Here is a 57671-nt window from a genome sequence, read left to right on the forward strand (position 1 = left end):
GTCTTCCAGAGAAACATCGGCAAAATTACGACGCACCGATTTGAGCATGTTTTCATACAGCGTGCTTTCGGCGTTTCGCCGTCCAATCTGCTGCAACAGCACCTGACGGCTCTGGCCGATCAGCTGCGCATCCGGCGTGATTTTCCACTGTGGCTGCTGTGGCAGTTCAGTTATGTAGAATGCCCACAGATCCGGGGACAGACTCTGCCACAGGCCGGTGGAGATGCCTGTTCGCGTTGGCTGCACGGCTTTCATGGTCTGCGCGTAGAACGCGCCATCGGCTTTATCCGGGCGGGCCATCATCAGCCAGGCCTTAAGCTGGTTATAGCCCGGTTTCGCCAGTTGGACACGCTGGTCACTGTTAGGCGCTGAGTTAGCCAGCACGGTGAGCTTTTGCGTCAGGGCCTCATTCGCCGGATCGCGTATCAGGCGATTATTTACCACGCCATACCACGGCAGCATCGCGTCGAGTAGCTGCTGGTTATGGTCCAGACCAAAGCGCTGATACCAGGGCGCCCCCTCCCGGACATGATGCAGCAGGCGACCGGCGTCATTGCGGAGAATATGCAGGGCCGTCAGCTGGTGATCCGATACCGAGGGATGCTCCACCAGAGCATGAGTCTGCTGCGCAACAGAGACTATCTGCTGGCGGTTGACTGTAAACGACAGCAGCGTCCCCGCTCCCCAAACGCCGATGATGGCCATCAGCGTCCAGGCGAGCGTCTGCTCCCACGCCATACCGACACGGCGGCCACGCACGCGGGTACAGTCATCCACAATGCCCTGCCAGGTTAACGGCAGGGTCAGCGCATGGCGCTGTGACTCAGGGATAAATGTCTCAGCACCGGCGGTTCCCTCTGACGTATCGACAGGTTTATACCCTGGCAGACTGAACATCAGGCCACGCAGCGGAACGCGCTGCCGGGAGGCTGCCAGCCATGGCACCAGTTGCTGAGCCCAGCGAGCGATACCACCGTCTTTAAGGTCCTGGCCCAGGCGCAGCAGGAAGTCGTGACTGTTGTTTTCCGCGATCTGGCTCACTCCCTGCGTTCGCAGGGACGGCAGCATCAGCTTGAGCTGACGGGCAATATCATCAGCTTTTGCACGCAGCGGGAACGTTGCCCCGACCGCCTGCTCAGTGCGCGTTGTCTGCGCCCATTTGCTGTCACACAGCCGCCACAGCCAGACAGGTGCTGAGTAATGCAGCAATTCACTGATTTTTTCCAGCCCGCGAAGGTCGCTGTCACTGATTTGCGGGGTCAGGTTAAGCGACTGAGGCATGACCCGGACAATCCCGTCCAGTGGACGCCCGCGACGCAGCTTGCGTAACGCGGTGTACTTTTCCTTGTCCGGTTCTGCAGTCAGACTACCGCCGTAAATCAGAACGGTACGGTTGCCTTCAAGCCACTGCTGCTGCTGCAGGCCTGGAACCAGTTTTTCAATCGCGGATTCGTCGCCCGTCACCAGCAGCAGGCAGGCTTTATGACGCCCGAACGGCGTATAACGACTTCTGAGGTATTTTTTAAGGCTGGGCAAAAACGGAACGGTACCTCTACCCTCAACGGAGAGAGACTCCATCTTTTCGCCAGGCTCCTGTGGCTTGTAGACGGCCTGATTTCTTCTCTGTTTCCATCGCCACCAGACAGGTGAACCAATCAGGCCAAAAAGCAAGACGGCAAACACGCCTCCCCAGATTGTCCAGATTTTCTGAGTTGAAATCCCAATGCTGTTCAAACTGTCCAGGTTGATAAAAATTAAAAAAGCACTTACTCCCGCCAGACCAATAATCAGGAGGAAAAATCCCCATGAGCCATAACGTGCGTTTGGTATTATTTTTTGTTCAATCATGGGTAAAGCTCCCTGGTAATCAAGCAAAGTGTTCCTGTTTGCTGCGTCGTCTGATTAACCAGCAGCTGATCTTTACCTGTTTTGCTGGCAGCTTCGGCCAGCATGACTAAAGAAAGTGGTAAAGCCATCTCCCCTGGAGGCCCAAAAGAAAGATCGATCGAATGCAGCGGTCTTTTTTCCGGCAGAGACCACTGATGGCCTGTTGCATACTGCATGATTTCTGCGGCAGCTTTTTCAACCGTTCCCTGCAGCCAAACGTATTCCAGACTCTGTTTATCAGGCTGGACATATTCAAATAACATATCTAACTCTTTAATAAGTTTCCCTTCCTCCAGCGGCATCATACGAGTCATGCCGGCGATAACAGGTAGTGAATGCTGGTGAGCAAAGCTGGGGGAAGCGATAAGCTGAGCAGAAATAAACTCGCTTGACTGCCTTACGCCTGAAGCAGGCCAATCCTGAAGACAAATAATTAATATCAAACCGTCGGAACTCTTTACGTTGAAGAGAGACTCCACTATTTCTCTGAAATAACCTGAGGTGGGTATAAGATCCCATTGCTGAGAAATCGACTCTTTACAATGCTCATCAAATTTTCCTGGAGATTGAAAAACATAAATAGAATGAAGAAAATAACGATAACCTGGGTGCTGAATCTCCAAATCACGGTCTATTTTTTTCATTAAATCTGGAAAACTATATGGCGAATTGAATAACGGACGGGATTTTTTAGGATATGCAGGCACCTTATCCAGCTCACCCAATAGCGCCTCCATTCCCTTCTCTTCCGGGGAAAATAAAACATTACCAACTACGGCTAGCTGCCTTCGACTCCAGCTGCGCCAGTTAGCTTTAGTTCGTTCCGTTTCGAGGCTCCATGCCCGGCTGGCTACGACAGACTGTTCATAGCGGTTTAACATTACCCCGAATAAACATAGCCAAACCAACAATGCTGGCAGGGCACCGTAGAAGAAAACTTTAGCGTAAGTTGCCATATTCCAGATCCATACGCTGGAAATAGCACCTGTAATTAACATCAATATTAACACTATCATCCAGAACCAATACTTTGGTTCTGGAAATGATTTCTGCTCAGGAATATCAGGTATAGGCCATGCCATAGTAAAACTCGATACTTTCTGTGTTTTATTTAAGACCCCAAAAGCGAAGTAAAAGTAAGAATCATTAGCAATGTTCTTTGTTACTTAATCGCCACCGATGTCTGTTAATGAGTCGAATAACTTAATAATCCATGAATAATTTTAGGATAGTAGACTTAGCATTTCATGTTTCAGAATAGACCATTTTTCCCTGTAGGTTATTTTAAGAGTGAATACAAGAACTCTATGTTTGCATTTTGTTAAAAAACATTTTTTGCTTTGATATTCAAAAATATCAATCCATAACGCCTTTTTATCAAACCCGCTCCATATAGAAGGGGTAGGTATAAGAAGATTAGTGTAACAAACAGGGGCACCCCATTCAAACAAGACTTCTTCAACTTTATCGACAGGAAAACATTTAGCTATCGAATCTATATATTTAAAATCGACCTCGTTATCGACAAAAATATCTGATAGTGCGCAGCATAAATCGAAATAGATTAGTTTACCCTCCATATTTTGAACTCCTCAACTTTCTATTCCGGACTGTCTGCCGCTCAGAACGGAACGCTGCCCTGCTCATTCCTTGAGCCATAAGTGAATACTAAATCCCTTTTTCTTTGCAATCGCTATCTTTTAATAAACCCAAGCTAATCTCGATATCTTTATCTTTAATCTCAGGAATTTTCAATGGATGACCATCTTTATCCAGGCGCCAGTAACAATCTTTATTCTCAGCGGTTATTTCATAGCATTACCCATCAGGACTTGAATCAGAGAATGGGCTGACTATTTGAATATTTTTATTGCGTTCGACAGTGACCGACTTCGTTTGGTAAGCGGTGATGAAAATAAGAGGTGCCAGGCCGACAAGCAATAATTTTCATTGAGATTTATATTTCATCAATCATTTATTTTTATGTTCTACGTCAGAGGAATACAGTATTTGAATTTTTTTAGTGGAGAAGGATTTTTCAAATATCCCTTCATTTTCTTTAGATCTTAGAATAGCTATCCTGAATGCCAGGGATAAACCTTGCCTGGCATGGACACGAACTAAAACTATCAAGCGCCCCTGCCAGAACCTGGCCTCCATCGAATGTATCTGCGGCTCCACCTAAGATTTTGTACGTTCCCGGGTGCTTACCGCAGTTAACCATATCTCCTTCTCTGGCAGCAGAAACGCCATACCATTGAAACGTTGGATCGCCGGTAAGGATCTTTCCACCGCAGGTGGTACTATCACCAACTCTTAAAAAATAGCTGACGCTCATTATGTATCCTTTATTTTAAAATATTATGGAAGTATGTGGAAAGCACGACTAATTTCACTAGCGACTACTTCGCTCCGGGCCGATATCTGAACGTTCTGGTGATTCTGTCCCAGATATCAACCAGCTGTGAATAAGTATAGGTTTTCGTTTCCTTACCAGAGTTATGCAACTCAAGAGAAAATACCGGATGCTTCAAATCGCCAATTTTTTCGTTACCGTAAAAATGGAACGTGTAGTAGGATACGCTTTTCTCTTCCGGATGATAGATGTCCTGTTTGCCTTTCATCAGCCACTCTTCTGCATTTATCTCCGGCAGTTTTACAGCCCCTTTTTTCAGGGTGTGAGCACCAACCCTGATGATGGTGGCATTTATTTCACTTCCTCGCTCCAGTAATGTATTGTCTTTACCCAAGGCATTATTGCTGTTAACAATAATCTCAAAATCACCCTGCTTATATATTAAAGTAATATCATCCTTTGATATCGCACCTGCATCATTAATAAAACCCTCTGGAATACAGACACCGGGCTGTGCTGGCACCTCATCATCCTTTCTTCCCTTTAACCGGGAAAGCAGGCTTTGCATTTCGGTCAGTTTCTGAAGCTTTTCATTCAGATCAGATTCACTCAACCCCGCATTTTTTAACATATTTTTCTTATCAAGATATTTAGGATCTGTATGATCCAAGAACTCTGAATGCAGAATGAATGCAACCCCGTTGCTATACAGATGCCCTTCAAGAACCCGCTTTCCTCCTGCCACACTTTCATTTATATTGCGATCAAAAATGACTGTATTGTCATTTATCCGGTATACCTGTTTCAGAAAAGGCTGATCTCTCGGATTAACCGTTTGACTTTCTCCCAACTCCTGTTCACGTAAACGGATACGTTGTACAAACGCCGGTGGATACAGTCGCTTGCTGGCAATTCTCATCTCATTAATCTTTACCGGACCCACCGCAGCGTTATTGAATGAAACGGGCACATCAAAAAGATAGCGACCAATACACTGGGGTTTGGTCTGCTCAAAAAGTTTATCCGTCATTTGTTTTTCCTTAGCCGTTAAAGGGGCTGCCGGCCACGGGCGGGTGAGCAGCCAAAAAATCGCACTGAGAATAAGTACGACAACAATCAATCCCACCCATAAATGCCTTACCCGCATGAGGTGACCTCCCCGGCCATTTTTATAATCGAGCGTAACGTGAACTTCATCGGCAGAAAGTTCACGAAGACATTACATGGTGAAAACTCCTATTCAGTACGTCTGGCTGGCTCTCCGGAAGAAACGAAAAGCAATTCCATGCGTCCATCTTTTTTCTTCATTTATATCGCAGGGAATTCACCAGCCTGTCCCAGATTTCAATCATCTGCACTTCGCTGTAGCGCGTTTTTTTATACTCACTAGTGAGCCCCATACTAAATCTTGGCTTATCTGCTGTAGCATCTCGTTCATTGGCTTTAAAATCAAAATCATAGAATTTATTTTGTTCATCCTTCCCCGTTGCCGTATTTCTGATAGTTTGAGTACTACCAAACAACCATGACTCCGCCGGAATACCATTCGGTGAGAGCGCTGCTTTTTTTAAAGTGTACTGATTTGATGTTTTAAGCGCTTCATTAATTTGCTCACTACGGTTAAACAGGGTGTCTTCTGAACCCGGATATTTATTATTTATATACACGCCTAAAATAAAGTCGCCATTTTCATACTGGAAAGTGATTTTTTCAACATGCTGATTACCATCATCCCGGATAAACCCATTCGGAATACACACCCCTTTAGCCGACGGAATATCCTCATCTTTTCTGCCACTAAGCCTTAAAATCAGGGACTGCAGGGCAGCCAACTTGGCTGGCTTGGTATTTGCGTCGGTCTCAGAAAACCCTCTTGACAAATATTTTGATTTTTTTTCACGGTATTTTTTATCTGAAAAGTCACGAATACTCGTAGTAATAATAAAGGCTGTCATGCCTGAATAAACATGGGCTTCCAGCTGCCTGTATATATCCGGGGCACCAGACTCATTATGATCGAAAATAGCGCTTATGCCATCAGGCAGAATAATAACCTCTTTTAAAAACGGGGCATTTTCAGGTCTGTTACCTGGTTTATTAGTGGCATCGCGCAGCGCCTGCTCTCTTAACTGCACTCGCTGTTTAAAGGCGGGTGGATAGAGAGGTTTGCTTTCAATTTTAAAGTCATCGATAAAAATCATATCGCGAAGCTGATTGTTGAACGACTCAGGAACGTCAATCACATAGCGCCCGATGCACTGCGGTTTGGTTTGCGCAAACAAAGTATTTATCACTGCACTGTCCTTCTGCACTGGCGTGGATGCTGTAGCCGGGGCAATAAAAAGCATCCCGGCAGCCATAAGCACTAAGGCAGAAAGTTCACGAAGACATTGCATGGTGAGAGCTCCTTTTCAGTACGCCTGGCTGGCGATCCGGAAGCGGCGACGAGCCACGCCAGGCGCACATCCTTATCCGTCATTTATAGCGCAGGGAATTCACCAGCCTGTCCCAGATTTCAATCATCTGCGCCTCACTGTAGCGTGTTTTTTTATACTCACTTGTGAGACCAATACTAAGCTTTGGCTTATCTGCTGTAGCATCACGCTCATTGGCCTTAAAATCAAAATCATAAAACGTGTTCTTTTCATCCTTTCCCGTTGCCGTATTTCTGATGGTTTGGACACCACCAAATAACCATGACTCTGCAGGAATACCGTTCGGTGAGAGTGCTACTTTTTTAATCGCGTACTGGTTTGATGTTTTAAGCGCTTCATTAATTTGCGCACTACGGTTAAACAGGGTGTCCTCTGATCCGGGATATTTATTGTTTGTATACACGCCCAGGATGAAGTCATCATTTTCATAACTAAATGTAACTTTTTCCATATGATTTCCACCATCATCCCTGACAAATCCATTTGGAATACACACGCCTTTAGCCGACGGAATATCTTCATCTTTTCTTCCGCTTAACCGTAATATCAAGGATTGTAGGGCAGCTAATTTGGCTGGCTTCTCATTCATTTGAGCCTCGGTAAAACCAGCCTTAATGTAAGTTTTTTTCCTTTCCATATATTTTGGATTGGATAAATCAAGTATTTCCGCTGTGATAACAAAAGCTGTCATATTGACATATACATGTGCCTCCAAGACTCTTCCAAGATCGTCCTCTCCTGAAATATTTCTGTCAAAAATAACACCTTTAACATCTGGTAGCACAATTTTTTCTTTTATAAATGGCGAATTTACAGGCTCATTTTCAGGTTTATTAATGGCATCACGCAACGCCTGCTCTCTTAACTGTACACGTTGTTTAAATGCGGGTGGATAGAGAGGTTTGCTTTCAATTTTAAAATCATCGATAAAAATCATATCGTGAAGCTTGTTGTTAAACGACTCGGGAACGTCAATCACATAACGCCCGATGCACTGAGGTTTGGTTTGCGCAAACAAAGTATTTATCACTGAACTGTCCTTCTGCACTGGCGTGGATGCCATAGCTTGGGCAATAAAAAACATGCTGCCCGCCATAAGAGATAACGCGATAAGCTGTCGAATGGTCTTCATGATGTCGGGATCTCCTGAGCCATTTTCACAATGGCCCTGAGGGTAAACCGCAGGGCTGGCCTGGTCTGTATATCCTTCAGGCTGCTGACTTTGTAGGCATCCTGATGGTCAACTCCAGTTGCCAGAACGCTTTTGATTTCGCTGTTACGGCATATGGCGCTCAGCGATTCCACCGGTACCGTGCCATCCCCCGGCGTTTTTGACGAGGTGACTACATACATCTGAGACCGATTAAAAGGCAGGGGGATCTCCCGGTAGTTGTTTGGCAGCTTCCTGTCACTTTCATGCCTATTTTTCGGGTAGGTAATGGAGGTTTTTCGCCACGTCAGGGTACCGTCGGAGTCGATTTTATGACCATAAAAGGCATAAGTATTCGGATGATAAAGATTATCTAAACCTTCAATAAATGGTTGGACATTTTTATCAATGAGATCGTTGTACTCAATCCAATTACTCTGACTAACTTCCTCATCCTTATCGATAATGTCGGACTCATACAGGCGATACCAGAGGGTCTTATTCAGGTAAATTTCACCGAAGGGATCCCGGGTCTGCGGCAGTTTGACATCGCTGCCATCTTCGCCAGCACCTTCCACGGTCAGCCAGGGAGCACCAGAAAGGTATTTCGCCGAGGGCAAAAGCTGAAGCGGCGCGGGAGCCCTGGCCAGGACCGGCATCAGCTCTTTCGCGGTATTACCCAGCACCGCCCCGGCCATGCCCTCCTGTTTTGCACCAACCTTCATACGGCGGTACGCCGCCGGTGAGCCAAGGTCGGGGATCACCCCATGCACTATCCCCAGAATCTTATCTTTTGCCCCGCAGACCTGCGGCGCATAGCGTGCCACCAGCCCGCCCATGGAATGGGTGACGATAATGACTTTTTCCTGCCCGGCGGGAAAGGGCATGCCGTGGCCGCGCTGATTTTTGTAGAGGCTGATAGTTCTGTCGATAAAGGTTACCAGTCCTTCTGCCGAGGTTTTATTATCCTGCAGCCAGTTATAGCCATAGACGTGAACCGGGAATAGCTTACCGTCTATCAGAATGCCCCGGGTCTCAGACGGATAGTATGGCTAATGGTATCCCAAAATGTAATAAGCTCTTCTTTGCTGTAAGCGGTTGGAGCCATTCCTTCATTATCCAGACTCAGTGTAAAACTGGGTGTCTTGTAATGTGAGTTCATTTCATTTACATATAATTCAAATCTATAACGAGGGTCATCCTTTTCCGCCTGCAAACCAGCAGCCAGGAACTCTTCCATTTTAAGTCCGTTTGCAGAAAAAGTCCCTTTTCTTTCTATATATCCACGAGACTGAGCTAGGTTGTGTTCAATCTCGCCAATCCTGTCTAATACTGAATCTTCCTCACTAACAAAATTATCAGTTTCTAATATTAATCTGATATTATTTAATTTGTCACTACGCACCCCAACAGAAATATCCTCCTGCTCTGTCCCTGAGGGGTCGGTAGCTATAAATGCATTAGTCATACAACTACCCGACTCTGTGGGTATGTCATTATCATCTCTGCCACTTATTCTCACCATTAAAGTCTGCATTTGCTGAACATCTTTAGCCACATCATTTCGAATATGATCACCATCGCGTTGTTTTTCATAACGTGGATCTGAATCGTTTATGGTTTGTTTCTGTAGCTTAATTGCAACTCCATTAGTATACAAATAACCTTCAAGAACACGAATAAAATCACTGGTGCTCGGACCGTCATTTCTTTCAAAAATAACCCCTTCCCCACCATTGCTCAAAGGCCATGCTTTCTTCAAAAATGGCATATTATCAATATTAACGGTTTTTTTTACGCCGAGCTCTTTTTCACGTCGCTGAATAAACTGCAAAAATGCTGGATGATACATTTTCTTGGTAAGAATATATGTTTTGTGCGAATCATCTGGCCTAGATATGTTTGCCTCCCACAGATTATCCTCCATCCTTTCTGATAATTTATATCTCGTAAAAGAAACAGGAACATCAATCAAATAGCGCCCCACGCAATAGGAGCTCACCTCTGAAAATAAATTGTTCATAATAGCCTTCTGTGATGATGTGAGATTTTGGAGGGAAGGATAAATTTGGTGTTGTCGGCAACTCCAATATGCGAGCAGCATGGCACACCCGATAATTATCAATACATAATTAAGTTTTTTAGTTATCATATTTCAGCCCTGTACCATTCACTGCTTGGGCTATTTTTATTATCGAGCGCAATGTAAACCAACGTGCGTCATTAGTGTTTTTAGTCTCATAAGCACCCTCATGATCGACTCCTACCCCAAGCTGCGCTTGAAGATTTGGAGAATTTATCACGGCGGCACTAACAGAAACCGTGCCATCGCCCGGCGTATTGATAAAATAAGTCTTGGTGCGCATGTTTGAGTCTAACTCCTGTTCATTTCTGGCTCAGAACGCGCCGGGGCGATATCTGAACGTTCTCGTAATTCTGTCCCATATATCAACCAGCTGTGAATCAGTATAGGTTTTCGTTTCCTTACCAGAGTTATGCAACTCAAGAGAAAATACCGGATGCTTCAAATCGCCAATTTTTTCGTTACCGTAAAAATGGAACGTGTAGTAGGATACGCTTTTCTCTTCCGGATGATAGATGTCCTGTTTACCTTTCATCAGCCACTCTTCTGCATTTATCTCCGGCAGTTTTACAGCCCCTTTTTTCAGGGTGTGAGCACCAACCCTGATGATGGTGGAATTTATTTCACTCCCTCGCTCCAGTAATGTATTTTCTTTACCCAAGGCATTATTACTGTTAACAATAATCTCAAAATCACCCTGCTTATATATCAAAGTAATATCATCCTTTGATATCGCACCTGCATCATTAATAAAACCCTCTGGAATACAGATGCCGGAATGTGCTGGCACCTCATCATCCTTTCTTCCCTTTAACCGGGAAAGCAGGCTTTGCATGTTTGCTAGCTTCTGTGGTTTATCGTTTAGATCACTTTCCTTCGATCCGCTGTTTAAATAATCCTCTCTGTCCTTTTTATATTTTTGATCGGATAAATCAGTGATCTCAGCAGTAACAATAAATGCCACTCCATTATTATAAAGATGACCTTCAAGAATTCGCCCGAAACCTGGAACACTTCCGTTTACATTGCGATCAAAAATGACTGTATTGTCATTTATCCGGTATACCTGTTTCAGAAAAGGAAGGTCCTCGGGATCAACTACAAGACTATTGTTTAATTCCTGTTCACGTAAACGGATACGTTGTGCAAACGCCGGTGGATACAGCCGCTTGCTGGCAATTCTCATCTCATTAATCTTTACCGGACCCACCGCAGCGTTATTGAATGAAACGGGCACATCAAAAAGATAGCGACCAATACACTGGGGTTTGGTCTGCTCAAAAAGTTTATCCGTCATTTGTTTTTCCTTAGCCGTTAAAGGGGCTGCTGGCCACGGGCGGGTGAGCAGCCAAAAAATCGTACTGAGAATAAGTACGACAACAATCAATCCCACCCATAAATGCCTTACCCGCATGAGGTGCCCCCCCCGGCCATTTTTATAATCGAGCGTAACGTGAACTTCATCGCTGCGGAAAGGCCATTTTCCGTACCGGTATCCCCCACGGCATAAGCGCCTTCATGATCTACTTCGGTGGCGAGCAGCGAGCGGATCCCGGAAAATGCGATACGCCCGGCACGTACAGGTACGGTACCGTCCCCGGCGCTGCCGGAAGAGATCAATTCAAAGGTTTTACCCGCTACGTGACGGTAAACGGGGAGTTCCAGCGGCACGCCCATAACCGGCCTCGGTGCCGGGATCTGCTGCCATGTAAGATAATCGTCCGAAGGATGTTTTTTACTGGTACCGTAAAATGCGTAGGTATTGGGGTGATATCTACCGTTTAATTTTTCGATAAAATTTTCTACATCCTTTTTTATCCTGCTCTGATAAGCTTTCCATTCATTATCTATATCATCCTGCAGTAACCCTTTCTCACACAGTCGCCACCAGTCACTTTCATTAAGATAAATTTCCGTATAAGGGTTTGACTCCGGCTTATTCACACTTTCCGTGCCGCTGTTAATTTTCAGCCAACCCGGCCCGTAGGCCTTACCCGGCAGCAGCTGTAGCGGGCCGGGTGACTGGGCCAGCACGGGCATCAGGTTTGCCGCGTCGGCACCAATTACCGCCCCGACAATGCCCCGCTCCCCGGTTTTCATTCGACGATATGCCGCCGGAGACCCCAGATCCGGCATAACACCGTGAACGATGCCTAGGATATTGTCCCTGCCGTACATATTTTCTGAATAATGCCGGGCCACCAGGCCGCCCATGGAGTGGGTGACCAGAATGACTTTATTGACGGCAAGCCTGTCATGGTAAGTACCTAATACCTCTTTGATATAGAGCCCGAGATGCCTGGCCGAATCGGCGTTTGACTGCAACCAGTTATAGCCAAAAACATGTACGGGAAAAAGATAGTCGTAACTCTGCCTGACCTCAGCCTCAGTCAGCGCATCTTCGCCTTTCTCTGCCTCCAGGTCTTCACCAATCTGTAACTGCCGGGGCGTTCGCCTGGTGGTGCCATTGATCAGGTTGTCAATCAGAATATGACCATCATTCAGCATGCATTGCAGAATATGGAGGGGTTCGCCGTAACTTTTATAAAGCGCACTGCCCCAGCCACGGGCCGTTCTGGAAGGAAACATCCTGCCGTCGAGATCGTCGTAAAGTACCTTCCCCGTTAAATCTACTTTCGTGGAGAGGGGGTCCAGCAGCGCTTTTCTATGTTCTTTTGATTTAGCTGTCCATGCCAGAGCATCAACGCCCTGGTACAGGTCTGCACGCCAGACTTTTTTATCAGAATCTATCTTTTTAAGATTCGATCCCATGATCCCCGGCAGAAAAATAACCGGGATCACTTTTTCCGCCACTTTAGGGCAGGCGACCACCAGATTGTCTTCAGTTCTGGCATTAGGCAGGCTGTAGTAAGCCCGTCCATTTTCATCATATTCAGGCCGACTCACGATCTCTTTTTCTGCCGCTTGCGTCATGGTTATTTTTCTCCCCCAAACCGCAGTTTGTCCGTCACCACATCAACCTGCTTCATTAAAACGCTCTTTCCATCTTCAGACGTTGAGACGGTTTGGCTGGCTGCATCCTCAGCCTGAATCGCCAGTTTCTGCGCCGACAGAGCCGAACCATCGTAGGCGTGAATCGCTTTGGGCGTATAAGAAAAATCAGCGCTTTCCCAGCTCTGCGCCGCCTGGCTCATACTCTGCCCACCAAACTTCTGCCACACAGCCGCCCGCTGGATGATTTTGTCCGGTGCCGCGCACTCCACGACACCATCCGCAATACGGATATAGCCGCCTCCGCTGGTGAGAATAATTTCCTGCTTCGCGCTGATAACCAGCTTGCCTTCGCTGCTGCTGATGCGGATATCTTTCAGCGCGTCCAGCGTCATCTCATCGCCCTGCGCCTGTATCTCCACCTTCCCTTTGCTGGCAAAAATTTTGATACCCAGCTGTTGCGCAAACAGACTCACCCTCTCCCCGGCCGCCACGGTGAATCTTTTCAATACGCTGAAATCAGTGTGTTTGCCGCTGGTGCTGATAAAATTTTCACCCGCTGACAGCTGCAGGCTTTCCGGCGTGGTCTGGGCAATACCCGCCGGGGCTGAGAGCAATAACGTCGACCGTTTCAAATCAGTCAGCGCCTGCTCCAGTAACGCCTTCTGAGTCTGGATATCGGCCAGTTCAGCTTTGGCCGTTTCAACTGCACTGCTCAGGGCTTCGGCCTGGATTAATGCCTGCTGCAGCTGGCTCAGGGCCGCCCCCATCTCCAGCACCTGCCCTTGCGCCTTCGCCTGCCCGTCGGCGCTGATAAATATCCCTTTCTGCGCACGTATTGCTCCCCAGCTGTCCGTGCGCAGCTCAAAGCCTTCCCCGCGCTGTTGCTTCTCGCTGTCGACCAGGTGACCAAGATTCAGCTGGCTCTTGCCGCCGTACTCCGTCGAGACCTTGATATGCTCTTTCCCGCGCTCATCGTCGAGGCGGATTTTATTATTCGCAGGCGTCCGCAGAACGTTACGTTTGTAGTTGCGGATGGTGACGTGGTCGCCGTGGGCCGAGTCGTGCAGCACGCCGGCGATGTACGGCCTGTCCGGGTTGCCGTCCTCAAAGCCAATCGCCACTTCGGTGCCCGCCAGCAGCGGCAGGTGCAGGCCGTAGGTGTCGCCCGCGTACGGGCGGGACTGCCGCACCCACAGGCTTTCAAATCCGGTCTCCCAGCCGTCGCGGTCAAACAGCATGTTGACGCGGTAGCGCCCATCTTTATCAATATGTCCGTAGGTGTCATTTTCGGTGGTGCTGGTCACGCGGGCAGGCAGCGTACCGGCCATCACCGGGCGTGAGCCTGGTTCGGAACGGAAACCAAAATCGACGCTGTCCGGGATACCCTCAAAGTTAACCCCAAAGTCTTCATCACGGCGGGCATGCGTATGCATTGCGGTGACGACCACGCCCCGGCAGAAGGTCTCCGCCACCTCATAGCCGCCCGTGACCTTCAGCAGCATACCCGGAGAGAGCGTCGGGCAGCTGGTCATCGCCCGGGTCCGCGTCTGGCCGTTCAGGTAACGTTCATGCCGTATGCGGGCGTAAAACGCCCCGGACTCCGGGGCCGGGTTGCGCTCGTACGCGCTACCCGGCGTGAGATAATTGTCCGCATAGTGATAGGCATCACCGTAGGTGGTGCTATCTCCACGGGTGGCATCCACCTGCGCATTCATGTCCTCGTTAGCCTGACGGTAGTTGTAGTCGCGGGTGCTGACCTGCTGCTGCACCACGTTGTGACGACATTCCATCTCCCAGACCGAGTCCACCCCTTTAGAATGCTGGCCCGACAGCGGTACCGATGGCAACGTCAGGTCTTTCTCGTAGCCCTGCTGGCTGTCGTAAAATGCCACCACGTCGATGTTCAGGCGCGTGTCGGCGGTAAAACGAAACCAGATCCCCACTTCGCCCAGCAGGCGGGTAATGAAATGCAGGTCGTCCTCAGAGTACTGCATCACCTGCTCCCGTCGCGGGTACTCCTTGCTCAGCGAGAACAAAAAATCCTGCCCTTTGAAGCTATGGCGTTCGCGCAGAATTTTTTCGACGATCTGTGGGACCGACATATCCTGGTAGATGGCGTTCTGGTGCGAACGTTCGAGTAGCGCCAGACGCGGCTGGATCGTCAGCGCGTAGTGGGTTTCATCCGCGGAAGTACTGAGGCGTTCAAAGCCCGTCACTACGCCCTGAATCACCCGAACCGGCTGCTGCAGCTTAATGCCGAAGCCCTGATCGACCGGAGCCTGCAGCGTCAGAGAACCGGCCTTCATCAGCATCATCTCTTTACTGATGGCATGCTCGGCGCTGGTGAACTCAATGCGGTAACTGAACGGTCTGCTCAGGGCTTCCTGGCCTTCAAAGGCCAGCACGTCGAGCTCGGCTTCGCAGCCTTTCACTGCCAGCAGGTGGTGGTTATGGCTGAATCTGGTTTTGGGATTGGTACTCATAATGCCACTCCTCCAGCTTCGCTAAACTCCAGTGCGACACCCTCATCATCACTCCAGCCAAGCCGCAGTGAGTTCAACTCCCGTTTCTCCGCCATATGGCTCAGCAGCTGCTGGCTTAGCACCGGCAGAATCTGCTGATTGAGCAGGCTGTCGACGTTGCGCGCACCGGTATCCGGCAGCAGACAGGCCGCGGTAAGCGCGTCATACAGGCTCTCGTCGATATGCGTGGCCGCACCGTAGTGGCGGCTCAGGCGTTTGCTGACCTGCGCCAGCTTCATCTGCACGATGGTACGCATCGCGGTTTCCGCCAGCGGGCGATAAATCACGGTCTGGAAACGGGCCAGCAGCGCCGGCTGGAAGCGATCGCGCAGAATGGGGCGCAGCAGTTCATGTAAATCAACTTCGGTCGCTTCCGGCCTTTCGACCAGCAGCTGCATGATAGGGTCGCCGCCGAGGTTGGAAGTCATCAGAATCAAGGTGTTACGGAAGTCGATTTCGCGTCCTTCACCGTCGCGCATAAAGCCGCGGTCGAACACCTGATAGAACAGGTTCATGACGTCGCGGTGGGCCTTTTCTACTTCATCGAGCAGCACCACGCTGTACGGGCGCTTACGTACCGCTTCGGTTAGAATGCCGCCCTGACCGTAGCCCACATATCCCGGAGGTGAACCCTTCAGTTGGGAAACGGTGTGCGGCTCCTGGTATTCGGACAAATTGAGGGTGATAAGGGATTTTTCGCCGCCGTACAGCGCGTCCGCCAGCGCCAGCGCGGTCTCGGTTTTGCCAACGCCGCTCGGGCCTACCAGCAGGAATACCCCCTGCGGGCCGTTTTCAGCCGTCAGCCCGGTTTTGGCGGCCCGCAATCGTTGGGCGATGGCGTTGAGGGCCGCATTCTGCCCCACCACGCGTCTACCAATTTCGCTTTCAAGGTTCAGCAGTTCGGTCTGCTCGTCCTTCATCAGCGAGGAGAGCGGGACGCCGGTCCAGTCGGCAATGACGTTGGCGACGGTGCGAACATCCACATCAACCGAAAGCAGCGGACTGCTTTGCTGAATGTCCTGCAGCAACTGCTGCAGTTCATGCGTTTCACCCTGTAAGGAGATATCCTGACGGCTCTCCAGCAGTTGCTCCGTCAGCCTGAGCTCCTGTCCGTACTGAGTTTCCCGCTCATCGAGTTCGACAATCAGGCTCACCTCTTCCTGTTCAATCATGGTCAGGCGTTCACCATCCGCATGATTGCCGACGGCGATATCCTCCAGCAGCGCCTGTTTCTCCATTTCAAGAGACGTAATTTGCGCGCGGATACGGGTCAGCTGTTCCGGTACGGTTTCAAGGCTCATACGCACGCGGGCGCTCGCGGTATCCAGCAGATCGATCGCTTTGTCCGGCAGCTGACGACCGGTCAGATAACGTCGTGACAGAGCGACCGCAGCGCGTACCGCGTCGTCGGTAATGTGGACGTTGTGGTGTTCGGCGTAGCGGGACTTCAGGCCGCGCAGCATCAGGCAGGCGGTATCGTCATCCGGCTCATCGACTTTCACCATCTGAAAGCGACGCTCAAGCGCCGCATCGCGTTCAAAGTACTGTTTATATTCGCTCCATGTCGTGGCAGCGATGGTGCGCAGCTCCCCCCTCGCCAGCGCGGGCTTCAGCAGGTTGGCCGCATCGGCGCCGCCCGCCTGATTGCCGGCGCCGATAATGGTGTGCGCTTCGTCGATAAACAGCAGGACCGGCGTCGGCGACTGTTGTACGGCGTCGATGACGTTTTTCAGACGCTGCTCAAATTCACCTTTCACGCCGGCCCCCGCCTGCAACAGGCCGAGGTCGAGGGTGCGCAGGCTGACGGCTTTCAGCGGCTCAGGTACGTTACCTTCGGCGATGCGCAGCCCCAGACCTTCCACAAGGGCCGTTTTGCCCACGCCCGGCTCGCCGACCAGGATCGGGTTGTTTTTGCGGCGTCTGGAGAGAATATCCACCATCTGGCGGATTTCCGTATCACGACCAAATACCGGATCGATGCTGCCTTCGCGCGCCCTGGCGGTGACGTCGAGGGTATATTTATCCAGCGCGCTCTGAAGCACCGGATTAAGCTCACCTTCTTTTATCCCGGCCCCGACCGGACGACCGACAAACTGCACCTCCCCGCCGTTCTGCGCCAGCTCCGCGTCCTGCTGGGCTTCCGGGCGTTCGTCGGACTGCGTATCGAGCAGCGGGCGCAGGCGCTGCAGCTGGCTCTGCCCCAGCGTCAGCAGCGGCCACAGGCCGTCGCAGCGTACCATCTTAGGTTGATCCACCAGCGCCATCAGCAGATGCACGCCGCGAATGCGTTCTTCTCCGGCCAGCGAGGCCCGCATCCAGGCTTCGCGCATCAGGGTCTGGGTGCTATCGGCCAGCTGCGGGCGGCTGCGTACCGAGCGCGGCAGCGTATCGAGCCAGCCGAGCAAATCCTGCCACAGGGCGTCCATATCCCATTCATAGCGACGTGCCAGTACCGTGAGATCACCCTCGCCCTGCTCCAGCAGCTTCAGCAGCCAGTGCTCCGGCAGAATTTCAGCATGCGCTCGCGTGAGGCACAGGGAGGCAGCCCCTTCCATCGCACGGGCGCAGTAGGGGTTGAGACGTCGCAGAAGGATTGCCGGATTTTCCATGTTCTTGAACTCGCTGTCTGGGGACCTTCAGGCACGCTACCGCCCATCGCTTTTCCTTGTCGTAAGGAACCTAAAGCGCATCAGGTCAGATTTTCGTTTACGGGATGTTTTACTCAGTACCCGCCGGGCAGATACTCAGCAAAACTGCGGACAGGTTGCCCCATCCGCATCGGGCTTACGCGGTGGCGCGTTCGTTCCAGGAGTCGGAATGAATGATGTTGCCGTCTTTGTAGGTCCAGGTGATTTTTTCGTAACGCAGCTCGATCTGCTCGAGGTGGTTATGCTTTTCGTAGGAAGGGTCCTTGATGTCGTGCATTTTCGGCGCGACCTTCACCAGCTTGACGTTTTCCAGTTTGGTGTTGAAGTACTCCACCTCCTGGCCCGCGTCGTTGATTTTGTACCATCTGAATTCGGCAGATTTTAGGGTCTGGCCGGTAGTCACCGCCTTGTACAGATACGGGCTGGAGGAGTCGATCTCCTTGGTGAACAGGAAAGGCGTGTGAATGCGGGTGCCTGTCAGCTTGCCGGTATTGTTGTCGGTTGGGATGTAGAGGTTATGCTCCTGCGCCACCACCTCGATGCTGCCTTCACGATCTTTCACGTCGACGGAACCTTTAATATCCGCACCGCCGTCGTCTTTCAGCCAAAGATAAACAGGAATTGCCATGAATTACTCTCCATTGTGTTGTGATGCGCCATCATCCTGCGATGACGCCTGGGGGGTGCCCGATATCTGGCAGGCGTTCGCCTGCGGTACCAGACTGATTTCGACACGGCGGTTCAGCGCGCGGCCTTCCGGCGTGTCGTTGGTCGCGATCGGGCGGCTTTCGCCGTAGCCCTGCACCGCAAAACAGCTTTCCGACACGTCGCCGGTATCCCGCATCCAGTCCCGCACCGCTTCGGCACGCTTCAGGGACAGCGTCTGATTGCGTTGTGGATTGCCGGTGTTATCGGTATGTCCTGCTATCACGATCAGCCAACCCGGTTTAGCCCTGACGCCAACCAGCGAATTGACCAGCATTTTGGTGGAGCCGGCTTTCAGTACGAACCTGCCGGAATCGAACAGCGACATGCTGTCGAGACGGCTGATTTTGGGTGGCGTAGCTAGCTTTGCCTTCAGTTTTGGTGGTGGCGGCACATACGAGCGGATCGCATCCAGTACCGGCATACGTAACCGTTCACCCTGGTACAGGCCAAGGCTCATCCGTAGCGGTTCGCCGTTGCGCGCCCAGCCATCCAACTGAGCGGAATCCTGACGTAATACCTTGACTGCTTCGGCTTTGGGGCCGTAGTCATCCATGGAGAGTCGATAGTAGTGGGCGACATCGAAACTCAAACGGTTCAACAGCTGACGATTGTTCCAGCCACTGCTGAGCAGCGCCACGATAGCTGCCAGGGTGAAAAGCCCGAGTGCGCAGCGGCAGGCGCGGCCATGAGGCGTGAGGCCCTGGCTTTCCGGTAAGAGTGGGAGAACAAAGTCCGGGAATAGCGCTATTGTTGTGCTGTCAGCCCCCACCGGCTGCCAGCCAGCAGCGCGCAGTATGGCGGTGTGGCGTGTCAGCCAGGCGGTCCAGATGGAATCAGTGAGGCTACCGGAAACGTTCGGCCCAATCCCCCATAGCATCGCCGCGGGTGCAACTGCCGGGATATCCGGATTCTTATCGATAAACACCGCTTTGACGTGGCTTTGCGACCAGGTCATCAGGCTGTTCATCAGCACCTGCTGCTGCATGGCCACCGTGCTACCTGTCGCGACCCATGCAGAAATGGGGCTGGGGACTGAGGACTCCCGCCAAACGCGGATCCCTTCCTCCGCAACAGCGGCCTGCCAGAGCATGTCATTCATCATCGCGCTGCCGGCCTGGACGTTCAGAAGCAGCGGTACCGAATGCCCGATTTCACGGCGCAGCTGGCTGATGTACCAGCGCAGAGTCAGCAAACGACTGGTCAGGGCTTCGCTGTCCGCATGCTGCTGCGGGCAGACGCTGACCATCACCGCGAGCTGCCGCCCCCAGTTCGGACGCAGGCATAGCAGCTGCCGCGTCAGTTGCGCCAGGTTCTGATGCTCTTCAACCTTGATCCAACATCCCTGAGTGACGGTCAGCACCTGAGACCGTTCTGGCCAGATTTGCGGCAGATCGCCACAGACCAGCACCACCGGCTGGCGATAGGTCGCTTCAGGAAGATTATCCAACCGCAGGGCCACGTCCTGCTCGGAACGACGCCTTGTGACGTAGCCAATTATCGCGATCAGCCCCAGGGCAACCACCAGCACAAGAACGGAAATCAGCCGGGACGCCGGCAAAAATCCCAGGCACACAACGGCGCTCAGCAGTGCCGCCCACAGCGCAAGCCCGCGCCGTTGCGCCAGACTCATTTCGCCCCCCCAGGCAACAGGGTTGTCAGCATCCGCTCGAGCCAGGAGTTCAGTGCCCACCACAGGCCAACGGTCGCCAGAGCGCTCACGCCGATGCGTACAGGCCATAGTGATAGCCAGCGCTCCATTACCCGATGTGCTCGGCTTTCTACCATTAGCCGATCGGTCTGCGGATAGCTGAACGGTAAGACATGGTCAGCGAATGCCTGTATCAGTTTCTGACGCTTAGGGTCATTCAGCGACCGGAAATCACCGAGGAACCCCAGCATCATGACGCGCTGAAAGCAGGTGAGCACCGCACTGTCTGGTGCAGGTTCACGCAGTACATCTCGCATACGATCGCAGAGGGTATCTCCGGCATCCATGGTGCCGAGAAAGTGCCCCTGTAGAGGAATGTCATACCACTGTATGCAGGCGTCATCTTCTACGCCGCGGCCTTTAACCGCCTCATCGAGCAGTGCACACTGTGCGGTGAGAATATGCTGACAGCTGGCGTCATCCAGCTCGCTCTCTTTCAGCGCGCGCTGTACGCGCTCCACGTCCGCAACACAGCGTTCCCACAGCAATCGACCTTCCCCTTCCTGAAATTTTGGGCCGTGGCGCAGGCTGATAACCTGCAGCCATGTGTCCTGTAACAGCGCATCAATATCGATGGACGCGGAGATGCCGCGTTTGCGCTCGCTCATGTTCTCAGTACCGCGAAGAGTTCAAGTTCAGGCTCACCGAGCATTCCCGGGACATAAAACATACAGCAGCCGCTTTCGAGCATGTCGACAGCCAGAGGATGAGACACATCGAGGCTGAAATATTGATTCTCCAGGCGCAGAGGAATGGCGGCAGGTACATGGCGTAGCGGCGTCAATGGCACCCCCACCCGAGAGGAATTGACGATACCGCGGACGTGATCCGGGCTGCCCACTTTGCACTGGCGCGGAAACTGCTCCTGCAGCTGCGCGACCGGGATGGGGGAGCGTACGGATAAGTAGTAGTCGGCACCTTCGCGCAGACGGGGATCGTGCAGGCGTGCCTGCCAGAAATGCAGGCGCTTATCGTACTCAAGTTCAACGGACACCACCCGTGAGGGCAAGCTGGCCTCCAGCAGATCGCCCAATAAGTCGAACAACGGCGGGAAGACTGCACTCAGCTTTTCGTGCTGCCAGCCAGGAATGGCGCTAACCTGATGCTCAAGGGAGAACGTAAGCAGGCTGCCGGCAAGTCTTGCCAGTTCCGGATACAGTCGTTCAGCCGGGCTCTGCGGATATCGTAGAAACTGACCGAGTACCGGCTCCGCGCTGTTCAGGGCATTCAGCAGCCAGAAAAGAGACACGTCAGCCACCGCAAAATCTGCCATCCGCGCATTGCTTTCCCGGCGCATGGCCATCAGGCGGGTCAGACGGGCTCGCAGCTGGGTCATCAGCTGTTCAAGCTGGGTCACCAGCCAGCGGCTGCCCTGTACGGGTAGCAGCGGCGGGAGAAAGCTGCCATCAAGCTCCCAGGTACCCTGCGAATCCTGCTGCAGACGGGCCACCGGGCAGGTCAGATAATCACTGTTGTCCTGATGAGCAAAGCGTAGCGTCAGTTCCGCCTGCATCACCGCAATCTGGCGGGTGTCTTCACCATGCTGGTTGCGCACGTCCCGCCAGCGCTGGCGGTAACGAACCGGGCGATCGGCTACCTCATCGGGTGTCAGGCAGTTACCGCCATTAGCGCGTAACAAGGGTAAAGCCAGCACCACCACGGTGTCATATGATTCGCCATCCAGCGACAGCGCCGGTGGCAGCGCATCGGCATTGTCCGTATCAATAAGCGAACCATCCTGAAAACGGACATGCAGCCTGTGGGCCTGTAGACGACCGAGTTTCAGCATGTCCGATTCAAAGGTCGACTCAATCACCCCCCAGGGATGGTTGAGCCCCAGCCGGGCAATGCATTCCGCAGACCAGGCTGCATACGCAGCCTGTTGCTGGAAGTGCTGGGGAGAGACCATGATGCCCCTACCCCACAACGGTTGTTCCGTTTTCATCTGCTTCCTGCCTTACGTTACGCTTTCGCTTTCGGCATCTGGGAAACCAGCGACAGATTGACGTCCATGCCTTCCACCTGGAAGTGCGGTACGGCAAACAGCTTCACGCGGAAGAAGCCCGGGTTGTCCTCGATATCCTCCACCACCACTTTGGCGTCGCGCAGCGGGTGTGATGCCTGCAGCTCATCGCCCGGGTCGGTCATTTCGGTCACCAGGCTTCGCACCCAGGCGTTGAGTTCCAGCTCAAGCAGGCGGCGGTCCTTGGTGGTGCCGATGTTTTCACGCTGAATAAGCTTCAGGTAGTGCGCGATACGCGACAGCAGGAAGATGTAGGGCAGCCGCGCGTTAATCCGGCTGTTTGCGGTAGCGTCCGCGGTGTCGTACAGCGCCGGTTTCTGGGCCGAATTTGCCGAGAAGAAGCAGGCGTAATCCCGGTTCTTATAATAGGAAAGCGGAATAAAACCGAGGTTGGCGAACTCAAATTCGCGGGTTTCCGGCAGCATTACCTCTGACGGAATTTTCACCTGATTGCCGGTGCCGAGATCGTACAGATGAATGGGCAGGTCCTGCACCGCGCCGCCGGCCTGCGGCCCGCGGATCTGCACGCACCAGCCGTTGTTGATGAAGCTTTTCACCATGTTTGCCGCAAAGGCGAAGGAGGCATTGGTCCACAGGTATTTGTCGTGTTCCGGCCCTTTAACCTCTTCGACATAGTTGAAGCTGCGCACCGGCACGGTATCCGGGCCATACGGCAGGCGGCCCAGCACGCGCGGCATCACCAGGCCGATGTAGCGAGAGTCGTCGGTGTCGCGGAAGCTTTTCCATTTGATATATTCGGCGCGATCGAAGTAGTTGCCGATATCCTTGATGGCCGCAACCTGCTCCATGTTCTCCTTTAAAAAGAACGCCGGTCCCGCGGAGCCAATAAACGGCATATGCGCGGCGGCGGAGACTTTTGAGATGTTACGCATCAGCGCCACATCCTGAGCGGAGGCATCGAACTCATAGGCCGAGATAACCGCGGCAATAGGCTCGCCGCCCGGGGTGTCATACTCCGCGATATAGGTCTGCTTATACAGCCCGCTCTGGATAATTTCCGGAAAGTCCTCGAAGTCCTGGCGCAGCTCCTCTTTAGACAAATCGAGGAGCTCCAGCTTGACGTTCTGGCGAAAATCGGTTTTATCCACCAGCGATTTGAGCCCACGCCAGACGCCCTCAGTACGCTGAAAATCCCGGTGATGCATGACTTCATCAAGCTGACGGCCAATCTGAAAATCCAGCTCCGCAATATGATGGTCGAGGATCGTTTTATCCAGCTTCTCCACTTTGTGCCCGGATTTTTGCAGACACTGCATAAATACTTTCACCGCGGCGGTCACCCGCGCGTCGGCGGAGGTTTCCGCCATAACGGTCGTATCATCAAAACCGTTTAAATCACCGAGCTCAGCCACCGGCGTTAAATTTATTTTGTCAAACAGTGAGGCATATACCCCACCCTGCGGCAGGTGTTTTTCGACAACGGCGCCACCCGCCAGATTTTGGGATTCGTTATTGACTGACATTAGCATTTACTCGTCATTATTCCGTGATAAAAACGTCCAGTAATTAATCCTGGGCCGGGGCAAGCGCATTCAGTTCATTACGCAACTCTGCGGAAAGTGCGGGGTCTTTTAATATAATTTCCAGCTCTTTCCGAAAAGTCATATTATCCAGAAGATTTGATTTCAAATCGCGCAGCAGATTACGCATCGCGAGCATTGCCCGAAGCTGTGGGATTTGACGCGCCACCGCCTCCGGCTCGAAGTCTTTCATATTGTGAAAAAAGAGCTTCACGTTTTCTTCAGAACCATCGTTGGCGAGGGTGTTTTTAACGGTGAGATTGACTTGCGGATTAAGATTAGCCAGGACGCTGTTAAAATTGTTCTTGTTGATGTCTATCTTATCGCGCTCAGAGAGCGTGCCCTCTGCCTTGCCGTTGCTGAAGTCACCCACGCTCAGGAGCTTTAGCGGAAGCTCAACTTTCTTCTGAACTCCCCCCGTCAAAAGATCCAGCTTTATATTTACACGCGCACGAGGTATTTCATTCTGAAATGATTCAGACATATATACTTATCTCCTGAATAAATTAATCACTTAACCTGAAATATTGTCACCATAGAGGATGCGGCTTTTTGTTTTTACTCTAAATTCATCGCGGCGTAAAGCCTGAAAAACTCAAATAACCCGTAACGGCAATCGCTAATTAAAAGCAACCTGCGCCATAAGCCCGACATGACAGGCCTGGCGCGCCCGTCACCCGTTAATATTTATTTTAAATAAACCCACGCCGCAAAAATAAATAACATTCACGGCAACAATAATAATGCCAAATTAATAAATGAAATAATAAAATAATATTTTTCAAGTCCAGTGTCGGACATTTAAAACGCCACAAGGAGAGGAGCAGGCGGTATTGACGTAAGGAGTAGTATTAACTAAAGAAGCGGGCAGGCGAAAGCCGGCGCGGACGACGCTGACCGCTAATGCGCGTTCGGCCGGTTGCCAGAAACAGAAAAACCCGGACAGCAAACGTGTTGCCATCCGGGTTTCGCGCGGGCGACGCTATTTAGCGTTGCGGATTAGTTTGCCGTAGCGGCGGACGGTTCAAGCTTCGGGCCCGCCAGCGCCAGGCGCGCGCCGGCCTCGGTATCGCTGTATTGTCTGAAGTTATCGATAAACAGCTGGGCCAGACTCTCGGCTTTCTCCTGCCAGCCGTCGGCAGAACTCCAGCCGCTGCGCGGATCGAGCAGCGCGCTGTCAACGCCAGGGATGCTCTGCGGAATAGCCAGGCCAAAGACCGGGATCGTCTCCGGACGCAGAGGACCGGTGGTATCGTTTAAGATAGCGCTGATAATGCTGCGGGTATCGCGCAGCGACAGGCGTTTACCCTCCCCGTTCCAGCCGGTGTTAACCAGCCAGGCTTCGGCGCCCGCTGCCGCCATTTTGGCGGCCAGCACGCTGGCGTACTGCGTGGGGTGCAGCAGCAGGAACGCCGCGCCGTAGCAGGCCGAGAAAGTTGGCGTCGGTTGGGTAATACCGCGCTCGGTGCCGGCCAGCTTCGAGGTGAAGCCCGACAGGAAATGGTACTGCATCTGTTCGGTCGTCAGACGCGAAACCGGCGGCAGCACGCCGAATGCGTCGGCGGCGAGGAAAATCACCCGCGCCGGATGGCCGGCGCGAGAGACCGGCTTGACGATATTTTCGATATGCGACAGCGGGTATGAAACGCGGGTATTTTCGGTCTTACTGCCGTCGGCATAATCCACGGTGCCGTCAGCCCGGACCACCACGTTTTCCAGCAGCGCATCGCGGCGAATCGCCTGATAAATCTCCGGCTCCGCCAGCGGATCGAGGTTGATGGTTTTGGCGTAGCAGCCGCCTTCAAAATTGAAGACGCCGTCGTCATCCCAGCCGTGCTCATCGTCGCCGATAAGCTGGCGCAGAGGATCGGTGGAAAGGGTCGTTTTGCCGGTACCGGAAAGGCCGAAGAACAGGGCCACGTCGCCCTCTTCGCCGCGGTTAGCCGAACAGTGCATCGAAGCAATGCCCTGCTGCGGCAGCAGATAGTTCATGACCGAGAAGAGCCCTTTTTTCATCTCTCCGCCGTACCAGGTGCCGCCAATAAGCTGAATTTTCTCGCTCAGGTTAAAGGCGACGAAGTTCTCGGAGTTGAGGCCCTGCTCCTGCCACTGGTCGTTGGTGCAGCCCGCGCCGTTGAGGACCACGAAGTCCGGCGTGAACTGTTCCAGCTCCTCGGCGTCGGGAACGATAAACATGTTTTTGACGAAGTGAGCCTGCCATGCCACCTCGGTGACAAAGCGCACGCCGAGGCGCGTATCAGGGCTGGCCCCGCACCAGGCATCAACCACGTACAGCTTTTTACCGCTCAGCTGTCCGGCAACCCGCGTTTTGAGGCTGGCCCAAATCTGCGGCGTTAACGGTTTATTGTCGTTGCGACCAAGCCCGGCATCGGACCACCAGACGGTATCGCGGGTCAGATCATCCCTGACGATATATTTGTCACGCGGCGAACGTCCGGTAAATATCCCGGTATCAACGGCCACTGCGCCGGATGCGGTCATCACGCCACGCGCTGCGCCGGTGAGTTCCGGGCTGGTTTCATGGGCAATCAGCAGGTCGTAATCGGGGTTATAAAATAACTCGCTGCTATCCTTAATACCAAGCTCGTGCAGAGCCTGTTTTACTAATTCGATATGTGGCATGGAACTCCTGACAAACAGCTGGCTAGGTAAGATGTATTCATTATTTCAGCCCGTCATTGCGTTCTTCTGTGAATTCCGATGTAAAAAATTCACAGCAAAATGAAATAACAGGATGAGCCGCCTGGAGCAGCGATATTATAGCGGTGCTCGTAGGGTATCGCCTGTGCTTTACGACAACTCATATTTACTGCTTAGGAATACGCTAAATCCGAGAAAAATGTTAACACCTGTGGTTAGTTATGTTAATTGCATAGTTTCTATGCGTTATGCTAAAATTGCATAGCATTAAATACAGCGTTAAGGAACGGATCCGTGCTGGCTAATCTTGAAGTGAAGTGGCTGTACGATGTCATTGCTCTGGAGGAGTCCAGAAGCTTTACTCTGGCGGCTAAAACCAGAAATATATCGCAATCCTCGTTCAGCCGCAGGATTCAGGCGCTTGAGGCGTCGCTGGGCTTCAGCATCTTCGACCGCGGGGTTAACCCGCTGCAGCTCACCACTCGTGGCAAAATTTTCGTCGGCTATGCGCGAAATATGCTGGATGATATGGACTTTCAGATTAGTCGCATTAAGGGGCTAAATAATACTACTCAGAAAATAAGAATCGATGCCGCTCCGTCGCTCTCTGTTTTAGTCCTTCCGGAATTAATTGCCGGCTACACCGATATAAAAAATAAAACCTTCCACGTCGAATCCATTAACGTTAACGAAGCCGTATTTAACCTCAAGGAAGGCAAGAGCGACTTTATTCTGTCGTTTTATAATGAAGAGTTAATGAACTATCCGTTTATTAACCACAAAATTTTCGACTCCTCGGTGCACCTTGTTACGCCCTGCGATGAGAGCGGCAGACCGCTCTTTCATCTGCACCGCGGCGTTTTGCCGCTGATGAGATATGCCAACGATAGCTATATGGGGCGCCAGGTGAATCAGGTTATCGACCGCACGCCGGGGATCACCTTCTCGCTGACCTTCGTCTCGTCGATGAGCGAGCTGCTTAAGCGGATGATCCTCAACGGCGACGGCGTAGGCTGGCTGCCGCAATACTCTATCCAGCGCGAGCTCGATGAGGGCCGCCTGGCCATTATGGACGCCACGCTCTCGCTGCCGATCGGGGCCTATATGTATCGTTCCGGCTCGCGGCTTAACCAGTCCGCCGAGCGCTTCTGGCAGCATATTAAATCCCGGGATGCCCGCCAGTCCTGAGCAATAAAACCGGCGGCTTGCGCCCGTCGCCGGCTAGATAGCGAATTCGCCAGCTGGCAGAAAATTCGCTATCATCCGCCTCCTCTTTCCCAGGCGAGCTGCCCGATGTCTACGATCGTTGATACCTTTATTGCCCCGCCGTGCCATGCAGAGATTGAGATCCTTTATCAGGACGATCATCTGCTGCTGATCGCAAAACCTGCCGGCCTGCTCAGCCTCTCGGGGAAAAACCCGCGCAATCTCGACTCGGTGCACCATCGGTTAGTCCAGACCTTTCCCGGCTGTACGCTGGTTCATCGTCTCGATTTCGGCACTTCCGGCGTGATGGTGATTGCCCGCAGCAAGGCCATCAACGCCGCCCTCTGCCAGCAGTTTAGCCAGCGGGCGGTGAGCAAAGTCTACAGCGCGCTGCTGTGCGGGCACCTGACCGATGATGAAGGCGTAATAGACGCCCCCATCGCCAAAGACCCGGCGCTGTTTCCGCGGATGACCATTTGCGCCACTCGCGGCAAGCCGGCCCGCTCCCGCTATCGGGTGCTTGAGCGCCTGCAGCGCCCGAGTGAAGACGGGACACCGCTGCCGCTGACCCGCGTGCGGCTCACCCCGGAGACCGGTCGCACCCACCAGCTGCGCATTCACTGTCAGCTCGCGGGGCACCCCATTTTAGGCTGCGATCTCTACGGCGGCCTGCTGCTACCCGGCACCGAGAGCACGCCGCGCCTGATGCTGCACGCCAGCGAGCTGCGCTTTACCCACCCGGTCAGCGGGGAGCCACTCAACGCCAGCAGCGCCAGTCCGTTCTGAAACCCGCCGGTCGGCAGCGATTAATCCAGCGGCGCGTCCCTGATATCAACCAGCAGCAGCGTACCGAAACTGCCGGCCGGAACGTGGTGCACGGCGCCCTTCGGCACAAAGCAGTAATCGCCGGCGGCGAGGTTGAACTGTCTGCCGTCGATAACCAGCGGCAGCGCCCCTTCCAGCACCAGCAGCAGTTCGTCGAAATCATCGTGCACTTCGGCGGCGATCCCCTCACCGCCCATTTTTATGACCTTTATGGCGCTATTGCCTACCGAGCCCAATACCCGCGACTGCCAGACCTGCTCCAGCCCGGCGGCGATCCGGTATACAGAGTTAATCTCCATCAATGCCTCCTGCAGGCGAATGCCAGCCGCTATAAATAACCGATCGGCGCCATCGCGCAAATACGGATATGTTAGTTGCATACGCAAAATCATTCGCTGCGCCGGGAAGCGTCTGCCGAACGGCCTATATCGACGAGGCCGCAAAGGCGCCGGGCGTGATGCCATAATGCAGGCGGAAGTATTTAATCAGGTGGCTTTGATCGTAAAACCCGACGTCCGTCGCCACCTGGGCGGCGCCAAAGCCTTTCGCCAGCAGCCCTTTGGCTCTGACCAGGCGCAGCTGCGTCAGGTACTGATGGACCGACAGCCCGGTCTGCGCCTGGAAGGTGCGCATAAAATGAAACTCGCTCAGCCCGGCGACCCCGGCAATCTCCTTAACCGCCAGCGGCTGCTGATAGGCGCAGTGTAAAAACTCGATGGCGCGACGGATGTCGGCGCGGATCGCATCCCGTCGGCCACCGCGAGCGCTGCGCCCGGCATAACGCCCCACCAGCATATTTAGCACCTGGTACATCAGGCACTCTTTTTCCAGCGGATCGCGGCTGGCGCCAAGCACCGCGGAGGCCTGCAGCATGCTGCGCGCCATCAGCGGGTCGTGGCGCATCCCTTCGCCGCCAAAATGGACCTCGCCGGTGCCGGTAAGCACCGTTGCGGCCACCTCATCGATCAGCTGCGCTGAAGGATAAAATGCGCAGTAATCCCAGCCTTCGTCACGCTGCACCGCTTCGCCGGTATGCACTTCGCCGGGCATGATCACCATCACCGTCCCCGCCGCCGCGATGCCACGCTCCCGGCAGATACGCGTGCGCTGGGCGCCGCGGGCGAAGGCGGCAATCACATATTCATTATGAAAGTGCGGCGGATAGCTGTGCTCGTAGCAGGAGGCGCGGAGGATCTCCATCCCGCCGTGCAGCTCGCTGTCCCGCCAGAGCCTGATATCATCCCGTATCTCTTTCGCCACCCCGGCACCCTTTTTATTGCGCAAAATTGATATTTCAACCAATGAGCAGGATTTTACTATAGCGATCCTGACGATTTCTTAAGATTATCATTCAGTGACGGACAATTCGGGACTATTTGATGTTGATGAACAAGAAGACCTCGCCCAGGGATGAGGCAGCCGCGGAGTTTCGCGCGGGCATTATCGCCTGCCTGCCCACCATCCCCGGCTACTGGAGCATTGGCTTTGCCGCCGGGGCTATCGGCACATTATCAGGGTTCACCACCGCGCAGACGGCTCTACTGGCGAGCGCGCTGTACGCGGGCTCCGCCCAGTTCCTGTTTTATTCGCTGTGGGCCACCGGCGCCGAAGTCGCCTCGGTGGTGCTGAGCGTACTGCTGGTGAACCTGCGCTACCTGCTGATGAGCTCCGCCATGAGCGTATTCTTTCGGGAATACACGACCGGACAAAAAATTATCAGCGGGCTGCTGCTGACCGATGAAACCTTTGGCGTCGCGGTCCAGCGCGGCAGCGGGCACAACAAAGTGCCCTACGCGTGGATGCTCGGGCTCAACGTCGCCGCGTGGCTGAACTGGATCCTCGCCTGCGTGGTCGGCGCGGGGTTAGCCTCCGCCCTTCCGCCGTCGCTGATGGAGGGGCTGAGCTTCAGCCTGGTGTCGATGTTTATCGGGCTGGTGCTGATGATCTGGTTTGCCAGCCGGCGTAAAGCGCTGGAGGCCTTCAGCATTGCGACGGCGGTGGTCATCACTCTGTTCACCGCCGGCCACACCGATATGAGCGTGGTGGTCATCGTGGCGGCGTCGGTCGCGGCAACGCTGGCAACGGTCGGGCTGCGCCTGACGTCCAAGGGAGAACAATAGATGGAACGAAATATCATCCTTGCCATTCTCGCCTCCGCGCTGGTCACCGCCCTGATGCGCACGGTGCCTGTTTTACTGCTTTCGCGTTTTCGCCTGGCGCCGGTTATCCAGCAGTGGCTGAGTTTTATTCCGTCCGCCATTATGGCGGCGATTATCGCCGCAGAGCTGCTCGGCAAGCCGGCGCTCAGCGGCTCGGGGATCAGCATTTCGCTGCTGGCCGCCGCCGCCGCGACGGTGGCCGGCGCTCTCACCCGCAGCCTGTTTGCAACGGTGATTGCCGGGATGGTTGCCTTTTCCGCACTCAGCTACCTGCTGCTTTAATTATGCTCCTGGCCACGGTTATCGTGGCCTTTTCATTATCAGCTTTCCCCCACGCGTTAAATTCAAATAGCGGCATTGCAAATGCAAATATCATATTTGCCGGTTAATCACCGCCTCTGTAGCTTGTAGTTTATTCATGCTTTCCATGAAATAAACTTCAGGGCGCGACGGCGGCAAATGATTAGACTCGAAAATATCTATAAGACCTACCCCGGCAGCGCGCATGCGGCAATAAGCAATCTGAACCTGACGATTAATAGCGGCGAACTCTGCACCTTCGTTGGCCCCAGCGGCTGCGGTAAAACCACCCTATTACGGATGATTAATCAGCTCGATAAGCCGGACTCCGGTTACGTCTACGTGCAGGGTGTAAAAATAGCCGAAAGCGATATTATCCAGCTGCGCCGCAAAATTGGTTTTGTTATGCAAAGCGCGGCGTTATTTCCGCACCGCACGGTGGCGCAAAATATCGCGACGGTACCGCGCCTGCTCGGCTGGAGCAAAACGCAGATCCGCGCGCGCATTGCCGAGCTGGTCGATTTAATGTCGCTGGACCGCCTGCTGCTTGAGCGCTATCCGCATCAGCTTTCCGGCGGCCAGCAGGGACGCGTCGCTATCGCCAGGGCGCTGGCGGCCGACCCGCCGGTGCTGCTGATGGATGAGCCCTTTGCCGCCATCGACCCGCTGGTGCGCGAACGCCTGCAGGACGAGCTGCTGCTGCTCCAGCAGCGCCTGCATAAAACGATCGTGCTGGTGACGCACGACATTAACGAGGCCATCCGCCTGGGCGACAGAATTGCCATTTTCGAGGAGGGCGGCGTGCTGGCGCAGTTTGCCTCCCCTGACCATATTTTATCGCACCCGGCCAGCGACTTTGTCCGCCGCTTTATCGGCCCCGAGCCCAACCTCAAGCGGCTGGGCATGATTCAGGTCGGCCAGCTGCCGCGCCATGACGTGGCGCTGGTTGACGAGCAGCATGCGCCGATCGCCAGCCGCCACCCGACCCTCAGCAGCCCGCTGCAGCTGATCCTCGATAAGCACCAGCGTCCGCTGCAGTGGTTCGACCCGCACCGGCGCATTTCGCTGCCCATCACCCAGCCGCTGGCCGCGCTGCACAGCCTGCGCTTTGCCTACAGCGCGCTGCTGGATGCGCCGGGCGGCGTGCTGGTACACGTCGACGACAGCGGAAAATATCAGGGCACCGTTTCGTACTCGCTGCTCCAGCACGTGCTGGATGGTCTGGTGGAAATTCGCCGCTATGGTTGACTGGCAGTGGATCCTCGACAACCGGATGATGATCGGCGCGCTGCTGTGGCAGCATACCCAGCTGGTGGCTATCTCGCTCTTTTTTGGCACCCTGCTGACGGGATTACTGATTGGCCTGACTCTGCGCTGGCCGAAAGTCGCGCAGCCGCTGCTCTATCTCTGCGGGGTCCTGTTTACGATCCCCTCGCTGGCGCTGTTCATTTTGCTGCTGCCGTTTACCGGCCTGTCGCTGACCACCTCGGTCATCGGCCTGACGCTCTATTCCCTGCTGATCCTGCTGCGCAACACGCTTGCCGGCATCGAGAAGCTGCCGGCGGCGGTGCTGGAGTCGGCCCGCGCGCTGGGCTACACCCGCGGCTACCGCTTTTTCGATATCGAGCTGCACCTGCTGGCACCGTCGCTTTTCGCCGGCCTGCGTATCGCCTCCGTCACCCTGGTTGGGCTGGTGACGGTGACCGCGCTGATTGGCCAGGGCGGGCTGGGGCAGCTGCTGCTGGCGGGGTTTAACCAGGATTTTATTACTCCTGTCATTGTCAGCCTGGCGTTGAGCCTTGCGCTGTCGCTGTTATTTGACTCGCTGATCGCCCGCGTTGGCTATTGGCTTACGCCCTGGACGCGCTGATGGATATCCTACAGGCAACGCTGGGCTGGTTTTTGCAGCCCGAACACTGGCTCAGCGACGGCGGTATTTTGGTGCGCCTGCGGGAGCATATTTATTACGTTACGCTGAGCATGCTGATCGCCTCCGCCATTGCCCTGCCCACGGGAATTGCGCTCGGCTACTGGCGCAAAGGCGCCTTCGTGATCATTAACTTATTTAATATCGGCAGGGCAGTTCCGGCGCTGGGATTAATTCTGCTGTGCATTCTGCTGTTCGGCTTTAACGATATTCCGCTCTTCGCCGCGCTGGTCGCCATGTCCGTTCCGCCGATTCTGACCAACGCCTGGGTCGGGATCTATCACGCCGACCGCCAGCTGTGCGATGCGGCGAAGGCGCTGGGCATGACGCCGCTGCAAAGCCTTTGGCAGCTGCGGATCCCGCTGGCCGCGCCGCTTATTTTCGCCGGAATGCGCACCGCGCTGGTACAGCTTATCGCCACCGCCGTCGTCGCGGCCTATGCGGGCCTCGGCGGCCTCGGTCGGTTTCTGATTGACGGGCTCGGCCAGCGCGATATTCCGCAGGTGATCGCCGGCTCGCTGGTGGTCTCCCTGCTGGCCATCGGCAGCGAGCTGCTCTTTTCACTGATTGACCGGCGCTTCACCCATACCATCGGCACTCCGGAGTATTAGTTTTTATCACCCATCGCCGCGGCCCGAATATCTCACACGGGCGGCAGCGTACCCGTGGCTGACTTAACGCATCACGGATATTTATTCACCTAGCGAGGCACTATGCACAATATATTAGCTTTCCCTTTTCACCGTCGCCGTTTTCGCCTGTCACTATTAGCCGTCGGGTTACTCGGCTTAAGCTTTAGCTCATTAGCGGAAAGCGTCACGATCGGCGGCGCTAATTTCACCGAGAGCTCTATTCTCGCGAATATTTACGCCAGCGCGCTGAAAAAAAATAATATTGAGGTCAGTACCCGACTTAATCTCGGCAACCGCGAGATCATTATTCCGGCATTAAAGAGCGGCGAAATTGATATTGTGCCGGAGTATCTTGGCGCCCTGCTTAACTACTACGACGGAAAAACCCTGGCCACCAGCCAGAGTGACGTCAGCGCCGAGTTGGCTAAGGTTCTGCCCGCCGACTTCACGCTGCTGACGCCTTCCCCGGCGACCTCGATTACCGCGTGGGCGGTTCGCGCCGACACGGCGAAAAAGTACGGCTTGAGCAAGCTCTCCGATCTGCAGCCCATCGCTCATCAGCTGACGATCGGCGGGCCACCGGAGCTGGCGGTGCGTGCGCTCGGCCTGCCGGGGCTTAAGCGCGTCTATGGCCTCGAATTTAAGGCAGTAAAATCCCTTGATATGGGCGGGCCGCTGACTCGCCTGGCGCTCAACTCCGGCAAAATCGACGTTGCGACGGTTATCTCCACCCAGGGCAACCTGGCGAAAGAGGACTGGGTGGTGCTGGATGACGATAAGCACGAGCAGCCGAGCCAGAACGTGGTGCCGCTGGTGCGTAAAGCCAGCCTGACGCCGACGGTGAGCAAGGTGCTGAACGACGTCTCCGGCAAGCTGAACAACGCCACCCTGATTGAACTCAACCAGCAGGTCGATCTGCAGCATAAAGATCCGGCCGCCGTGGCGGAAGCGTGGGTCAACGACCATCTGGCAAACCGCTAATCTCTCTCTGCCAGGGATCGGCAATAACTGCAAACGAGCCGCACATGTCTGAAAGTCATATGATTCTGAACCTGTTTTTCTTTAACCCGCAGGGGGATTACCGCTTCTCATGGCGCCATCCTCAGGCGCCGGGCAAAGAAATTTTTACCCTCGGCTACTACGCGGAGCTGGCGAAGAGGGCCGAGGCCGCCACCCTTGACGCCATCTTCATCGCCGACCATATCTCGATCTGGGATACGGTACCCAGCGGCCTTACCCACTACGCCAACGCGCGGCTGGAGCCCATCACCCTGCTCGCCGCCCTCGCCGCCGTGACCGAGCATATCGGCCTGATGGGCACCGCCTCCACCTCCTACAACGAGCCCTACAACCTCGCCCGCTACTTTGCCTCGCTGGACTTTCTCAGCGGCGGCCGGGCGAGCTGGAACGTGGTCACCTCGTGGCTGGAAGAGGAAGCGGCCAACTTCGGCCTCGACCAGCTTCCGCAGCACGGCAACCGCTACCAGCGCGCCGGGGAGTTTATCGATGTCGTCACCCGCCTTTGGGACTCCTGGGAGGACGATGCGGTGCTGTATGACAAAACGAGCGGCCTGTTTGCCGATGCGCCTAAGGTTCACCACCTCAACCATCGCGGCGAGTTCTTTAACGTCCGCGGGCCGCTCAACGTCCCGCGCCCGCCGCAGGGTCATCCGGTACTGGTCCAGGCGGGGTCTTCCGAGGCGGGGAAAAACCTCGCCGCGGCGTGGTCAGATATGCACTTCGTGTTTATTCAATCCATTGCCGAGGGGCTGGCCTATCGTCAGGAGATGAATCAGCGGCTGCGGGACTACGGGCGCGATCCGGCGCACTTTAAAATCATCGCCGGCGTTCTGCCCGTGGTGGTCAATTCCGACGCCGAGAAGGAGGAGCGCCAGCGGCTGAACGAGCGTTTGATGAGCGACCAGATGGCGATAGACCTGCTCTCCTCCTACCTGCGGATGGATTTAAGCGCCCACTCGCCGGACCAGCCCCTGCCGCCGCTGCCGGACGAGGCAACGTTTGACGGTATCCGCACCGCGCTGCGGCTTATCCGCCACTACGATCCCAGCCTGACCGTACTGCAGCTGGGGCGCCTGCTGCTGCAAAGCTCCGACAGCTGGCTGCTGATCGGCAGCGCGGAAGAGGTTGCCGACGCGCTGACCGCCACCTGGCGCGCCGGCGCGGCGGACGGATTTAACCTGATGTTCCCGCTGCTGCCGGGGGATTTCAATCGCTTTGTCGACCAGGTGGTGCCGATCCTGCAGCGTAACGGCGCGATGCGCACCCGCTACCCGTCGGGCACGCTGCGGGAGAAACTCGGGCTGCCGGTGGCGGAAAACCGCTTTACCGCGCCGGGTCCGCGCTAGCCTACGCCGAAGGAGGCCCGGCCTCCTTCACCCGCCTACAGTTGAGTCACGCCCCTTGTCGCCGCCTCGGCGCGCCACGCCAGCAGCTGCGCATAGGGCTGGCGCGTCACGACGCTAAAATCGTCGATCAGCTGCGCCCGGCAAATATCCCGGTACTGCGCGCCGGTAACCAGCTGATGCAGCGCCTCGCGCAGGAGCGCCATCATCGCCGGCGGCGTATCTTTGCTGCTTATCAGCGGCAGCCCCGGCGCCAGTGGGCTGCGTCCGATAACGCTCAACCCGGCAAGCAGCGCGGGTTCGTGGCGCTGCAGCAGCGCCCAGCTGATGCAGTCAATCGCCGCGATATCAGCCGTTCCCTGCTGTAATTCAATCAGCGACTGGCGGTGGCTGCCGCTCCAGCGCACGGCGGAAAAAAAGCGGCCGCTCTCGGCCAGCGGCGCCACCCTTTCCAGCAGCGCGTTGTAGCCGGACTGCGAATCTGGCGAATTGCACACCGCCCGCCGATGGCGAAAATCAGCCAGAGACAAATGCTGATTCACCGCCTGGCTCACCAGCAGGCTGCGGTAGTTCGCCCCTTCACAGCCCTCCGCCGTGTAGTGAAAGCAGCCGACGATCTGCACATCCGCAAGCCGGGTGACCAGCGGATAGCCGCAGGTCTGGCTCAGCAGCAGCTGCGGATCGCGCCAGTGGTCCAGCAGCGCCTCCCGGGGCCATCGCGCCGGCAGGTCGTCCACCGTCACCCCGCGGACCGCGAGGATCTCGCGCAGCGCCAGCCACAGCGCCCGCGTCTCTTCGTGATTAACCGCATACATGGGAAAATCGACAACGTTACTCATGGTTTTCCCCCGCGTCGGGCCGCTTTTTTACGCCGGGATGGGCGTTCACCGCCACCGCGCGAAACGAAAAGCGCCGCAGCCATTCGCCATAGCCGCGCACCACAAAGCCGTGGTTACGCTGCCGGTAGCTCTCCCGTTCGAGCAGATAAAGTTTACGCAATCCGTACCAGGGAATCCCCGGCAGGTCGTGATGAACTGAATGATAGTTGAGGTTAAGAAACAGCACTCGCCACGCCAGCCCCGCTTCATTAATCACCGAGCGCGCCAGCGGATCGTCGGCGGCCCGATGCTCAAGGAAGGAGCGAACCTTGGTGAGCGCCAGCGCCGGATAGCTGACGGCGGCGACAAAATAGAGCGGCGAGAACTCAACGTGCACCATCAGCGCAAACAGGCCGGCCAGCAGCAGGCCGTGGGTAGCCCACATCGCCATCGCCGCCTTCTCGCGCAGGCGAAAGGCGCGCCACGCGCTGATGAGCGTTTGTGCAATATCCAGCAGCGGTGCCAGCAGCAGCCGTCCGATAAAGGTGTTGCGCAGATGAATCACCCGGCGCTGCCAGGGCGCGAAGCGCCGCCAGCTCTCAGCGGTAAAATAGTAGGATTCGGGGTCATCGACCGGCAGCGTGAGATGGTGATTATCGTGGTGCGCGAGATGCGAATCCCGGTACAGGCCGTAGGGATACCACACCGCCAGCGGCAGGATGCCCAGCAGCTGATTCAGGCGCGGCCAGCGCGTCGGATGGCCGTGTATCAGCTCATGCTGTAACGACATATACCAGGCGCTAAACCAGATTAGCAGCAGCGTTGCCGGCAGCAGCCCCAGCGTTTTCCAGTATACGAGGGTGGCAAACCAGCCGCCGTAAATGGTGATAATCAGCAGCCAGGTCGGAAGTTCGCTGCGCCATAAGCGGCTGCGTGAAAGCTGGTGGATCAGGTCGCGCTGCTGCGGGTGCAAATAGAGAGACGTTTTTTTGGTCATTACTGCAAATACCGTTTCCGCGTTATCTTTCATTCCTCGAAGATGTGAGATAACACGGAAAATAACAAAGTATTTAAATGACTTAGCTTTGCCAGAAACGTGGGGGAAACGAAGCGCCTGCGGGGCGCTGCCGATGCGGATGATGGCGGATACTGCCCACCTCCCCCGCGACGCGTCAATTATCCACATTATGCAAAGCATGCTGGATAAAGGCGGGCATCGACCCTTTACATTACAGTATAATGTTAACAGACGGATCCAACCCGAACCGCTGCTCGACGCGTTCAGGCGCGGTGGCGCCGAGGATAACGAGATCTGCCTTGAGCTCAGTTTTAAAAGAACGCGAACCGACCGATAGCCAGGTTGTCGCCAATATCGCTGAAAGCGTGGCCTTTTAGGTCCCCTGTCTCGATAGCGGAGTCGAGGACCTGCTGGTCTCAATGATTGGGTCCGCATCGCCTGATGCCGACCGTTTAACAGGAGTGTGTCATGCCATCGTTAAGAGTCGCCTTTATCAAAGCCAACTGGCACGCGGATATCGTCAGCCAGGCCGAGAGCGGATTCCGCCAGGAGCTGGATAGTCAGCAGGTGGAATACGCCGTTGATAGCTGGGACGTTCCCGGGGCGTTTGAAATGCCGCTGCTGGCCCAGCGTCTGGCGAAAAGCGGCAGCTATGATGCCATCGTCTGCGCCGCGCTGGTGGTTGACGGCGGGATCTATCGCCATGACTTCGTGGCCCAGGCGGTGGTTAGCGGCCTGATGCAGGCGCAGCTGGCGACGGAAGTGCCGATGTTCTCGGTCTCTCTGACGCCGCACAACTTCCAGCCTGCCGCCGAATTTATCGATTTTTATCGCGGGCACTTCGTGAAAAAGGGCCGGGAAGCGGCAAAAGCGGTACTGCAGATCCATCGCCTGCCGCAGCCCAAAGCCTGAGAAGACGAAACGAGCCTCTCTTCTTGAGGGCGACGGCTCCCTGAGCCAGCGGGCTGATTAGCGACGAGCTGACGGACCACGCCCTGCGCAATCTCAAGCCTGAGTCCCGACGGCCACGCTAGCGGCCGCCGGGCTACTTCATCAGCGCCTGAAACTGCGGGTTAAACTCGTCGAAAATAGGCAACGCGGCGGCGCCGAGCGCGGCGGTATCGGTGCCGGTCATGCCCATTTTCACCCTCATCCCCGTCAGATAGCGCCCGCGCACCGACTGATACAGCGGCGGCAGGCGCGCCAGCACTTTTTCCAGCAGCGGCGCCGGCATCGTCCCGCCCACCACCACCGTTTCGGCATCAAAGACGCACTCCAGCAGGTTGATCGCCTGGCGCAGCGGCGGCAGCGCGCTGTCAATCCAGCGGTCGAACAGCGCCTCATCTACCGCCAGCAGATCTTCCGGCAGCGCCCGATAGGGGTCAAGGCCGCAGAACTCATAGGCCGCCTGCAGCGAAACATAGCGCTCAAGGCAGCCCTGATTGCCGCAGTAGCACGCCCGGCCGCCGGGCTGGACGACGATATGCCCGACCTCCCCGGCGTTATGCGCATGCCCGGTATAAATATGGCCATCGGTAAAAATACCGGCGCCCAGCCCGGTGCCGATATAGAGATAGACAAAGGAGTTCAGGTGGCGGGCAACGCCGTGAAAACGCTCGCCGATGGCCGCCACCGTCGCGTCATTTTCGAGGGTGACCGGCAGACCGCTAAGCCGCGCCAGCTCGGATTCGACGTCCACGCCCTCCCAGCCGTTAAGGGTCGTCGGCCCGGTGGAGGAGATCCCCTCCACGCCAAAGGGACCGGGCATCACCACGCCGATCCCCAGCACCCGGCTCCAGTCGAGACCCGGCAGCGTCCGCAGCTCCTGTATCACCTCGCCGATGCGCGCAAAGGTGGCACCAGGCTGGGGCTTTTGCACCAAAATGTGCCGGCGAAAATGGATCTCGCCGCTGAGATCGACCAGCACCACGATCAGCGTTTGGTGATCGAGATGAATACCAATAGACCACGCGCTGGAGGGGTTGAGGCTCACCGGCACCGCGGGCTGTCCGCGCCCCGCCGCCCGCCGCGGCGCGTGGCTGGTGAGGATCTCCATCTGCTGCAGCTCGGCAACAATATTAGAGACCGTTTGCGGGGTCAGCGCGGTCAAGCGCGCCAGCTCGGCGCGGGTTAATTTGCCGTGCAGGCGCACGGCTTCAATCACCACCCGCCGGTTGTGCACCCGCGCGTGCTCAAGGTTTGTTCCCGATGTTTTCATTCTTTCCCTTCCTTGCCTTTCCCAGGCGCCTGATGCAGCAATTCTAGCCCTCGTCACAAATCCCGCAATCACATTCTCGGGCGCACTTTCGCATGGCACAGGCTTTGCTACGCTTATGCCAAGGGCCACGAATGACCTTGCGGCTGTATTGTCGCCCCGATTAAATCAATCAAATTGATTTAATAAATCATAACCCCTTTTTCTCAGTACAGCGGAGAGCCACATGAAATACCACAGCACACTTCGGGTGAAGGCCGGTCTGTTGGCTATGCTCGTCATCAGCGGCAGCGCGGCCGCGGCCGCCACCCAGGTCAACGCCCTGTTTATGACCCAGGCGGCGTACAGCGAAAACGATATTCGTGCGATGACCGCCGACTTCGAAAAGCAGAACCCGGATATTAAGATCAACCTCGAGTTCGTCCCCTATGAAGCGCTGCATGACAAGATTGTCGCGGCGCGCGGCGCCGGCGGTAACGGCTATGACGTGGTGCTCTTCGATGCCATCTGGCCGGCGGAGTTTAGCCGCTTCGACCTGCTGCAGGACGTCTCGGCGCGGATCCCCGCCGACGAACGGGAGAAGGTGTTCCCTGGCGCAATGAATACCGTGGTCTACAAAGGCAAAACCCTCGGGATGCCGTGGATCCTCGACACCAAGTACCTCTACTACAACAAAGCCATGCTCGAAAAGGCGGGCATCAAGCAGGTGCCAACCACCTGGCAGCAGGTGCTGGACGACGCCAAAATTCTTAAAGATAAAGGCGTGGTGAAATACCCGCTGGTCTGGAGCTGGTCCCAGGCGGAAGCCCTGGTCTGCGACTACACCACCCTCGTCTCCGGCTTCGGCGGCAAGTTCTACCAGGACGGCAAGCTCGACTTCTCGACGCCGGCTTCGCTCAAAGCGGTCACGCTGATGAAGAAATCGCTGGACGACGGCCTGACCAACCCCGCCTCCCGCGAATATCTCGAAGAGGACGTGCGTAAAGCCTTCTCCAACGGCGACGCGGCGTTCGCCCTGAACTGGACCTATATGTACAACATGGCCAACGACCCCAAACAGAGTAAAGTCGCCGGCGACGTCGGCATTATTCCCGCCCCCGGCGATACCCCGGATAGAGCCGGCGCCGTCAACGGCTCGATGGGCTTAGGCATTGCCAAAGCCAGCCAGCACCCGGAGCAGGCGTGGCAGTATATCCACTACCTGACCTCGCAGCCGGTGCAGGATAAATACGCCAAACTCAGCCTGCCGGTGTGGAAATCCTCCTACCACGACCCGGCGGTCGCCCAGGGCCAGGAGAGCCTGATCGTCGCCGCGGACAAATCGCTGAACGTGATGCTCTCGCGCCCGGAAACCGCCGACTATTCGCGGCTCTCCAACACCCTGCAGCAGCAGCTTCAGGCGGTGCTTCAGGGTAAAGAAGCCCCGGAAGCCGCCATGCAGACCGTTGATAAAAGCGCGGCCCGCCTGCGTTAAGGAGCTTTGATGCTGAGTTTGCAACAACGCGAGCGTCGTCAGGCATGGGTGCTGCTGGCGCCCATGCTGGTAGCGATGTTCCTGCTGACGGCCTGGCCGCTGGCGCGCACCCTGTGGCTGAGTTTTACCGATACCGCGCTGGTGGGAAACGGCGAGGCGACGAACTACGTCTGGCTGGAAAACTATCTCTATGCCCTGACCGACCCGGATTTTCGCGCCGCCTTCGCCCGTTCGCTCTACTTTACCGTGGTCTCCGTCGCCATTGAGGGCGTTATCGGCGTGCTGGTCGCGCTGTTGCTCAATCAGCGCTTTATCGGACGCAATATCCTGCGGGTGCTGGTGATATTGCCCTGGGCGCTGCCGACCATCGTTAACGCGATGATGTGGCGGCTTAACTTTAACCCGGACTACGGCAGCATTAACGCGCTGCTCACCCAGCTGGGGATCATCGACGGCTATCGCAGCTGGCTGGGGTCGCCGGACTCGGCGCTGAATGCGGTGATGCTGGCGGATATCTGGAAAAACTATCCGCTGGTCACGCTGCTGGTGCTGGCGGCGCTGCAGTCCATTCCTGAGGATCTGTACGAGGCGGCGCGCCTCGACGGGGCCGGATCGTGGCGGCGCTTTCGCGCCATCACCTTCCCGGCCATCGCCGCCCCGCTGGGCGTGGCGCTGGTGCTGCGGACCATCGACGCCTTCAAGGTATTCGATATCATCTACGTGATGACCCGCGGCGGCCCGCTCGACAGTACCAAAACCCTCAGCTTTTTCGTCTATCAGGAGTCCTTCAGCTATCTGCGGGCGGGCAGCGGCGCGGCCTACGCCATTCTGATGACCCTGATGTGCACCCTGCTGATCGCCCTGTATCTGTTTATGCTGCTGCGCCAGCGCCGTCGGAGCACCGAATATGAAGCGTAAAATCCGCACTCTGCTGCGCTATCTGGCGGCGCTGCTGGTCGCCCTGTCGATTCTGGCGCCGATGCTGTGGCTATTTTTAATGAGCGTCAGCACTCCCGCCGATCTGACCCGCGTGCCGCTGGAGTGGCTGCCGCGGGAGTGGGACTTTAGCCGCTACGGCCGCCTGCTCTCCCTGCAGCCCGGCGAGCCGGGGGCGCTATTTTTACCCGCGCTGCGCAACAGCCTGCTGGTGGCCGCCGGGGCGACGCTGGTCTCTCTGCTGCTGGCGGTGCCCGCCGCCTTCAGCTTCTCGCGCTATCCTGGCCGCGACGGCTGGCTGTACGCCGGGCTGGGGATCTACATGGTGCCGCCGGTGGCCTTCGTCCTGCCGCTGTACTTTATTCTCGAACACTTGGGGCTGCTCAATACCCGCAGCGGGCTGGTGCTGGTCTACTGCTCGCTGATTATGCCGTTCCTCACCTGGATGGTGAAAAACCAGTTTGACGCGCTGCCGCAGGATATTGAACAGGCCGCGCGCCTCGACGGGCTGAGGGTCTGGCAGGTGCTGCTGCGCATCACCCTGCCGCTGGCGAAACCGATGCTCGGCGCCTCGGCGCTGTTTGGCTGGCTGCTGGCGTGGGATGAGTTTTTCTATTCGCTGCTGTTTACCAGCAATATCGCCGCTCAAACCCTGCCGGTCACTATCGCCGGGTTCACCGCCGGACGCGCCACCGACGACGGTCTGGTGGCTGCCGTCGGCATTCTCGCCTCGGTCCCGCCTCTGTTTATCGCTATCTTGTTACAAAAAACGCTGGTCAGCGGCCTCACTAACGGTGGAAGTAAAGGATAACTATGCACAAGCTCACCGCGCCCGTGCTCTATATCGCGGGCAATTACAATATTGATTTGATTATGGGGACCCTCGCGCAGTGGCCCCTGCCGGGCACGGAGGTGATGCTGGAGCACAGCGCCCTGCGCCCCGGCGGCTCGGCGGGCAACTGCGCCCTCGCGCTGGCCGCCATGCAGATCCCGCATCGCACCATCGGCTGCCAGGGCGATGACGCTTTTACCGCCTGGCTGGCGGCCCAGTTTCCCGGCAGCGCCGAACGCTGGCCGCAGTACCCCTGCGAAACCTCGCTGACGGTGGCGGTTACCCATCCCGATAAAGAGCGCTCCTTCCTCAGCAACTACGGGCATATCACCCGCCTGTCGGCGGAGGATGTTCTCGCCCAGCTTCCGGAACGGGCAACGGCCGGCGATATCGTCCTGCTCTGCGGGACCTTTTTATGTACCGCTCTGCTGCCGGACTATCCGGGGCTGCTGCGGACGCTGCGCCAGCGCGGCTTCCAGGTCGCCGTGGATACCGGCTGGCCGCCGCAAAGCTGGGATCCGGCGCTGCGCGAAGCGGTGAACCAGTGGCTGGCCGATTGCGACTGGCTGCTGCTCAATGAAGTTGAAACCCTCGGACTCGCCGCGATGAGCGACCTGCCGCAGGCGGCCCGCAGCCTGGCGTCGCGCCTCAGCGGCCGGGGAGGCTGCATCGTCAAATGCGGCGCCGACGGGGCCTGGTGGTGGACCGCCGAGCGCGGCGACCGCGCGGCGGTGAAGCCGGTCGAGGTGATTGACACCATCGGCGCAGGCGACAGCTTTAACGCCGGCTTTCTCGCCGGGCTGCTAAGCGGCCAGCCGGCAGCCCAGGCGCTGCGCTGGGGCAACGCCGTTGCCGCGCACGCCATTAGCACCTCCCCCCGCCACTATCCCGACTGGCGAACCCTGCAACACCATATTGAGGAGACCGCCGATGGCCAGCGTTGAGCTGATAAAAGTCGCCAAGCATTACGGCAAACAGACGGTGCTTCTGCCGCTGGATTTAACCATTCCTGACGGCAGCTTCACGGTGCTGGTCGGGCCCTCCGGCTGCGGGAAATCGACCCTGCTGCGGCTGCTGGCGGGGCTCGAGGCCCTTTCCGCCGGGGAGATTTTAATGAACCGCCGGCCGATCGGCGATCTCGATCCCGCCGATCGCGACGTGGCGATGGTCTTTCAGAGCTACGCCCTCTACCCGCACCTGACGGTAGCCGAAAACCTCGCCTTCCATATGCAGGTTAAAAAGGTCGATAAAGAGACGCAGAAAAGCAAAGTCCAGCATATCGCCAGCCTGCTGGGAATCGATAAGCTGCTGGCCCGCTACCCGCGCGCGCTTTCCGGCGGCCAGCGCCAGCGCGTGGCGATGGGCCGGGCGATGGTGCGCAACCCGCAGGTTTTCCTGTTTGATGAACCGCTCTCCAACCTTGACGCCCAGCTGCGCATGGAGCTGCGGGCGGAGATCAAATCCCTGCACCAGCGCTTTAAGACCACCATGATTTACGTTACCCACGATCAGGTTGAGGCCATGACCCTGGCCGATCAAATCGTGGTGATGCGCGAGGGGCTTATCGTCCAGCAGGGGCCGCCGCTGGAGATTTACGATCGCCCCTGCAACACCTTTGTCGCCCGCTTTATCGGTTCGCCGCCGATGAACCTGCTGGCGGGAGAGATAGCCAGCCGCGACGGCGTTCCCGGCGTGCGCTGCGGCGAGCTGTGGCTGGCGCTGCCGGAACGCTGGTATCGGGCGGCGGCGGCGCAGGGAAGCGCGCCGGTCACCGTCGGCCTGCGTCCGCAGGATATCCAGCCGGACCCCGACGGCCTGCCCGGCACGGTTAACATCATGGAGGTCACCGGGGAGTCCACCCTGCTGCATCTCGATTGGCAGGGATTCCCGGTTCACGTGCAGGTCGCCGGACGCATCGACACCCGGCTTCAGCAGCCGCTGAATCTCACCGCCCGGCGCGAGAAAATCCACCTCTTCGATGCCGCCAGCGGCAGGCGGCTGGCGGAGGAGAACTAGCTGACGCGGGTGCCCTAAGCGGCGCCCGCGCTCTTTTCGGCGAAACAGGGTAAATAGCGGATGCCGGCGATGAGGCCGAGCGCGGCACAGACCATCAGCGACGCCCCCAGCGATTGCCCCCAGCCGACCAGCACCAGCCCGAGGCCAATCAGCAGATAGTAACCGAGACCGAAAATGGCCCCGGCGGTGCCGCGACAATCGCTGTAGGCGCCGAGCGCCGAACCCAGCACCAGCGGGATCGCCATAGCGAAAGCGAGCGCCACCCCGGCCATCGGCAGCAGGAACCAAAGCGAGTCGCGCCAGAGGTACACCGCCGCGCCGCTGGCCAGATGGAGCCAGCAGGCAAGCAGCAGCATCCGCCCCTGAGTCACGCCCCGGCGTAGCAGCCGGCGATTGAGCAGCGCCCCGGCCAGGGAGCCGCCGGCCAGCGCCATGCCGCTGTAGCCAAACGCGGCGACCGGCAGGCGCAGCTCGACGAAGATAAACGGCGCCAGACTGTAGTAGCTGAACAGGCTGACGTTGAACGCCGCGACCAGGATAACCGCCAGGCCAATCTGCCGGTCGGTCGCCATCCGGCGCAGCACCGGCAGAAACGCCGCGTTCGCCTGCCGCGCCGGCCGCGTTTCCGGCAGCAGCCAGCCGCACAGCAGCAGCAGGACGCCGGCCAGCAGCGCCAGGGCGAGGAAGACGCCGCGCATGCCCCAGCCGGCGGCGAGCAGGCCGCCGACCCAGACGCCCGCCGCCGGACTGACCGCCAGCGCCAGGCCGATAAGCGAAAAGAGGCCGGCGAGCCGGCGGCCGCTAAAACGGTCCCGCAGGATCGTCTGGCTGACAACCGACCCGACTGCGGCGCCGAATGCCGCCACGATCCGCGCCAGCAGTAGCAGCCTAAATTCCGTCACCACCAGCGCCATCGCGCAGCCGAGGGCGTACACCGCGATCCCCGCCAGCATCGCCGGACGGCGGCCGTAGAGATCGCTGGCCCGCCCCCAAAAAAGAACCCCGAGCGCGAAGCCGATAAAATAAACCGCCAGAGTTTGCGACGCCTGCTGCGCACTGACGGCAAAACGGACGCTGATATCGGTCAGCGCCGGGCTGTAAATGGTTTCCACCATCTGCGAAAACATCAGTAATGCGGTGACCAGCACCACGGCCGAACGCCCGAACATATCCACCTCCTGATAATAAGAGGCGCTATTGTAGGCAGGCCGGGGATCGGACATTATAAACATAGTGACTATATATATCGGAAATCAGACATTATGGCGTGGCTCGATGCGCATGCGGCATTCAACCCGGATACGCTGAACAAAACGGTGGTTGGCGTCCGCTCGGCGCTCGGCAGCCACGACTCCGGCAGCCACCGGCACGATATGGCGCAGATACTTTTCACCCGCCAGGGCTGCGTGCGCCTGACCCTCAACGATGGCGCGCTGCTGTGCCTGCTTCCGCCCACCCGGGCGGCGTGGATCCCGGCGGGCGTCCCCCATCGCGCGGAGATGAAAAGCATCGTCGACTACCGCTCGGTGTGGTTTCAGCCCTCCCGTTTCCCCGATCTCCCCGCGCATCCGGCGATCCTCAACGTCGGCCCGCTGCTGCGCGAGCTGCTGGAGCGGACGGCGGCAAGCCCGTGGGACAGCGATTGGGAGAGCGGAAGCGGCTGGCATCTTGCCGCCCTCTGCGCGGCGGAGATTAGCGCGGCGGCCCATGAGCCGATGATGCTCGCCCTGCCGCAGGATAAGCGCCTGGCCGCGCTGGGCGGTCAGAGCCTGCCGCCGACGCTACGGGCGCTGGCCGCAGAGTGCGGCGCCAGCGAAAAGACCATCAGCCGCATTTTGCGCCGCGATACCGGGATGTCCTGGCAGCAGTGGCGGCAGCAGTGGCGATTGATGAAGGCGGTGGAGCTGCTGGCGACGGGGAAGCGCATCACCGACGCCGCGCAGGCGCTGGATTTCGCCAGCGACAGCGCTTTTATCTACTTTTTCCGCACCATGACCGGCATGACGCCGGGACGCTATCTTTCGTCGTCGGCGGCGGTTTAGCGCTCGCGCGCCGGCGCGAACGGCGGCAGCTTCTGGAAGGTGTTCTGCAGCCCTTCGGACCACGCCCGGCGAATGGTCGTGAAGTAAGGATCGCTTTCGGTGATGCGATGCTGCTCGGCGCTGCTCAGGCTGCCGCTGCGGTAGAGCAGCGTATCCAGCGGCAGACCGACGGAGAGGTTGCTGCGCAGCGTTGAATCGATGGAGATCAGCGCGCAGCACATCGCCTGCTCCAGCGGCGTGTCGATGGTCAGCACCCGGTCGATAATCGGTTTACCGTACTTGCTTTCGCCGATCTGGAAATAGGGCGTATCGCGCGTGGCCTCGATAAAATTACCTTCCGGGTAGATGTGGAACAGGCGGTGCGTCTCCCCTGCCAGCTGGCCGCCCAGCAGCAGGTTACAGTTAAAGTTGGTATTGCCGCAGTTCTGCTGGTTGCTGCTGTCGCGCTGAATAACCTCCTGCAGCGTTTTGCCAATCAGCATCGCCGCATCATACATGGAGCTGACCTGCATCAGGTTAGGCTCCTGCTGGGTGCGAATTCGCGCGCTCAGCAGGCTAATCACGCTTTGGGTGGTGGCCAGGTTGCCGGCGGACTGCAGCACCAGCACCCGTTCGCCCTCCTGCTGAAAAACATGAAGCTTTTTAAAAGTCGCAATATGATCCACGCCCGCATTGGTGCGCGAATCTGACGCGAATACCAGTCCATCCGCTAAACACATGGCCACACAGTAGGTCATCGTTCTCCGTTCCTGCCTCTATTGCTGCTGCGCCTGTTGAGAATGTTCGCGCACTTCAGCGTTGGTTAACATAACTTCCCCGCCGCCACCCAGACGGGTGCCGCGCACCGGACAGGCGTCAAGATAGTCCAGCCCGGTCGCCAGCCGCAGGTGCTGATTCAGGTTACGGGTATTATTGGTAATATCAAATGATTTCCAGCGCCCGTTGAGCCACACCTCCGCCCAGGCGTGCATCGCCACGTGCTGCGCGTTATCGCTATAAACATAGCCGCTAACGTAGCGCGCCGGGATCGCCATCGCCCGACAGCAGGCGAGGAAAACGTGAGTATGATCCTGGCACACGCCCTGCGATCGCGCGAAAGCGTCGGCGGCGGAGTCCTGCACCAGCGTCGCGCCAGGGGAGTAGGGCATTTTGACCAGCAGCTCCGCCATCAGCTGATTAAGGCTCTCCTCCGGCTCGTCGGCGCGATAGAGGCCGCGGGCGAACTCACGGATCCGCTCGTCGGCGCGGGTCAGCGGCGTGCAGCGCAGGAAGACCAGCGGCGAAAGCAGCTCCTCTTCGTCTACCCCGCTCTCTTCGTCCTCCTGCGCGATATCGACGATCCCGCTGGCGCGGATCGCTATCTCCTTGTGCGGGTTATCCAGCGTCAGCACGTGCAGCACGTTGCCCCACGCGTCGGTGGTCGCGATGCTGGCGCCGTCCGGCAGCGTCAGCGTCCAGGAGGTGATTTTTTGCCGGCCGGAGCTGCGCGGCGTCAGGCGCAGGTACTGAGTCGAAAACTTGACTTCTTCATCGTAGCCGTAGCGGGTCAGGTGGTCGATAACCAGTTTCATAGCGCCTCCAGATAGGTTTGTCTGATGCTGTCGGACAGGGCGTTAATTCGCGCCAGCAGCCCGTTGAGGTAACTCTGCAGATCGGCGCTGGCCAGCTCTTCCCGGGTGCTGAAACGCAGATCGACGTTAAGCTGATGCGCCAGGCGCAGCGGCATATGGGAGCGATCGTTGGCGATATGCTCCAGCTGGCCGACCAGGTCAGAAATGGAGGCCCTGAGCGAGCGCGGGACGTCGTTGCGCAAAATTAGCAGCTCCATCACCGTCTCCCGGCTTACCGGCTGGCGGTAGATGCTGTTGTAGGCTTCGCGGGCGCTGACCGCGTTCAGCAGCGTGTCCAACCGGTAGTACTCGCGCACCGGGTCCGGGTCGCTGCTCAGCTGCTGATCCTTGACCAGCAGCAGCTGGGTGGTGGCGTAGGCGCGTTCAATCAGCGTGCCGATGCCGATAAAACTGAGGGCGTCGTTGCGCAGCAGGGTGCCCAGCACCGCGCCGCGGAACAGGTGTACCCGCTCTTTTACCCACTCGAGGAAACCGTCGCTGCCGAGCTCGCCGATCCCCTGCTGGCGCAGCCGGCGCAGCTCAATGCGCGTCGCGTTAATACACTCCCATACCTCGGCAGAGAGGCTGCCGCGCACCGCGTGGGCGTTATTCCACGCCATCTCGACGCAGCTGTAGATACTGCCGGGGTTGTTGCCGTCGAGGGCAAAAAAGTTGAACAGGTTGCCCATCGAGAAGCGCGCGTGGCGCTCCTGAAACAGCTCGTGGGTCTGCGACAGGTTCAGCGGCAGGGCCAGATCCCGCGCCTGCTGGCTATGGCGGGGGATCATCGAGAGTTTGCAGGTTACGTCGAGCACCCGGGCGTAGCTTTCCGCACGCTCCAGATAGCGCGCCATCCAGAACAGTTCACTCGCTGTACGACTTAGCATGATTCGTCATCCTCCATCACCCAGGTATCTTTGGTGCCGCCGCCCTGCGATGAGTTCACCACCAGCGAGCCTTCCGTCAGCGCCACCCGCGTCAGGCCGCCGGGCACCAGGCGAATCTCCTGGCCGGAAAGCACGAACGGGCGCAGATCGATATGTCGGGGCGACAGGCCGTCTTCGACGAAGGTCGGGCAGGTCGAGAGCGCGAGGGTATCCTGGCCGATGTAGTTGGCCGGGTTTGCCAGCAGGCGCTGGCGGAACGCTTCGCGCTCCTCTTTCGTCGAGCGCGGGCCGACCAGCATGCCGTAACCGCCGGCGCCGTGCACTTCCTTGACCACCATCTTCTCGAGGTTGTTCAGCACGAACTGCAGGTCTTCCGGCTTGCGGCACTGCCAGGTCGGGATGTTGTTGAGGATCGGCTGTTCGCCAAGGTAGAAACGGATCATCTCCGGCACGAAGGGGTAGATCGATTTATCGTCGGCGACGCCGGTGCCGATCGCGTTCGCCAGCACCACCCCGCCCGCCCGGTAGACCGACAGCAGGCCGGGAACGCCGAGCATCGAATCGGCGCGGAAGGCCAGCGGGTCGAGATAGGCGTCGTCGACGCGGCGGTAGATAACGTCGACCCGCCGCGGCCCTTCGGTGGTGCGCATGTAGACCGCGCCGGCTTTAATAAACAGATCGGCGCTCTCCACCAGCTCAACCCCCATCTGCTGGGCAAGAAAGCTGTGCTCAAAGTAGGCGCTGTTAAAGCGCCCCGGCGTCATCACCACCACGCAGGGATCGTCCACGGGGGAGCTTTCGCGCAGGGTTTGCAGGAGATAGCCCGGATAGCGCTCCACCGGCGCAATGTGGTGCTGCTCAAACATCTCCGGGTAGAGCCGCATCATCATCTTGCGGTTTTCAAGCATATAGGAGACGCCCGACGGCGTGCGCAGGTTGTCCTCCAGCACGTAGTACTGACCGTCGCTATTGCGCACCATATCGACCCCGGTGATGTGGGCGTAGATATTATTGGGCAGATTAATGCCCTGCATGCAGGGCTGGTACTGCTCATTGGCTAACACCTGTTCCGCCGGAATAATCCCGGCGCGCAGGATATTCTGCTCGTGGTAGATATCGTAAAGGAAGGCGTTCAGCGCCTTCACCCGCTGGCGGATGCCGCGATCGATGCGCCGCCACTCGGCGGCGGGAATAATACGCGGTACGCTATCAAACGGGATCAGCCGTTCGGTCCCCTCGCCTTCGCCATACACGTTAAAGGTGATGCCGATGCGGTGAAAAAGCAGCTCCGCCTGCTCTTTTTTTTGCCGGATAGAGAATTGATCGGTGTTGTGAAACCATTGCCACCAGGCGTTATAGTGCTGGCGCTGCTGTCCCTCGACGGTAAGCATCTCGTCATAATAATGCCCGTCAGGAAGCGTTATTTTTATCATGGCCGTCTCCTCCGGTTGTACTCACTTTGGGGTAACCCCAGGAAGAGATAAGCATTAATTATGCCAGATCGCGGCCGGTGACGGCGTTGTGCAAGCCCGCAGCCTCGCGCCGCCTGGCTGTGCAAAAAACAACCCGTTATTTTCCTTATATTTCGCCCGGTCTGCACCACGATGAGGCACGGCAAACCGCTTTGCGCCATTACGGCGAGAGCGCCTCCAGCCAGGTCGCATAGTGCCCCGGCCAGTCGACGGTTGGCGTCCCCGGACGCCCCATCGCAAAGCCGTGACCGCCGCTGGCGTAGCGATACAGGCTGACCGGCACCTGATGCTGGCGGCAGGCGTCAGCCATAATCAACGTGTTGTGCGGATCGGATACCGGATCGTCCAGCGCCTGGGTCAAAAAGCAGGGCGGCGTCTGCCCGGTCACGTAGGTCTGTACCGACCAGGCGCGGTCAACTTCCGGCGAGGCGTGAGGCCCGGCGAGGATCCGGTGGGTGGCGGTGTGGCTGTAGGGCGGCTCCAGGGAAATAATCGGGTAGATCAGCGCCGCACCGTCGGCGCGGGCGGGGAGCGTATCCGCCGCGTCGAGCGGCGGATAAGAGGCAAAATCGGCCCGGCAGGCGGCCATGCCCAGCAGGTGGCCGCCGGCGGAAAAGCCCAGCAGGCTGGCCTTCCGTTCGCGCTGGCGTATCAGGCGCAGCGCCCGCTGGGCGTCCTGCAGCGGCGCCAGGCCCCCCGCCGTCCAGCCTTCGCCGGGAAGGCGGTAGCTCAGGACGTAGGCGGTGTAGCCGCGGGCGGTGAGCCAGCGGGCGGCGGGCCACGCCTCCTTCGCCATCTCAATACGCCGGTATCCGCCGCCTGCCGCCACCAGTACGCCGTGGCCGTTGGGTACCGCCGGTCGCCATACCGTCAGCTGCGGCCGCGCTATCTGGCTAAGGGCGCCCCGGGCCGACAGCCGCACAGCGCCGCCAGGCCCGCCGCCCCCTGGCGCCACGCCGGGCCAAAGATTCAGGATCTCCTGCTGACCCTCGCCGGCGCCGGCGCGGCGGGCGGCCAGCAGCGCCGCGGCGCTAAACAGTAGAAAATGACGTCGGTTCACGGTTCGCTCCCGGGGCGCTTGTCGCCCGTCGTTACGGTAGCGCGATTTTAGCAGAAAGCGGCGCCGCGCACGGCGCCCTTATTCGCCCGGCGGCGGCGCAGAATACAGGTAAATTATCTGTTTTCATCCAAAATGTTAGCTGCGACACGCGTAGCGGCGGATATTCGTCTAAGGTTTTCTGATGATCAATCGCAGTGGCAAAATCGTCTGTAATGATAAGGAGAACTACCCATGACGAGATCCGTTTCACGTCGCCCGGCAGCGCTGCCCTACGCGCTGCGTCTGGCGCTGGGAGGCGCCCTCTTTGCGCTGTCAGCGCTGGCGGCCCAGGCCGATGAGACAAAACCCGCCCCGCCGCAGTCGCCGGATATTCTGTTAGGCCCGCTGTTCAACGATGTGCAAAGCGCCAAACTCTTCCCCGATCAGAAAACCTTCGCCGACGCGGTACCGAACGGCGATCCGCTGATGATCCTCGCCGACTACCGGATGCAGAAAAATCAGGCCAGCTTCGACCTGCGCCACTTCGTCGAGCTCAACTTTGCGCTGCCGAAAGATAACGACACCTACGTCCCGCCCAAGGGCCAAACCCTGCGCCAGCATATTGACGGCCTGTGGCCGGTGCTGACCCGCAGCACCGTCGAGGTCGAGAAGTGGGATTCGCTGCTGCCGCTGCCCAAGCCTTACGTCGTCCCGGGCGGCCGCTTCCGCGAGGTCTACTACTGGGATAGCTACTTCACCATGCTGGGCCTCGCCGAAAGCGGGCACTGGGATAAAGTGGCCGATATGGTGGCCAACTTCGGCCACGAGATCGATACCTGGGGACATATCCCCAACGGCAACCGCAGCTACTACCTGAGCCGTTCGCAGCCGCCTTTCTTCCCGTTTATGGTGGAGCTGCTGGCCACCCACGATGGCGATCGGGCGCTGAAAGCCTGGCTGCCGCAGATGGAGAAGGAGTACCAATACTGGATGGAGGGCGCCGATGCGCTGTCGCCGGGCAAAGCCAATAAGCGGGTGGTGCGCATGGAAGACGGCGCGCTGCTGAACCGCTACTGGGACGACAACGACACGCCGCGCCCGGAGTCCTGGCTCGATGACGTGACCACCGCCAAAAACAACCCCAACCGCCCGGCGACCGAGATCTATCGCGATCTGCGCTCCGCTGCGGCCTCCGGCTGGGACTTCAGCTCCCGCTGGATGGATAACCCGCAGCAGCTGGGCACCATTCGCACCACCAGCATCGTTCCGGTCGATCTTAACTCGCTGATGTTCCGCATGGAGAAAACCCTCGCCCGCGCCAGCAAAGCCGCCGGCGATAGTGCGAAAGCGGCGCAGTACGACGCCCTGGCCAACGACCGCCAGAAGGCGCTGGAGAAATACCTGTGGAATGACAAAGAGGGCTGGTATGCCGATTACGATCTGAAAAGCCACAAGGTGCGCAATCAGCTCACCGCCGCGGCCCTGTTCCCGCTGTACGTCAACGCCGCCTCCAGCGAACGGGCGGCCAAAGTTGCCGCCGCGACGCAGTCTCGCCTGCTGAAACCGGGCGGTTTAACCACCACCACCGTCAACAGCGGCCAGCAGTGGGATGCACCGAACGGCTGGGCGCCGCTGCAGTGGGTGGCCGCCGAAGGGCTGCAGAACTACGGCCAGCAGAAAATTGCGATGGAGGTCAGCTGGCGTTTCCTCAGCAACGTCCAGCACACCTATGACAGCAAGCAGAAGCTGGTAGAAAAGTATGACGTCAGCTCAACCGGCACCGGCGGCGGTGGCGGCGAGTATCCGCTGCAGGACGGCTTCGGCTGGACCAACGGCGTGACCTTGAAAATGCTCGACCTGGTGTGTCCGAAAGAGAAGCCTTGCGATTCGCTCCCGGCGGCGCGACCGGCGGCAAACGACAGCGCTGGCGGCACGGCTAATGCGGTACCCGCCGCTCAGCCAGCGGCAAACGACGGCGTCGGCGGAACGGATAAGGTGGTACCTGTCGCTAAGCCGGCGGCAAACGACAGCGTCGGCGGCACGGATAAAGCGGCGCCCGCCGCCGCGCATTAACCCTCACCGCACCCGGCCTGCGCGTGGCTACCAAATCTGGTAGCCACGCGCGCTGGCCCTCACGCCTTCCTCCCCCGCACGCCGCGGCTGCACCGATAAATACCATATTTATCATGAGGTTTTACTTTTCTGCGCGCCAATTACATCTTGATAACGAAAAGATAAACAATAATAATTCGCATTACTTTATGACGAAAATTGACAATTTCGCTTTTTCACGCGGCGGCGTACAGGAGTACCAGGCTGCGTAACATCAGGATTATGCAATGATCGCTCGCGTCACCTTCAAACGCTCCGCCTTGCTGTGCGCCCTCGCTACCGCTTTTCCTCTCGCAGGTCTTGCGGAAGAGACGGTCGTGGTTACCGCCCAGCCCGTCGACTCCGCCAGCACGCCCACCGTGGGCTATAGCGCAAAGACCTCCGCAGGGGCCACCAAAACCGATCAACCGCTGATTACTACCGCCCAATCGGTGTCGGTTATTACCCGGCAGCAAATGGCCGATCAGGGCGCGAATACGATTAGCCAGGCGCTGCAGTACACGCCCGGCGTCTACTCGAGCTTTGGCGGCGGCGCGACGCGTTTTGATACCGTCTCCCTGCGCGGCTATCACGGCGGCGACGTCGACAACCTGTTCCTCGACGGCATGCGTCTGATGAGCGACGGCGGGAGCCACAACGTCATTCAGGTCGATCCGTGGTTTATCGAGCGGGTGGACGTTATTCGCGGCCCCTCCTCCGCGCTGTACGGGCAAAGCGTGCCGGGCGGCCTGGTCAACCTGACCTCGAAGCGCCCGCAGTTCACCTCTGAAGGTCATTTCCGTCTCAGCGGCGGAACGCAAAATACCAAAGGCGCCGCCTTCGACTATACCGATGCCATTAACGACCAGTGGGCCTATCGGATTATCGGCATGACGCGCTCCAGCGATACCCAGTATGACAACTCCCGCGAAGAGCGTTACGCCATTTCGCCGTCCCTGCTCTGGCAGCCGGATAGCGACACGTCGCTGCTGCTGCGCGCCTATCTGCAAAAAGATCCGTCGGGCGGCTATCACGGCTCGCTGCCGCTGGACGGCACCCGCTACGCGCGCAACGGGCGCAAGCTCTCCACCAGCACCAACGAAGGCGATCCGGCCGATGGCTATCAGCGTCGCGAGCAGATCTACAGCTATGAGTTTAATCACCAGTTCAGCGACGTCTGGTCAGCCTACTCCGCCGGCAGCTATACCCACACCAACGTCTCGTTAGATCAGGTGTATCAGGTGGGCTGGGTTGACGATAGCAATATGCTCTCTCGCGGCTACAGCGGCTCGCGCGGCTCGCTGGACGCGTGGTCTACGGATAACCGCCTGCGCGCCGATTTTAATACCGGCGAGCTGGCGCATACCCTCATCCTCGGCGCGGAATATCACCGCTTCCGCAACGATTTATGGACCGGAGCCGGCAGCGCCTCGCCGCTCGATCCGTTTAGCGGCTATACCGCCCAGACCGGGCATACCGTCACCTACAGCGACAACAATAACCGCCGCTACTATCAAACCGGGCTCTATCTGCAGGATGAAATGGTGTGGAATCGCTGGCATCTGGATCTCTCCGGCCGCTACGATCGCATCGTTTCCCAGCAGGTCAGCGACACGTTCGGCACCTCGAGCCGCCGTTCGGATGACCATATCAGCGGCCGCGCCTCCCTGCTGTACGCTCTGGAAAACGGCCTCTCGCCGTACCTGAGCTACAGCCAGGCCATTACCCCGGCAATGCTGCCGGGAGCCGACGGCACCCTGCTTAAACCGACGACCGCGGAACAGGTAGAAGCGGGTCTGAAGTTCCAGCCGCCGGGCAGCGCCGATATGTACAGTATCGCTATCTATGATTTAACCCAGAAAGACGTGGCCACCCGCGATCCGAATATCGCCACCGCGACCTTTGTTCCGGCCGGGAAGGTGCACTCTCAGGGCGTCGAGCTGGAGATGCATAACCAAATTACGCCGCAGCTGAGCACCATCGCCTCCTATACCTGGAACCGCCTGCGCTTCCAGGAAACCAGGGACGGCACCAACGATAATACCCCGCAGCTCTCGCCGGATCAGATGGCTTCATTCTGGGCGCGCTATCAGTTCCCGGCAGGGATCAGCGCCGGTGCGGGGGTTCGCTACATCGGGAAACAGTGGGCGGATGATGCCAATACCGAGCGTCTGCCGTCGGTGACCCTGCTGGATGCCATGGTGCGTGCGGATCTCGGCGTCTGGTCGCCGTCGCTGAAAGGGGCGTTCGTGCAGGTGAATGCGAATAACCTCAGCGACCGGGAGTATTTGTCCGGCTGCTACGGCACCGGCAACTGCTACTGGGGCGCGGAGCGCAGCGTGACGGCCACCGTCGGCTACGATTTCTAAGCTCTGGTCTAAAACGCCGCGCCTGCGGGCGACAGAATCACGCGTTCTGTCGCCCCGCTAAGCGCGGCGCAAGTGGCGCAAGGCGGCGATAATTACATTGCGTCCAGCGCTTTCTGCAGCTTCCAGATATAGCGCGGCGCCTGCGGAGCCGGATGCTTTTTCGCTACGTGCTCGAAGAAGTCGTCGGCATCCATATCATTGATCTCGTCAATCGCGTCCTGCCGGTTCGACGAGAAGGTGCGCAGCAGCGCGCCGGCGCCGTTGGCGTAGGAGACCACCACCGCGTAGCGCATCACCTGCGGGTCTTTAATCCCGGCCAGCGGGCCGTTCTCAAGAATGCTCAGATAGGCCGCGCCCATCGAAATATTGCGCTCCGGGTTTTTCAGCTCGCTCACCGACGGCTCGCCGCGCCAGCCCATGCGCTGGTAAACATCGCGCCCGGAGGTCGAAGGCTTCAGCTGCATCAGGCCAACCGCGCCGGATTTACTCACTACCGTGGGATTACCACCGGACTCAATGGCAATTATCGCCGTCACCAGCTGCGGGTCAACGCCCCACGCCGCGCCGGCTTTTTCGCTGATTGGCATCCACTGCATCGCCCGCTTCACCGGAACCTCGGCGTTCCACGGCGGATTGCGGTAATCATGTTTCGAGCTACAGCCGGCCAGCAACACAAATAAAAAAACGCACCATCTCAATTTCACACATCTATCCTTATTGGCTGAAGTTTGCTGCCTGGAGATGACAATAATCGCTCCAGGCG

Annotated in this window: 51 protein-coding genes and 1 pseudogene; 19 read left to right on the top strand and 33 right to left on the bottom strand. The window is 57.3% G+C overall.

Features of this window, described 5'->3' with window-relative positions:
* The 21 genes from M2416_RS19675 to pckA form a co-directional block, all read right to left on the bottom strand.
* Window positions 1-1578: ImcF-related family protein (locus tag M2416_RS19675; RefSeq protein ID WP_310505758.1), on the bottom strand; the 1578-nt coding region annotated here is incomplete at its 3' end.
* A gap of 266 nt (window positions 1579-1844) precedes the next feature.
* On the bottom strand, window positions 1845-2969 hold the full coding sequence (locus M2416_RS19680; protein WP_259226359.1) for a hypothetical protein: 1125 nt from the start codon (window positions 2967-2969) through the stop codon (window positions 1845-1847).
* A 141-nt stretch (window positions 2970-3110) separates the two neighbouring features.
* Window positions 3111-3467, bottom strand: coding sequence for a DUF7079 family protein (locus M2416_RS19685; RefSeq protein ID WP_259226360.1), 357 nt, complete (start codon window positions 3465-3467; stop codon window positions 3111-3113).
* 479 nt (window positions 3468-3946) lie between these two features.
* Window positions 3947-4225 carry a PAAR domain-containing protein gene (locus tag M2416_RS19690; RefSeq protein ID WP_072051879.1) on the bottom strand — a complete coding sequence of 93 codons (279 nt, stop codon included), beginning with the start codon at window positions 4223-4225 and terminating at the stop codon, window positions 3947-3949.
* A gap of 64 nt (window positions 4226-4289) precedes the next feature.
* Window positions 4290-5369, bottom strand: a complete 1080-nt coding sequence (locus M2416_RS19695; protein ID WP_259226361.1) for a T6SS immunity protein Tli4 family protein — start codon at window positions 5367-5369, stop codon at window positions 4290-4292.
* A 178-nt stretch (window positions 5370-5547) separates the two neighbouring features.
* Window positions 5548-6639: a T6SS immunity protein Tli4 family protein gene (locus tag M2416_RS19700; protein WP_259226362.1), complete on the bottom strand. Its 1092-nt coding sequence runs from the start codon at window positions 6637-6639 to the stop codon at window positions 5548-5550.
* A gap of 79 nt (window positions 6640-6718) precedes the next feature.
* Window positions 6719-7810: a T6SS immunity protein Tli4 family protein gene (locus M2416_RS19705; protein ID WP_259226363.1), complete on the bottom strand. Its 1092-nt coding sequence runs from the start codon at window positions 7808-7810 to the stop codon at window positions 6719-6721.
* Entirely contained in the window at window positions 7807-8715 is a 909-nt protein-coding gene (locus M2416_RS19710) for an alpha/beta hydrolase (protein WP_259226364.1), read from the bottom strand. The genes M2416_RS19705 and M2416_RS19710 overlap by 4 nt, the downstream gene beginning before the upstream one ends.
* Window positions 8716-8846: 131 nt before the next feature.
* Complete coding sequence (locus M2416_RS19715; protein WP_259226365.1) at window positions 8847-9851, bottom strand: T6SS immunity protein Tli4 family protein; 1005 nt, start codon at window positions 9849-9851, stop codon at window positions 8847-8849.
* A gap of 118 nt (window positions 9852-9969) precedes the next feature.
* The gene (locus M2416_RS19720) at window positions 9970-10194 is read right to left on the bottom strand and encodes a hypothetical protein (RefSeq protein ID WP_259226366.1); all 225 of its coding nucleotides are present in this window, start codon (window positions 10192-10194) and stop codon (window positions 9970-9972) included.
* A gap of 30 nt (window positions 10195-10224) precedes the next feature.
* On the bottom strand, window positions 10225-11304 hold the full coding sequence (locus tag M2416_RS19725; RefSeq protein ID WP_259226367.1) for a T6SS immunity protein Tli4 family protein: 1080 nt from the start codon (window positions 11302-11304) through the stop codon (window positions 10225-10227).
* A gap of 11 nt (window positions 11305-11315) precedes the next feature.
* Entirely contained in the window at window positions 11316-12845 is a 1530-nt protein-coding gene (locus tag M2416_RS19730; protein ID WP_259226368.1) for a lipase family alpha/beta hydrolase, read from the bottom strand.
* Between the two features lie 2 nt (window positions 12846-12847).
* Window positions 12848-15349: a type VI secretion system Vgr family protein gene (locus M2416_RS19735; RefSeq protein ID WP_259226369.1), complete on the bottom strand. Its 2502-nt coding sequence runs from the start codon at window positions 15347-15349 to the stop codon at window positions 12848-12850.
* Window positions 15346-17997, bottom strand: a complete 2652-nt coding sequence (tssH, locus tag M2416_RS19740) for a type VI secretion system ATPase TssH (RefSeq protein ID WP_259226370.1) — start codon at window positions 17995-17997, stop codon at window positions 15346-15348. Before tssH ends, M2416_RS19735 begins: the two co-directional genes overlap by 4 nt.
* Window positions 17998-18172: 175 nt before the next feature.
* The gene (gene hcp / locus M2416_RS19745; protein WP_041146130.1) at window positions 18173-18664 is read right to left on the bottom strand and encodes a type VI secretion system effector Hcp; all 492 of its coding nucleotides are present in this window, start codon (window positions 18662-18664) and stop codon (window positions 18173-18175) included.
* Between the two features lie 3 nt (window positions 18665-18667).
* A complete protein-coding gene (locus tag M2416_RS19750; protein WP_259226371.1) occupies window positions 18668-20374 on the bottom strand; it encodes an OmpA family protein in 1707 nt (568 codons plus the stop codon).
* Window positions 20371-21060 (bottom strand): type VI secretion system protein TssL, short form, encoded by a 690-nt coding sequence (tssL, locus tag M2416_RS19755; protein WP_259226372.1) that lies wholly within the window; start codon window positions 21058-21060, stop codon window positions 20371-20373. The genes M2416_RS19750 and tssL overlap by 4 nt, the downstream gene beginning before the upstream one ends.
* Complete coding sequence (gene tssK, locus M2416_RS19760) at window positions 21057-22397, bottom strand: type VI secretion system baseplate subunit TssK (RefSeq protein ID WP_259226373.1); 1341 nt, start codon at window positions 22395-22397, stop codon at window positions 21057-21059. Before tssK ends, tssL begins: the two co-directional genes overlap by 4 nt.
* Window positions 22398-22414: 17 nt before the next feature.
* Window positions 22415-23965 (bottom strand): type VI secretion system contractile sheath large subunit, encoded by a 1551-nt coding sequence (gene tssC / locus M2416_RS19765; protein WP_259226374.1) that lies wholly within the window; start codon window positions 23963-23965, stop codon window positions 22415-22417.
* 37 nt (window positions 23966-24002) lie between these two features.
* Window positions 24003-24500 carry a type VI secretion system contractile sheath small subunit gene (tssB, locus tag M2416_RS19770; protein WP_076947403.1) on the bottom strand — a complete coding sequence of 166 codons (498 nt, stop codon included), beginning with the start codon at window positions 24498-24500 and terminating at the stop codon, window positions 24003-24005.
* A gap of 515 nt (window positions 24501-25015) precedes the next feature.
* Window positions 25016-26659: a phosphoenolpyruvate carboxykinase (ATP) gene (pckA, locus tag M2416_RS19775; RefSeq protein WP_259226375.1), complete on the bottom strand. Its 1644-nt coding sequence runs from the start codon at window positions 26657-26659 to the stop codon at window positions 25016-25018.
* Window positions 26660-26971: 312 nt separating this feature from the next.
* Here pckA and M2416_RS19780 point away from each other — a divergent pair, with 312 nt between their 5' ends.
* Window positions 26972-27865 carry a LysR substrate-binding domain-containing protein gene (locus tag M2416_RS19780; protein ID WP_041146137.1) on the top strand — a complete coding sequence of 298 codons (894 nt, stop codon included), beginning with the start codon at window positions 26972-26974 and terminating at the stop codon, window positions 27863-27865.
* Between the two features lie 105 nt (window positions 27866-27970).
* Window positions 27971-28669 (top strand): RluA family pseudouridine synthase, encoded by a 699-nt coding sequence (locus M2416_RS19785; RefSeq protein ID WP_076947401.1) that lies wholly within the window; start codon window positions 27971-27973, stop codon window positions 28667-28669.
* 20 nt (window positions 28670-28689) lie between these two features.
* Here M2416_RS19785 and M2416_RS19790 read toward each other — a convergent pair whose 3' ends face one another.
* Complete coding sequence (locus tag M2416_RS19790) at window positions 28690-29007, bottom strand: cupin domain-containing protein (protein WP_259226376.1); 318 nt, start codon at window positions 29005-29007, stop codon at window positions 28690-28692.
* Window positions 29008-29131: 124 nt separating this feature from the next.
* On the bottom strand, window positions 29132-29956 hold the full coding sequence (locus tag M2416_RS19795; protein WP_310504035.1) for a helix-turn-helix transcriptional regulator: 825 nt from the start codon (window positions 29954-29956) through the stop codon (window positions 29132-29134).
* Window positions 29957-30087: 131 nt separating this feature from the next.
* Here M2416_RS19795 and M2416_RS19800 point away from each other — a divergent pair, with 131 nt between their 5' ends.
* From M2416_RS19800 to M2416_RS19830, 7 genes are all read left to right on the top strand, one after another.
* Complete coding sequence (locus M2416_RS19800; RefSeq protein ID WP_076947395.1) at window positions 30088-30828, top strand: AzlC family ABC transporter permease; 741 nt, start codon at window positions 30088-30090, stop codon at window positions 30826-30828.
* The gene (locus M2416_RS19805) at window positions 30829-31149 is read left to right on the top strand and encodes an AzlD domain-containing protein (RefSeq protein ID WP_045859039.1); all 321 of its coding nucleotides are present in this window, start codon (window positions 30829-30831) and stop codon (window positions 31147-31149) included. It begins immediately after the preceding gene.
* A 177-nt stretch (window positions 31150-31326) separates the two neighbouring features.
* Complete coding sequence (locus tag M2416_RS19810) at window positions 31327-32415, top strand: ABC transporter ATP-binding protein (protein WP_076947394.1); 1089 nt, start codon at window positions 31327-31329, stop codon at window positions 32413-32415.
* Entirely contained in the window at window positions 32408-33037 is a 630-nt protein-coding gene (locus M2416_RS19815) for an ABC transporter permease (protein ID WP_259226485.1), read from the top strand. The genes M2416_RS19810 and M2416_RS19815 overlap by 8 nt, the downstream gene beginning before the upstream one ends.
* Entirely contained in the window at window positions 33037-33705 is a 669-nt protein-coding gene (locus tag M2416_RS19820) for an ABC transporter permease (protein WP_041146144.1), read from the top strand. The genes M2416_RS19815 and M2416_RS19820 overlap by 1 nt, the downstream gene beginning before the upstream one ends.
* A 102-nt stretch (window positions 33706-33807) precedes the next feature.
* Window positions 33808-34707: an ABC transporter substrate-binding protein gene (locus M2416_RS19825; RefSeq protein WP_041146145.1), complete on the top strand. Its 900-nt coding sequence runs from the start codon at window positions 33808-33810 to the stop codon at window positions 34705-34707.
* Window positions 34708-34751: 44 nt separating this feature from the next.
* Window positions 34752-36092, top strand: a complete 1341-nt coding sequence (locus M2416_RS19830; RefSeq protein WP_259226378.1) for an LLM class flavin-dependent oxidoreductase — start codon at window positions 34752-34754, stop codon at window positions 36090-36092.
* A gap of 35 nt (window positions 36093-36127) precedes the next feature.
* On the opposite strand, the gene M2416_RS19835 is transcribed toward M2416_RS19830, so the two are convergent.
* Together M2416_RS19835 and M2416_RS19840 are read right to left on the bottom strand one after the other, a co-directional pair.
* Complete coding sequence (locus M2416_RS19835) at window positions 36128-36928, bottom strand: phosphate/phosphite/phosphonate ABC transporter substrate-binding protein (RefSeq protein ID WP_259226379.1); 801 nt, start codon at window positions 36926-36928, stop codon at window positions 36128-36130.
* Window positions 36921-37904, bottom strand: a complete 984-nt coding sequence (locus M2416_RS19840) for a fatty acid desaturase (protein WP_076947390.1) — start codon at window positions 37902-37904, stop codon at window positions 36921-36923. The genes M2416_RS19835 and M2416_RS19840 overlap by 8 nt, the downstream gene beginning before the upstream one ends.
* A gap of 124 nt (window positions 37905-38028) precedes the next feature.
* Between M2416_RS19840 and M2416_RS26935 the strand changes: the two are divergent.
* Together M2416_RS26935 and M2416_RS19845 are read left to right on the top strand one after the other, a co-directional pair.
* Window positions 38029-38302: pseudogene (locus tag M2416_RS26935) on the top strand (aminotransferase); the annotation flags it as partial.
* Window positions 38303-38393: 91 nt separating this feature from the next.
* Window positions 38394-38837: a 6,7-dimethyl-8-ribityllumazine synthase gene (locus M2416_RS19845; RefSeq protein ID WP_041146150.1), complete on the top strand. Its 444-nt coding sequence runs from the start codon at window positions 38394-38396 to the stop codon at window positions 38835-38837.
* Window positions 38838-38970: 133 nt separating this feature from the next.
* Here M2416_RS19845 and M2416_RS19850 read toward each other — a convergent pair whose 3' ends face one another.
* Window positions 38971-40143, bottom strand: a complete 1173-nt coding sequence (locus M2416_RS19850; protein WP_259226380.1) for an ROK family transcriptional regulator — start codon at window positions 40141-40143, stop codon at window positions 38971-38973.
* A gap of 223 nt (window positions 40144-40366) precedes the next feature.
* On the opposite strand from M2416_RS19850, the gene M2416_RS19855 reads away from it, so the two are divergent.
* The 5 genes from M2416_RS19855 to M2416_RS19875 are packed head-to-tail and all read left to right on the top strand — an operon-like array spanning window position 40367 to window position 45398.
* Complete coding sequence (locus M2416_RS19855) at window positions 40367-41614, top strand: extracellular solute-binding protein (protein WP_076947387.1); 1248 nt, start codon at window positions 40367-40369, stop codon at window positions 41612-41614.
* Between the two features lie 9 nt (window positions 41615-41623).
* Window positions 41624-42532: a carbohydrate ABC transporter permease gene (locus M2416_RS19860; RefSeq protein ID WP_259226381.1), complete on the top strand. Its 909-nt coding sequence runs from the start codon at window positions 41624-41626 to the stop codon at window positions 42530-42532.
* On the top strand, window positions 42522-43361 hold the full coding sequence (locus M2416_RS19865) for a carbohydrate ABC transporter permease (protein ID WP_259226382.1): 840 nt from the start codon (window positions 42522-42524) through the stop codon (window positions 43359-43361). Before M2416_RS19860 ends, M2416_RS19865 begins: the two co-directional genes overlap by 11 nt.
* A 2-nt stretch (window positions 43362-43363) precedes the next feature.
* Entirely contained in the window at window positions 43364-44326 is a 963-nt protein-coding gene (locus tag M2416_RS19870) for a carbohydrate kinase family protein (RefSeq protein WP_115192414.1), read from the top strand.
* A complete protein-coding gene (locus M2416_RS19875) occupies window positions 44313-45398 on the top strand; it encodes an ABC transporter ATP-binding protein (protein WP_259226383.1) in 1086 nt (361 codons plus the stop codon). The genes M2416_RS19870 and M2416_RS19875 overlap by 14 nt, the downstream gene beginning before the upstream one ends.
* A gap of 14 nt (window positions 45399-45412) precedes the next feature.
* On the opposite strand, the gene M2416_RS19880 is transcribed toward M2416_RS19875, so the two are convergent.
* Window positions 45413-46567, bottom strand: a complete 1155-nt coding sequence (locus M2416_RS19880; RefSeq protein ID WP_259226384.1) for an MFS transporter — start codon at window positions 46565-46567, stop codon at window positions 45413-45415.
* 93 nt (window positions 46568-46660) lie between these two features.
* Here M2416_RS19880 and M2416_RS19885 point away from each other — a divergent pair, with 93 nt between their 5' ends.
* Window positions 46661-47440 carry an AraC family transcriptional regulator gene (locus tag M2416_RS19885; RefSeq protein ID WP_259226385.1) on the top strand — a complete coding sequence of 260 codons (780 nt, stop codon included), beginning with the start codon at window positions 46661-46663 and terminating at the stop codon, window positions 47438-47440.
* Here M2416_RS19885 and M2416_RS19890 read toward each other — a convergent pair.
* The 5 genes from M2416_RS19890 to M2416_RS19910 form a co-directional block, all read right to left on the bottom strand.
* Entirely contained in the window at window positions 47437-48177 is a 741-nt protein-coding gene (locus tag M2416_RS19890; protein ID WP_076947380.1) for a proteasome-type protease, read from the bottom strand. The genes M2416_RS19885 and M2416_RS19890 overlap by 4 nt on opposite strands.
* A gap of 18 nt (window positions 48178-48195) precedes the next feature.
* On the bottom strand, window positions 48196-49011 hold the full coding sequence (locus M2416_RS19895) for a transglutaminase family protein (protein WP_259226386.1): 816 nt from the start codon (window positions 49009-49011) through the stop codon (window positions 48196-48198).
* Window positions 49008-49937 carry an alpha-E domain-containing protein gene (locus tag M2416_RS19900; RefSeq protein ID WP_076947378.1) on the bottom strand — a complete coding sequence of 310 codons (930 nt, stop codon included), beginning with the start codon at window positions 49935-49937 and terminating at the stop codon, window positions 49008-49010. The genes M2416_RS19895 and M2416_RS19900 overlap by 4 nt, the downstream gene beginning before the upstream one ends.
* Entirely contained in the window at window positions 49931-51370 is a 1440-nt protein-coding gene (locus M2416_RS19905; RefSeq protein WP_076947377.1) for a circularly permuted type 2 ATP-grasp protein, read from the bottom strand. The genes M2416_RS19900 and M2416_RS19905 overlap by 7 nt, the downstream gene beginning before the upstream one ends.
* Before the next feature lie 199 nt (window positions 51371-51569).
* Entirely contained in the window at window positions 51570-52469 is a 900-nt protein-coding gene (locus tag M2416_RS19910) for an alpha/beta hydrolase (RefSeq protein ID WP_259226387.1), read from the bottom strand.
* A 231-nt stretch (window positions 52470-52700) separates the two neighbouring features.
* Between M2416_RS19910 and M2416_RS19915 the strand changes: the two genes are divergently transcribed.
* Window positions 52701-54521 (top strand): alpha,alpha-trehalase, encoded by a 1821-nt coding sequence (locus tag M2416_RS19915; RefSeq protein ID WP_259226388.1) that lies wholly within the window; start codon window positions 52701-52703, stop codon window positions 54519-54521.
* A gap of 266 nt (window positions 54522-54787) precedes the next feature.
* The gene (locus tag M2416_RS19920; RefSeq protein WP_259226389.1) at window positions 54788-56908 is read left to right on the top strand and encodes a TonB-dependent siderophore receptor; all 2121 of its coding nucleotides are present in this window, start codon (window positions 54788-54790) and stop codon (window positions 56906-56908) included.
* Between the two features lie 92 nt (window positions 56909-57000).
* On the opposite strand, the gene emtA is transcribed toward M2416_RS19920, so the two are convergent.
* A complete protein-coding gene (gene emtA, locus M2416_RS19925) occupies window positions 57001-57612 on the bottom strand; it encodes a membrane-bound lytic murein transglycosylase EmtA (RefSeq protein ID WP_076947373.1) in 612 nt (203 codons plus the stop codon).
* Window positions 57613-57671 lie beyond the last annotated feature (59 nt).

Origin of the sequence: Klebsiella sp. BIGb0132 (assembly GCF_024810075.1) — a bacterium.
GTDB classification, from domain to species: domain Bacteria; phylum Pseudomonadota; class Gammaproteobacteria; order Enterobacterales; family Enterobacteriaceae; genus Klebsiella; species Klebsiella terrigena.

What these genes read in the sequence shown, in the direction of transcription:
- M2416_RS19680 (WP_259226359.1), bottom strand. Translation starts at nt 2,969, where the DNA reads ATGGCATGGCCTATACCTGATATTCCTGAGCAGAAATCATTTCCAGAA.
- M2416_RS19685 (WP_259226360.1), bottom strand. Translation starts at nt 3,467, where the DNA reads ATGGAGGGTAAACTAATCTATTTCGATTTATGCTGCGCACTATCAGAT.
- M2416_RS19690 (WP_072051879.1), bottom strand. Translation starts at nt 4,225, where the DNA reads ATGAGCGTCAGCTATTTTTTAAGAGTTGGTGATAGTACCACCTGCGGT.
- M2416_RS19700 (WP_259226362.1), bottom strand. Translation starts at nt 6,639, where the DNA reads ATGCAATGTCTTCGTGAACTTTCTGCCTTAGTGCTTATGGCTGCCGGG.
- M2416_RS19705 (WP_259226363.1), bottom strand. Translation starts at nt 7,810, where the DNA reads ATGAAGACCATTCGACAGCTTATCGCGTTATCTCTTATGGCGGGCAGC.
- M2416_RS19710 (WP_259226364.1), bottom strand. Translation starts at nt 8,715, where the DNA reads ATGCCCTTTCCCGCCGGGCAGGAAAAAGTCATTATCGTCACCCATTCC.
- M2416_RS19715 (WP_259226365.1), bottom strand. Translation starts at nt 9,851, where the DNA reads ATGAACAATTTATTTTCAGAGGTGAGCTCCTATTGCGTGGGGCGCTAT.
- M2416_RS19720 (WP_259226366.1), bottom strand. Translation starts at nt 10,194, where the DNA reads ATGCGCACCAAGACTTATTTTATCAATACGCCGGGCGATGGCACGGTT.
- M2416_RS19730 (WP_259226368.1), bottom strand. Translation starts at nt 12,845, where the DNA reads ATGACGCAAGCGGCAGAAAAAGAGATCGTGAGTCGGCCTGAATATGAT.
- M2416_RS19735 (WP_259226369.1), bottom strand. Translation starts at nt 15,349, where the DNA reads ATGAGTACCAATCCCAAAACCAGATTCAGCCATAACCACCACCTGCTG.
- tssH (WP_259226370.1), bottom strand. Translation starts at nt 17,997, where the DNA reads ATGGAAAATCCGGCAATCCTTCTGCGACGTCTCAACCCCTACTGCGCC.
- hcp (WP_041146130.1), bottom strand. Translation starts at nt 18,664, where the DNA reads ATGGCAATTCCTGTTTATCTTTGGCTGAAAGACGACGGCGGTGCGGAT.
- M2416_RS19750 (WP_259226371.1), bottom strand. Translation starts at nt 20,374, where the DNA reads ATGAGTCTGGCGCAACGGCGCGGGCTTGCGCTGTGGGCGGCACTGCTG.
- tssL (WP_259226372.1), bottom strand. Translation starts at nt 21,060, where the DNA reads ATGAGCGAGCGCAAACGCGGCATCTCCGCGTCCATCGATATTGATGCG.
- tssK (WP_259226373.1), bottom strand. Translation starts at nt 22,397, where the DNA reads ATGAAAACGGAACAACCGTTGTGGGGTAGGGGCATCATGGTCTCTCCC.
- tssC (WP_259226374.1), bottom strand. Translation starts at nt 23,965, where the DNA reads ATGCTAATGTCAGTCAATAACGAATCCCAAAATCTGGCGGGTGGCGCC.
- tssB (WP_076947403.1), bottom strand. Translation starts at nt 24,500, where the DNA reads ATGTCTGAATCATTTCAGAATGAAATACCTCGTGCGCGTGTAAATATA.
- pckA (WP_259226375.1), bottom strand. Translation starts at nt 26,659, where the DNA reads ATGCCACATATCGAATTAGTAAAACAGGCTCTGCACGAGCTTGGTATT.
- M2416_RS19785 (WP_076947401.1), top strand. Translation starts at nt 27,971, where the DNA reads ATGTCTACGATCGTTGATACCTTTATTGCCCCGCCGTGCCATGCAGAG.
- M2416_RS19790 (WP_259226376.1), bottom strand. Translation starts at nt 29,007, where the DNA reads ATGGAGATTAACTCTGTATACCGGATCGCCGCCGGGCTGGAGCAGGTC.
- M2416_RS19800 (WP_076947395.1), top strand. Translation starts at nt 30,088, where the DNA reads ATGTTGATGAACAAGAAGACCTCGCCCAGGGATGAGGCAGCCGCGGAG.
- M2416_RS19805 (WP_045859039.1), top strand. Translation starts at nt 30,829, where the DNA reads ATGGAACGAAATATCATCCTTGCCATTCTCGCCTCCGCGCTGGTCACC.
- M2416_RS19810 (WP_076947394.1), top strand. Translation starts at nt 31,327, where the DNA reads ATGATTAGACTCGAAAATATCTATAAGACCTACCCCGGCAGCGCGCAT.
- M2416_RS19815 (WP_259226485.1), top strand. Translation starts at nt 32,408, where the DNA reads ATGGTTGACTGGCAGTGGATCCTCGACAACCGGATGATGATCGGCGCG.
- M2416_RS19820 (WP_041146144.1), top strand. Translation starts at nt 33,037, where the DNA reads ATGGATATCCTACAGGCAACGCTGGGCTGGTTTTTGCAGCCCGAACAC.
- M2416_RS19825 (WP_041146145.1), top strand. Translation starts at nt 33,808, where the DNA reads ATGCACAATATATTAGCTTTCCCTTTTCACCGTCGCCGTTTTCGCCTG.
- M2416_RS19830 (WP_259226378.1), top strand. Translation starts at nt 34,752, where the DNA reads ATGTCTGAAAGTCATATGATTCTGAACCTGTTTTTCTTTAACCCGCAG.
- M2416_RS19835 (WP_259226379.1), bottom strand. Translation starts at nt 36,928, where the DNA reads ATGAGTAACGTTGTCGATTTTCCCATGTATGCGGTTAATCACGAAGAG.
- M2416_RS19840 (WP_076947390.1), bottom strand. Translation starts at nt 37,904, where the DNA reads ATGACCAAAAAAACGTCTCTCTATTTGCACCCGCAGCAGCGCGACCTG.
- M2416_RS19845 (WP_041146150.1), top strand. Translation starts at nt 38,394, where the DNA reads ATGCCATCGTTAAGAGTCGCCTTTATCAAAGCCAACTGGCACGCGGAT.
- M2416_RS19850 (WP_259226380.1), bottom strand. Translation starts at nt 40,143, where the DNA reads ATGAAAACATCGGGAACAAACCTTGAGCACGCGCGGGTGCACAACCGG.
- M2416_RS19855 (WP_076947387.1), top strand. Translation starts at nt 40,367, where the DNA reads ATGAAATACCACAGCACACTTCGGGTGAAGGCCGGTCTGTTGGCTATG.
- M2416_RS19860 (WP_259226381.1), top strand. Translation starts at nt 41,624, where the DNA reads ATGCTGAGTTTGCAACAACGCGAGCGTCGTCAGGCATGGGTGCTGCTG.
- M2416_RS19865 (WP_259226382.1), top strand. Translation starts at nt 42,522, where the DNA reads ATGAAGCGTAAAATCCGCACTCTGCTGCGCTATCTGGCGGCGCTGCTG.
- M2416_RS19870 (WP_115192414.1), top strand. Translation starts at nt 43,364, where the DNA reads ATGCACAAGCTCACCGCGCCCGTGCTCTATATCGCGGGCAATTACAAT.
- M2416_RS19875 (WP_259226383.1), top strand. Translation starts at nt 44,313, where the DNA reads ATGGCCAGCGTTGAGCTGATAAAAGTCGCCAAGCATTACGGCAAACAG.
- M2416_RS19880 (WP_259226384.1), bottom strand. Translation starts at nt 46,567, where the DNA reads ATGTTCGGGCGTTCGGCCGTGGTGCTGGTCACCGCATTACTGATGTTT.
- M2416_RS19885 (WP_259226385.1), top strand. Translation starts at nt 46,661, where the DNA reads ATGGCGTGGCTCGATGCGCATGCGGCATTCAACCCGGATACGCTGAAC.
- M2416_RS19890 (WP_076947380.1), bottom strand. Translation starts at nt 48,177, where the DNA reads ATGACCTACTGTGTGGCCATGTGTTTAGCGGATGGACTGGTATTCGCG.
- M2416_RS19895 (WP_259226386.1), bottom strand. Translation starts at nt 49,011, where the DNA reads ATGAAACTGGTTATCGACCACCTGACCCGCTACGGCTACGATGAAGAA.
- M2416_RS19900 (WP_076947378.1), bottom strand. Translation starts at nt 49,937, where the DNA reads ATGCTAAGTCGTACAGCGAGTGAACTGTTCTGGATGGCGCGCTATCTG.
- M2416_RS19905 (WP_076947377.1), bottom strand. Translation starts at nt 51,370, where the DNA reads ATGATAAAAATAACGCTTCCTGACGGGCATTATTATGACGAGATGCTT.
- M2416_RS19915 (WP_259226388.1), top strand. Translation starts at nt 52,701, where the DNA reads ATGACGAGATCCGTTTCACGTCGCCCGGCAGCGCTGCCCTACGCGCTG.
- M2416_RS19920 (WP_259226389.1), top strand. Translation starts at nt 54,788, where the DNA reads ATGATCGCTCGCGTCACCTTCAAACGCTCCGCCTTGCTGTGCGCCCTC.